This window comes from Lysobacter antibioticus HS124, from assembly GCF_000336385.2.
Classification (GTDB): Bacteria; Pseudomonadota; Gammaproteobacteria; order Xanthomonadales; family Xanthomonadaceae; genus Lysobacter; species Lysobacter firmicutimachus.
In genome coordinates, this window is the sequence record NZ_HG424562.1 from 1 (window position 1) to 48,986 (window position 48,986).

At 68.9% G+C, this 48,986-nt stretch carries 37 protein-coding genes; 25 read left to right on the forward strand and 12 right to left on the reverse strand.

The window, feature by feature from the left end:
- The 6 genes from TX83_RS18990 to TX83_RS19015 form a co-directional block, all read left to right on the forward strand.
- Positions 1 to 1,427, forward strand: a 1,427-nt coding sequence (locus TX83_RS18990) for an amino acid adenylation domain-containing protein (RefSeq protein ID WP_141233576.1), incomplete at its 5' end; no start/stop codon positions are given.
- Positions 1,424 to 9,703: a non-ribosomal peptide synthetase gene (locus TX83_RS18995; protein WP_064749560.1), complete on the forward strand. Its 8,280-nt coding sequence runs from the start codon at positions 1,424 to 1,426 to the stop codon at positions 9,701 to 9,703. The genes TX83_RS18990 and TX83_RS18995, both read left to right, overlap by 4 nt.
- Before the next feature lie 2 nt (positions 9,704 to 9,705).
- A complete protein-coding gene (locus tag TX83_RS19000) occupies positions 9,706 to 10,674 on the forward strand; it encodes a TauD/TfdA family dioxygenase (RefSeq protein ID WP_064749561.1) in 969 nt (322 codons plus the stop codon).
- Positions 10,675 to 10,719: 45 nt separating this feature from the next.
- Positions 10,720 to 11,640: a TauD/TfdA family dioxygenase gene (locus tag TX83_RS19005; protein WP_064749562.1), complete on the forward strand. Its 921-nt coding sequence runs from the start codon at positions 10,720 to 10,722 to the stop codon at positions 11,638 to 11,640.
- A 42-nt stretch (positions 11,641 to 11,682) separates the two neighbouring features.
- Positions 11,683 to 12,855, forward strand: coding sequence for a hypothetical protein (locus TX83_RS19010; RefSeq protein WP_064749563.1), 1,173 nt, complete (start codon positions 11,683 to 11,685; stop codon positions 12,853 to 12,855).
- A gap of 25 nt (positions 12,856 to 12,880) precedes the next feature.
- On the forward strand, positions 12,881 to 14,284 hold the full coding sequence (locus TX83_RS19015) for an alpha/beta hydrolase family protein (RefSeq protein WP_064749564.1): 1,404 nt from the start codon (positions 12,881 to 12,883) through the stop codon (positions 14,282 to 14,284).
- Positions 14,285 to 14,373: 89 nt separating this feature from the next.
- Here TX83_RS19015 and TX83_RS19020 read toward each other — a convergent pair whose 3' ends face one another.
- The 3 genes from TX83_RS19020 to TX83_RS19030 form a co-directional block, all read right to left on the reverse strand.
- The gene (locus TX83_RS19020) at positions 14,374 to 15,204 is read right to left on the reverse strand and encodes an alpha/beta fold hydrolase (protein ID WP_064749565.1); all 831 of its coding nucleotides are present in this window, start codon (positions 15,202 to 15,204) and stop codon (positions 14,374 to 14,376) included.
- Positions 15,205 to 15,282: 78 nt separating this feature from the next.
- Entirely contained in the window at positions 15,283 to 15,882 is a 600-nt protein-coding gene (gene wrbA / locus TX83_RS19025) for an NAD(P)H:quinone oxidoreductase (RefSeq protein WP_064749566.1), read from the reverse strand.
- Between the two features lie 121 nt (positions 15,883 to 16,003).
- Positions 16,004 to 16,705: a pirin family protein gene (locus tag TX83_RS19030; protein WP_064749567.1), complete on the reverse strand. Its 702-nt coding sequence runs from the start codon at positions 16,703 to 16,705 to the stop codon at positions 16,004 to 16,006.
- 121 nt (positions 16,706 to 16,826) lie between these two features.
- Here TX83_RS19030 and TX83_RS19035 point away from each other — a divergent pair, with 121 nt between their 5' ends.
- The 5 genes from TX83_RS19035 to TX83_RS19055 all read left to right on the forward strand — a co-directional run bounded on the left by TX83_RS19035 (position 16,827) and on the right by TX83_RS19055 (position 22,100).
- Positions 16,827 to 17,744, forward strand: a complete 918-nt coding sequence (locus TX83_RS19035; protein WP_064749568.1) for a LysR family transcriptional regulator — start codon at positions 16,827 to 16,829, stop codon at positions 17,742 to 17,744.
- A gap of 242 nt (positions 17,745 to 17,986) precedes the next feature.
- The gene (locus TX83_RS19040) at positions 17,987 to 18,286 is read left to right on the forward strand and encodes a hypothetical protein (protein WP_064749569.1); all 300 of its coding nucleotides are present in this window, start codon (positions 17,987 to 17,989) and stop codon (positions 18,284 to 18,286) included.
- 139 nt (positions 18,287 to 18,425) lie between these two features.
- Entirely contained in the window at positions 18,426 to 18,962 is a 537-nt protein-coding gene (locus TX83_RS19045) for a DUF2867 domain-containing protein (RefSeq protein WP_222423789.1), read from the forward strand.
- A 299-nt stretch (positions 18,963 to 19,261) separates the two neighbouring features.
- Positions 19,262 to 21,442: a beta-glucosidase BglX gene (gene bglX / locus TX83_RS19050; RefSeq protein ID WP_064749570.1), complete on the forward strand. Its 2,181-nt coding sequence runs from the start codon at positions 19,262 to 19,264 to the stop codon at positions 21,440 to 21,442.
- Between the two features lie 28 nt (positions 21,443 to 21,470).
- Complete coding sequence (locus TX83_RS19055; RefSeq protein ID WP_064749572.1) at positions 21,471 to 22,100, forward strand: hypothetical protein; 630 nt, start codon at positions 21,471 to 21,473, stop codon at positions 22,098 to 22,100.
- 17 nt (positions 22,101 to 22,117) lie between these two features.
- Here TX83_RS19055 and TX83_RS19060 read toward each other — a convergent pair whose 3' ends face one another.
- Positions 22,118 to 23,179, reverse strand: a complete 1,062-nt coding sequence (locus tag TX83_RS19060) for a hypothetical protein (RefSeq protein ID WP_064749574.1) — start codon at positions 23,177 to 23,179, stop codon at positions 22,118 to 22,120.
- On the opposite strand from TX83_RS19060, the gene TX83_RS19065 reads away from it, so the two are divergent.
- Positions 23,178 to 24,191, forward strand: coding sequence for an aminotransferase class IV (locus TX83_RS19065; RefSeq protein WP_261370199.1), 1,014 nt, complete (start codon positions 23,178 to 23,180; stop codon positions 24,189 to 24,191). The genes TX83_RS19060 and TX83_RS19065 overlap by 2 nt on opposite strands.
- Here the strand turns inward: TX83_RS19065 and TX83_RS19070 are convergent.
- The 3 genes from TX83_RS19070 to TX83_RS19080 all read right to left on the reverse strand — a co-directional run bounded on the left by TX83_RS19070 (position 24,160) and on the right by TX83_RS19080 (position 27,017).
- Positions 24,160 to 25,446: a hypothetical protein gene (locus TX83_RS19070; protein ID WP_079248328.1), complete on the reverse strand. Its 1,287-nt coding sequence runs from the start codon at positions 25,444 to 25,446 to the stop codon at positions 24,160 to 24,162. The genes TX83_RS19065 and TX83_RS19070 overlap by 32 nt on opposite strands.
- Positions 25,447 to 25,628: 182 nt before the next feature.
- Positions 25,629 to 25,943 (reverse strand): hypothetical protein, encoded by a 315-nt coding sequence (locus tag TX83_RS19075; protein ID WP_064749578.1) that lies wholly within the window; start codon positions 25,941 to 25,943, stop codon positions 25,629 to 25,631.
- A 75-nt stretch (positions 25,944 to 26,018) separates the two neighbouring features.
- Complete coding sequence (locus tag TX83_RS19080) at positions 26,019 to 27,017, reverse strand: trypsin-like serine peptidase (RefSeq protein WP_064749580.1); 999 nt, start codon at positions 27,015 to 27,017, stop codon at positions 26,019 to 26,021.
- Between the two features lie 932 nt (positions 27,018 to 27,949).
- Here TX83_RS19080 and TX83_RS19085 point away from each other — a divergent pair.
- The gene (locus tag TX83_RS19085) at positions 27,950 to 28,822 is read left to right on the forward strand and encodes an alpha/beta hydrolase (protein ID WP_064749581.1); all 873 of its coding nucleotides are present in this window, start codon (positions 27,950 to 27,952) and stop codon (positions 28,820 to 28,822) included.
- 160 nt (positions 28,823 to 28,982) lie between these two features.
- Entirely contained in the window at positions 28,983 to 29,939 is a 957-nt protein-coding gene (locus tag TX83_RS19090) for an MBL fold metallo-hydrolase (RefSeq protein ID WP_064749583.1), read from the forward strand.
- Positions 29,940 to 30,297: 358 nt separating this feature from the next.
- Here the strand turns inward: TX83_RS19090 and TX83_RS19095 are convergent, their stop codons facing one another.
- The 3 genes from TX83_RS19095 to TX83_RS19105 all read right to left on the reverse strand — a co-directional run bounded on the left by TX83_RS19095 (position 30,298) and on the right by TX83_RS19105 (position 34,955).
- Positions 30,298 to 30,597 carry a DUF5676 family membrane protein gene (locus TX83_RS19095; RefSeq protein WP_222423791.1) on the reverse strand — a complete coding sequence of 100 codons (300 nt, stop codon included), beginning with the start codon at positions 30,595 to 30,597 and terminating at the stop codon, positions 30,298 to 30,300.
- A gap of 177 nt (positions 30,598 to 30,774) precedes the next feature.
- Positions 30,775 to 33,858, reverse strand: a complete 3,084-nt coding sequence (locus tag TX83_RS19100; RefSeq protein ID WP_064749585.1) for an efflux RND transporter permease subunit — start codon at positions 33,856 to 33,858, stop codon at positions 30,775 to 30,777.
- Positions 33,855 to 34,955: an efflux RND transporter periplasmic adaptor subunit gene (locus tag TX83_RS19105; RefSeq protein ID WP_064749586.1), complete on the reverse strand. Its 1,101-nt coding sequence runs from the start codon at positions 34,953 to 34,955 to the stop codon at positions 33,855 to 33,857. The genes TX83_RS19100 and TX83_RS19105 overlap by 4 nt, the downstream gene beginning before the upstream one ends.
- Before the next feature lie 395 nt (positions 34,956 to 35,350).
- Between TX83_RS19105 and TX83_RS19110 the strand changes: the two genes are divergently transcribed.
- Entirely contained in the window at positions 35,351 to 35,737 is a 387-nt protein-coding gene (locus TX83_RS19110; protein ID WP_064749587.1) for a RidA family protein, read from the forward strand.
- A gap of 103 nt (positions 35,738 to 35,840) precedes the next feature.
- On the opposite strand, the gene TX83_RS19115 is transcribed toward TX83_RS19110, so the two are convergent.
- Positions 35,841 to 36,701: a class I SAM-dependent methyltransferase gene (locus TX83_RS19115; RefSeq protein WP_079248326.1), complete on the reverse strand. Its 861-nt coding sequence runs from the start codon at positions 36,699 to 36,701 to the stop codon at positions 35,841 to 35,843.
- Between the two features lie 234 nt (positions 36,702 to 36,935).
- Between TX83_RS19115 and TX83_RS19120 the strand changes: the two genes are divergently transcribed.
- Positions 36,936 to 38,600: a phospholipase D-like domain-containing protein gene (locus TX83_RS19120; protein ID WP_075575266.1), complete on the forward strand. Its 1,665-nt coding sequence runs from the start codon at positions 36,936 to 36,938 to the stop codon at positions 38,598 to 38,600.
- Between the two features lie 171 nt (positions 38,601 to 38,771).
- Here the strand turns inward: TX83_RS19120 and TX83_RS19125 are convergent, their stop codons facing one another.
- Positions 38,772 to 39,986, reverse strand: coding sequence for a pYEATS domain-containing protein (locus tag TX83_RS19125; RefSeq protein WP_064749589.1), 1,215 nt, complete (start codon positions 39,984 to 39,986; stop codon positions 38,772 to 38,774).
- An 864-nt stretch (positions 39,987 to 40,850) separates the two neighbouring features.
- On the opposite strand from TX83_RS19125, the gene TX83_RS19130 reads away from it, so the two are divergent.
- The 9 genes from TX83_RS19130 to TX83_RS19165 all read left to right on the forward strand — a co-directional run.
- Entirely contained in the window at positions 40,851 to 41,828 is a 978-nt protein-coding gene (locus TX83_RS19130) for a sigma 54-interacting transcriptional regulator (RefSeq protein ID WP_064749590.1), read from the forward strand.
- Between the two features lie 270 nt (positions 41,829 to 42,098).
- Complete coding sequence (locus tag TX83_RS19135) at positions 42,099 to 42,371, forward strand: hypothetical protein (protein WP_064749591.1); 273 nt, start codon at positions 42,099 to 42,101, stop codon at positions 42,369 to 42,371.
- Positions 42,372 to 42,386: 15 nt separating this feature from the next.
- A complete protein-coding gene (locus TX83_RS23480; RefSeq protein WP_186442651.1) occupies positions 42,387 to 42,530 on the forward strand; it encodes a hypothetical protein in 144 nt (47 codons plus the stop codon).
- Positions 42,527 to 43,129, forward strand: coding sequence for a DUF4255 domain-containing protein (locus TX83_RS19140; protein WP_064749592.1), 603 nt, complete (start codon positions 42,527 to 42,529; stop codon positions 43,127 to 43,129). Before TX83_RS23480 ends, TX83_RS19140 begins: the two co-directional genes overlap by 4 nt.
- The gene (locus TX83_RS19145) at positions 43,126 to 44,499 is read left to right on the forward strand and encodes a hypothetical protein (RefSeq protein WP_064749593.1); all 1,374 of its coding nucleotides are present in this window, start codon (positions 43,126 to 43,128) and stop codon (positions 44,497 to 44,499) included. Before TX83_RS19140 ends, TX83_RS19145 begins: the two co-directional genes overlap by 4 nt.
- A gap of 3 nt (positions 44,500 to 44,502) precedes the next feature.
- Positions 44,503 to 45,984, forward strand: a complete 1,482-nt coding sequence (locus TX83_RS19150) for a phage tail sheath family protein (protein ID WP_064749594.1) — start codon at positions 44,503 to 44,505, stop codon at positions 45,982 to 45,984.
- Between the two features lie 3 nt (positions 45,985 to 45,987).
- Positions 45,988 to 48,048 (forward strand): phage tail sheath C-terminal domain-containing protein, encoded by a 2,061-nt coding sequence (locus TX83_RS19155; RefSeq protein WP_075575267.1) that lies wholly within the window; start codon positions 45,988 to 45,990, stop codon positions 48,046 to 48,048.
- Positions 48,049 to 48,069: 21 nt separating this feature from the next.
- Complete coding sequence (locus tag TX83_RS19160) at positions 48,070 to 48,501, forward strand: phage tail protein (RefSeq protein WP_064749596.1); 432 nt, start codon at positions 48,070 to 48,072, stop codon at positions 48,499 to 48,501.
- 3 nt (positions 48,502 to 48,504) lie between these two features.
- A partial coding sequence (locus TX83_RS19165; RefSeq protein ID WP_075575268.1) for a phage tail protein occupies positions 48,505 to 48,986 on the forward strand: 482 nt, incomplete at its 3' end.

Below are 48,986 nucleotides of genomic sequence, written 5' to 3' on the forward strand. Positions count from 1 at the left end.
GCCACCTGGCCTATGTGATCTACACCTCCGGTTCGACCGGCCGGCCGAAGGGGGTGATGAACGAGCACCGCGGCATCGTCAATCGACTGCACTGGGGGCAGCAGACTTACGCCTTGACCGAGCAGGACGTAGTGCTGCAGAAGACGCCGTTCGGCTTCGACGTGTCGGTGTGGGAGTTCTTCTGGCCGCTGATGGCCGGTGCGCAGTTGGTGCTGGCGCGCCCGGAAGGGCACAAGGACCCCGCCTATCTGGGCGAGTTGATCCGCAGCGCCGGGGTCACCACCCTGCATTTCGTGCCGTCGATGCTGCAGCTGTTCCTGGCCCGGCCTGATGCGGTCGCCGGTTGCGCCAGCCTGCGCCGGGTGATCTGCAGCGGCGAGGCCTTGCCGGCGGCGCTGGCAAGGCAGTGCCGCGAGCGCCTGCCGCAGGCGCGGCTGTACAACTTGTACGGCCCGACCGAAGCGGCGGTGGACGTCACCGCGTGGACTTGCAGTGCGGCCGACGAGACGGTCGTGCCGATCGGCCGGCCGATCGCGAACACGCGGCTCTACCTGCTCGACGCCGCGTTGCGTCCGGTACCGGTGGGGGTGGCCGGGGAGCTGTACATCGGCGGCGTGCAGGTGGCGCGCGGCTACCTCAACCGGCCGGACCTGACCGCCGAACGCTTCATCGCCGACCCGTTCGACCCCAGCGGTGCCGGGCGCCTGTACAAGACCGGCGATCTCGGCCGTTGGCGCGCGGACGGCGCGATCGAGTACCTGGGCCGCAACGACTTCCAGGTCAAGCTGCGCGGCCAGCGTATCGAGTTGGGCGAGATCGAAGCGCAATTGTGCGCTCTCGACGACATCGCCGATGCGGCGGTGCTGGCACGCGAAGACCTTCACGGCGCGTTGGCCCTGGTCGCCTACGTGGTGCCGGCCGCCGGCACCGATGCGCCGGTCCCGGCCGCGCTGCGTGAGCGGCTGGGCCGGCGCCTGCCGGACTACATGCTGCCGACCGCCTATGTCGCGCTGGCGGCGTTGCCCCTGAGCGGCAACGGCAAGCTCGACCGCAAGGCGCTGCCGGCGCCCGATCAGGCCGCGTTCGGGCACTGCGAATACGCACCGCCGCAGGGCGAGGTCGAGCAAGCCCTGGCTGCGATCTGGTCGCAACTGCTCGGCGTCGAGCGGGTCGGCCGTCACGACAGCTTCTTCGCGCTGGGCGGCCATTCGCTGCTGGCGGTGCAGTTGCTCGAACACCTGCGCCGCCGCGACTGGACGATCGACGTGCGCGCGGTGTTCGCTCAACCCGAACTGGCGGCGATGGCCGCGGCCGTGCGTGGCATCGTCGCGCCGGGACAGGGCGAGGTCGCCGTGCCGCGCAACGCCATTCCGGAGCGATTCGACGAGTCGCCCAATGAACACGAAATCGAGGAGTTCAGACTGTGAACGCGGAAGTCTCGAGCATGCAGGCCCTGGACGCGCAGGCGTTGATCGGCCTGCTCGAACAGCAGCAAGTGCGGGTGCGGGTGGAGCAGGGCGAGCTGGTGGTGAAGGCGCCGCGCGGAGTCTTGACTCCCGGCGTCATGGCCTCGTTGAAGCTGCACAAGCAGGCCCTGCTGCAATGGGCCGCGGCCAACGGTGAGCGCGCCGCGCCGCCGGCCCCGGCGCCGCAGATCACCCCGCAGATGTTGCCGTTGGTGCGGCTGGAACAGTCGCAGATCGATCGCATCGTCGCGGCGACGCCGGGCGGTGCGGGCAACATCCAGGACATCTATCCGCTGGCGCCGCTACAGGAGGGGATTTTGTTCCATCACCTGCTGCAACAGCAGGGCGATGCCTATCTGACCCGCGTGCTGATGAGCTTCGACAGCCGCGAGCTGCTCGACCGCTTCGTCGCCGCGATGGACGAAACCATCGCGCGCCAGGACGTGCTGCGCACCGCCGTGCAGTGGGACGGCCTGGCCGAGCCGGTGCAGGTGGTGTGGCGGCGAGCGCGGCTGGACGTGGAGGTGCTGAACTTCACCGGCGACGTGCGGGAGCAGTTGCAGGCTTACGCCGATCCGGCCCGCTACCGCCTCGACGTGCGCCGTGCGCCGATGATGCGCGGCTTCGCCGCGTACGACGCGCAGGGCGAACGTTGGCTGCTGCAATTGCTCTACCACCATCTGGTCATGGATCACGTCACCTTGGAACTGCTGACGCAAGAAGTCGGCTTGATCCTGCGTGACCGCCGCGGGCAACTGCCCGAGCCGGTGCCGTTCCGGAATTTCGTCGCCCAGGCGCGGCTGAGCGCACGCGAGGGCGAGCACGAGCGTCATTTCCGCGCCGAACTGGGCGATGTCGATCAACCGACCGCTCCGTTCGATCTGCTCGACGTGCAGGGCAACGGCGCCCATGCGGTACAGGCCCGACTGCGTCTGGACCCGGCCTTGAGCGCCGAGCTGCGCCGGGTCGCGCGCGCCCGCGGGGTCAGTCCGGCCAGCGTGTTCCATCTGGCCTGGGCGCAGGTGCTGTCGCGTTGCAGCGGCCGCGACGATGTGGTGTTCGGCACCGTGCTGTTCGGCCGCCTGCAGGGCGGTGCCGGTGCCGACCGGGCAATGGGCATGTTCATCAACACCTTGCCGCTGCGCGTGCGCCTCAGCGGGCGCAGCGCCGGGCAGGCGCTGGCCGATACCGCCGCCGGCCTGGCCGAACTGCTGCGCCACGAACACGCGCCGCTGACTTTGGCCCAGCGCTGCAGCGGCGTCCCCGCCAACACGCCGCTGTTCTCGGCGTTGCTCAACTATCGCCATAGCCACGACGATGCCGAGGCCGCCGCGGACGAGGGCATCGCCGGCATCCATCACCTCGACAGCCGCGACCGGACCAATTACCCGTTCGTATTGCACGTCGACGACTACGGCGACGGCTTCGGCATCACCGCCGAGATCGTCGACAGCGTCGAAGCCGCGCGGATCGCTGGATGGGTGCGCGAGACCCTGGAGCAACTGGTCGCAGCGCTGGCGCGGGCGCCCGACACGCCCGTGCAGGCGCTGGAGGTGCTGCCGGCGCAGGAGCGCGAACAGGTGCTGCATGGCTTCAATCACCGCCGTCGCGACTACGCCGCGCACGGCGAGCTCGTGCATGCGCTGTTCGAGCGCCAGGCCGCCGCGACCCCGGACGCGATCGCGCTGGAGTTCGGGCCGGAGCGGTTGAGCTACGCGGAACTGGACGCGCAGGCCAACCGCCTCGCCCGGCATCTTCGTTCGCTCGGCATAGGCCCCGACCAGCGCGTCGCGGTTTGCCTGGAACGCGGCCCGGCGATGGTGATCGCCATCCTCGCCACGCTGAAGGCGGGCGGCGCCTACGTGCCGCTGGACCCGACCTATCCGGACGAACGCCTGGGGCATCTGCTGCGCGACAGTGCGCCGCGCGCCGTACTCACCCAGCAACGGTTGCGGCATCGCCTGCAGGTCGCCGTCGCTTGCCAGTGCGTGCTGCTCGACGAAGGCGCGGACGACGGCTGGGCGTCGCTGGAGGCCTCGCCGCTTCCGGTCGCGGACTTGTCCGGCGAGCATTTGGCCTACGTGATCTACACCTCCGGCTCGACCGGCTTGCCCAAGGGCGTGGCGATGCCGCACCGCGGCCTGGTCAATCTGCTGGCCTGGCAGCGCGGGCCGCTGCCGGAACCGGCGCGCACCCTGCAGTTCGCCGCGCTCGGCTTCGATGTCGCGTTCCAGGAGATTTTCAGCGCCCTCGGCAGCGGCGGCACCCTGGTCTTGCTCAACGAGGACCTGCGCCAGGACCTGCCGGCGCTGGCCGACTGGCTCGACGAGCAGTCGATCGAACGGCTGTTCCTGCCTTATATCGCGCTCAGTACGCTCAGCGAGCTGTGGTCGCAGCGCGAGGCGCCGTTGCCGGCGTTGCGCGACCTGATCGTCGCCGGCGAACAGTTGCGCATCACTCCGGCGATCCGGCGCCTGTTCGATGGCCGCCACTCGACGCGCCTGCACAATCATTACGGCCCGACCGAAACCCATGTGGTGACGGCGCATACCCTGTCCGGCCCGGCCGGGTCGTGGCCCGATCTGCCGCCGATCGGCGCGCCGATCGACAACAGCCGCCTCTATCTGCTGGACGCGCAGGGGCGGCCGGTGCCGCGCGGCGTGGCCGGCGAGATCCACATCGGCGGCGTCCAGGTCGCCCGCGGCTATCTGCAGCGCGCCGAGCTGAGCGCCGAGCGCTTCCTGCTCGACCCTTACGCCGCCGCCGAGCCGGGCGAGCCGGCACCGCGCATGTACAAGACCGGCGACCTCGGTCGCTGGCGCGACGACGGCAGCGTCGAGTACCTGGGACGCAACGATTTCCAGGTCAAGATCCGCGGCTATCGGATCGAGCTCGGCGAGATCGAAGCGCGCTTGGCCGAAGTCGAAGGCGTACGCGAAGCGGTGGTGATCGCACGCGAAGACGTACCCGGCGACAAGCGCCTGGTCGCGTACTGGGTCGGCGAAGCCGGAACCGCGCTGGAGCCGGCCGAACTGCGGGCCCGGTTGGGCTCGGCGCTGCCCGACTACATGCTGCCCGGCGCGTTCGTGCCCCTGGAAGCGCTGCCGCTGACGCCGAACGGCAAGCTCGACCGCAAGGCCTTGCCGGCGCCCGACGGGCTGGCCTTCGTCCACCGCGCCTACGAGGCGACCATCGGCGAGATCGAGACCACTCTGGCGCAGATCTGGTGCGAGTTGCTCGGTCTCGAACGGGTCGGCCGCCAGGATAACTTCTTCGAACTCGGCGGGCATTCGCTGTTGGCGGTTCGATTGATCTCGCAGCTGCGCGAGCGGCTCGGCATCGAACTGCCGCTGTCGGCGCTGTTCACCCATCCGCAATTGAGCGAGTTGGCCCGGGACGTGGCCGAGGCCGGGCAGAACACGCTCAGCGCGATCGTCCGGGCCGACCGGTCCAAGCCGCTGCCGATGTCGTTCGCCCAGCAGCGGCTGTGGTTCATCGCCCGGGTCGATCCCGAGGCGAGCAAGGCCTATCACGTGCCCGACGCGGTGCGCCTGCGCGGCCCGCTCGACGTGGCGGCGCTGCAGGCTGCGTTCGACCGCATCATCGAGCGCCACGAAGTGCTGCGCACGCGCTTCGTCGGCATCGCCGGCCAGGCGCTGCAGGTGATCGACGAGCCGCGCGGCTTCGCGCTGAGCCGCGAGAACCTGCGCGGCGTCGACGACGCCGAACTGGAAGCGATCCTGCGGGAGGAAGCGCTGCGCCCGTTCGACCTGGCGCTGGGGCCGCTGATCCGCGGCCGCCTGCTCGAGCTCGGCGACGACGATCACGTGCTGCTGGTGACCATGCACCACATCGTGTCCGACGGTTGGTCGGGCGGGGTGCTGGCGAACGAGTTCTCGACCTTGTACCGGGCCTTCCGCGAAGGTCGCCCGGACCCGCTGCCGCCGCTGGCGATCCAGTACGCCGACTTCGGCATGTGGCAGCGCCAATGGCTGCAGGGACCGCTGTTGCAGCAGCAGTTGCAGCAATGGGTGCAGCAGCTGCGCGGCGCGCCGAGCCTGCTCGACCTGCCGACCGACCGGCCGCGTCCGCCGATCCAGGACTATCGCGGCGGCAACGTCGAGATCGCGATCGACGCCGAGCTCAGCCGCGGCCTGCATGCGCTCAGCCAGCGTCACGGCACCACGTTGTACATGACCATGCTGGCGGCATGGGCGGCGGTACTGAGCCGGCTCAGCGGCCAGGACCAGGTGGTGATCGGCAGCTCGCACGCCGGTCGCAGCCGGGTCGAGATCGAACCCCTGATCGGCTTCTTCGTCAACACTCAGGCGCTGAAGATCGACCTGTCCGGCAGCCCCAGCGTACAGGCCTTGCTGACCCAGGCGCGGCAGACCGCGGTGCAGGCCCAGAACCTGCAGGACGTGCCGTTCGAACGCCTCGTCGAGGCGCTGAACCCGCCGCGCTCGCTGGCCCACCACCCGGTGTTCCAGGTCATGCTGTCCTGGCACAACACGCCCAAGGCCGAGCTCGATCTGGCCGGACTGCAGGCGCACAGCCTCGGCGGTGGTCCCGACAGCGCCCAGTTCGAGCTGTCGCTGGAGCTGCGCGAAAGCGAGGACGGCGTCGCCGGTCAACTCAATTACGCCAGCGCGCTGTTCGACGAGACGACCGTCCGCCGTCAGTGGCGCTGCCTGGAAGCGATGCTGCGCGGCATGGTCGCCGACGACAGCCAGGCGATCGACCGCATCGACCTGCTCGATGCGGCCGAGCGCGAGCTGGTGCTGCAAGATTTCAACGAAAGCCACGTCGCCGCCGCCGAGCCGGCGCTGGTGCACGCGCTGATCGAGCGCCAGGCCGCGGCGCAGCCGGACGCGACGGCGATCGAGTACGACGGCGAGCGGCTGAGCTACGCCGAGCTCAACGCGCGCGCCAACCGGCTCGCCCACCATCTGCGCGGACTCGGCGTCCGCCCCGACGACCGGATCGCGGTATGCGCCGAACGCAGCCTGGAGCTGGTGGTGGCCTTGCTGGCCGCGCTGAAGGCCGGTGCGGCCTACGTGCCGCTGGACCCGGTGTATCCGGACGAACGCCTGGCGCACATGCTCGAAGACAGCGGCGCGGTGGCGCTGCTGACCCAGCGGCGCCTGGAGCGGCGCCTGCATGCGTCGCCGGCCTGCGCGACGCTGTTGCTGGACGATCCGCAACCGGCTTGGGCACAGGCCCCGGACGCGAACCCGGACCCGGCGCAGATCGGCTTGACCCCGGCCCATCTGGCCTACGTGATCTATACCTCCGGTTCTACCGGCACCCCCAAGGGCGTGATGGTCGAGCACCGCAACGTCGCTTACTTCCTGCACGCGATGGAGGCCTGCATTCACGGCCTGGGGCCGGATTGCCGGCGCGTGGCCTGGAACTCCTCGTTCGGCTTCGACATGGCGGTCAAGGCCTGGGGCCAGTTGGCGCACGGCCGCAGCGTGCACTTGCTGCCGGAAGCGGCGCGCCTGAGCGCGGAAGATCTGCTCGGCTTCCTCGAAACCCACGCCATCGAAGCGATGGAGTGCACGCCCTCGCACCTGCGCCTGATGCAGGGCGCCGGCCTGTTGCAGGGCCGCGCGCCGAGCCTGCGCAAGCTGCTGCTCGGCGGCGAGGCGATCGATTCGGCGACCTGGAGCGCGCTGGCCGCGGCCGAGGACCGGCTGTTCTTCAACATGTACGGCCCGACCGAATGCAGCGTCGACGCCAGCTGCGGCGTGATCGACGGCCGCCGCCCGCACATCGGCCGGGTCATGCCGGGCGCGCGGATCTATCTGCTCGACGAGGCCGGTCAGCCGGTGCCGGTCGGCGTCGCCGGCGAGATCCACATCGGCGGTGCCGGCGTGGCGCGCGGCTATCTGCATCGTCCCGAACTGACCGCCGAACGCTTCCTGCACGACCCGTTCGCGGCCGACCCGCAGGCGCGCATGTACAAGACCGGCGACCTCGGCCGCTGGCGCGAGGACGGCACGGTGGAATACCTGGGGCGCAACGACTTCCAGGTCAAACTGCGCGGGTTCCGGATCGAGCTGGGCGAGATCGAGGCGCGACTGGCTTCGCAGCCGGGCGTGCGCGAGGCGGCGGTGATCGCGCGCGAGGACAGCCCCGGCGACAAGCGCCTGGTCGCTTATGTGGTCAGCCTCGCCGGCGCGCCGACGCCCGACCCGGCGCAGCTGCGCGCCGGGCTGGCGCCGCACTTGCCCGAATACATGCTGCCGTCGGCGTTCGTGTGCCTGGATGCGCTGCCGCTGACCGCGAACGGCAAACTCGACCGCAAGGCCTTGCCGGCGCCGGACGGGCAGGGGCTGGCGCTGAGCCGCTACGAGCCGCCGCAAGGCGAGGCCGAGCTGGCCATCGCGGCGCTTTGGTCGGAGTTGCTGGGAGTGGAGAAGGTCGGTCGCCACGACAACTTCTTCGACCTGGGCGGCTATTCGCTGATGGTGTTCCAGGTCATCGAAGGGCTGAAGCAGAAGGGCTACGAAGTAGCGCTGCAGGACGTGCTGCTGGCACAGCAGCTCAGCGCGCTGGCGGCCCTGATCGAGCGTCCGCACGGCGGCTTCGCGCATGAGCAATGGATGACGATCCGCAAGGGCGGCTCGTCCCGTCCGCTGATCTTCATCCATGAGCCCAGCGGCGAGGTGCTGGCTTACGAGCGCCTGAGCCGGCATATCGATGCGCAAATCGGTCTGTACGGAATCCGCGCCGACCATCGCCAGGTCGGCGCCGATGCCCGCTTCGAGGACTTGGCCGCCGGCTACGTGCGGCTGATCCGCCAGGCCGTGCCGCAAGGGCCGTACCGCTTGGCCGGCTGGTCGGCCGGCGGCGCGCTCGCCTACGAGATCGCGCAGCAGTTGCTCGCGGCCGGCGAGCGGGTCGAGTTCCTCGGCCTGATCGACAGCTGGTACCGCGGCGACGGCGAGCGCGGCGTGTCCGAGCTCGGCGTGTTCGAAAAGAAGATGCTGTTGGTCGCATTCGCCGAGTACTACGGGCGCAAGCTGGAGAGCGCGGAAATCGAGCGCCTGATCGGCGCCGAGGACCTGCCGCAGGCGATCGCGCTGGCGCGGCGCGAGGGCTGGCTGCAGAAGGACATGAGCGCGCAGGAATTCGAGCAGCGCGCCCGGCTGTGGTTCGACCTGCGCGCCGCCGCCCATCGCTACTACGCTCGGCCGCTGGCGGCGGATGCGCATCTGTTCGCCGCGCATCCGACCGACGCCGGCGACCCGGCCAACGGCTGGGGCGGGCTGCTCGGCGAACGTCTGCAAGTGCACCCGATCGGCGGCGACCACTGGAACATCATGATGCAACCCGAGCTCGCGGCGCGGGTCGGCGCTGCGATAGGCGCGAGCCTGGCCCGGCTCGATGGCGCCGCGGTCGCGCCGCCGGCCATGCCGCCCGCCGCCGGCACTGCGGTTGTCATCCGCCAGGGGCGCGCCGGTGGACGCCAGGTGTTCTGCCTGCCGGGCGCCGGCGCCAACGCGACCTCATTCCTCGATTTCGCCGCCGCCGTCCCCGGCGACATCAGCTTCATCGGACTGGAGGCGCCGGCCCTGATCGGCCGCGACGGCGCGCCGCCGACCCTGGCCGAAGCCGCGCGTCGCTATGCGCAGGCCATGCGCGGCCTGCAACCGGAGGGGCCGTATCACCTGATCGGCCATTCCTTCGGCGGCTGGGTCGCGCTCGAGGTCGCGCGGCAACTGCTCGACGCCGGCGCCGAAGTCGCGCCGGTGGTGATGGTCGACAGCGAAGCGCCGCGCGCCGACGGCCATGGCGGCCGCGAGTACGCCCTGGGCGAGTATCTGGCGCTGATCGGCCTGCAGGGCGTGCGCGGCCACGGCTTGAGCGCGCAGTCGCTGGTCGCGCTGACGCGGGAGCAGCAAGCCGCCAGCGTGTTCGAGGCGATGCGCCTGGGCGGACTGTTGCCGGCCACGGCACGCCTGGACGACTTCGCTCCGGCGCTGGAGATGTTCTGCCGGCAGTGCGCGATCGGCTACCGCCACGAGCGGCCATTCGGCGGTCTGGCCGTGCTGGTGCGGGCGATGGGCGGGGCAGAGGCCGATGCGGTCGATCTGGACGACTGGCGCCGCTTCGAGCCGGAGTTGCGCGGCTTCGACCTGCACGGCAGCGATCACCTGTCGGTACTGAAGCCGCCGCACGTGGAGCGGCTGGTCGAGATCGTCGGCCGCCATTGGTATCTGGGACGATGAACATGAGCGAAACCGCCCGCCCGATCGACGCGCCGCCTTGCGGGGTCGCCGACGGCCTCGGCGAAGGCTTTCCGTACCTGGTCCGAGCCGCGCCCGACGCGGGCGATGCCATCGCCTGGCTGGAGCAGGCCATGCCGAGGCTGGAGCCGGAACTGCACCGTTGCGGCGCACTGCTGTTCCGCGGCTTCGCTTTGCGCGAGGCCGAGGACTTCCGTCGCGCGGTCGCGGCGATGGCGCCGCAGTTGCGCGACTACACCGGCGGCACCTCGCCGCGAAGCCAGGTCGCCGAGGGCGTCTACACCTCGACCGACTACCCAAAACACCTGGAAATACCGCTGCACAACGAGATGTCCTACAGCTCGCGCTGGCCGCAGCGGTTGTACTTCTTCTGTGCGGTCGCGCCGCAGACCGGCGGTGCGACGCCGATCGCGGACTCGCGGCGGATCCTGCAGGCCATGCCGGCGCGGATCGTCGACGAGTTCGAGCGCCGCGAGCTGCTGTACGTGCGCAACCTGGCCTCGGCGCAGTCGCCCTACAACGCATGGAGCAAGGCATTCGAGACCGAAGACCGCGAGCAGGTCGAGGCCTATTGCCGGGAGATGGATATCGGCTACGAATGGCAACGCAGCGGCGGGCTGCGCATCCAGGAGCGGCGCCCGGCGACGCGCGCGCACCCCGTAACCGGCGAGCGGGTCTGGTTCAACCAGGTGCATTTGTTCCACGCCTCGAACACGCCGCTGGCCAGCGCGCTCAGCGCCCGGATCGAGGCCGGGCTGCCGATGGCCGCCTACTACGGCGACGGCGGCCGGATCGGCAACGACACCCTGGCCGACGTGCGCGACGTGCTCAACGCGCACAGTCGCGGGTTCCGCTGGCAGCAAGGCGACTTGCTGGTGGTCGACAACGTGCTGGCCGCGCACGGCCGGCTGCCGTTCGACGGGCCGCGCCGGATCCTGGTCGCCATGTCTTGAGCCCGATTCTCCGACCACCACTTTCCAAACGACGCGAACACGAATATGAAAATCAACTCCGCCACGCGCGAGGCGCTCGCGCCCTGGATCCGACAGAACCGCCCGCTCATCGACGACGCACTGTGGAGCGACGGCTACGTGCTGTTCCGCGGCTTCGACGTCGGCGGCCTCGACGGCTTTGAGGAGAGCGCGGCCAGCGCCTGCGACTGCCTGTACAAGCACTACGGCGACCTGCCGCTGGCCAGCGCCAGCGAGAACGTCTATTTCGCCACGCCGTATCCCAAGCACTTGGAGATCCAGTTTCATAACGAAGCCTCGCACACTCACACCTGGCCCTCGCGGCAGCTGTTCTTCTGCCTGGAGCCGGCGCCCGAAGGCGGCGAATGGACCCTGTCGGACGGGCGCCAGGTGCTCCAGCGCCTGCCGGCGGAGATGCTCGAGCGCTTCCGCGAGCTGGGCCTGGTCTATCGGCGCCGCTTCATCCGCGGGCTCGACGCATCCTGGGAGCAATTCTTCAAGGTCGGCAGCCTGCAGGAGCTGCGCGACAAGATCGCGCCGACCGGGCACGAGATCGATGCGCCGTCGGAGAACGACGTCACCGTGTCCTACCGCACCCATGCGCTGCTGCAGATCCCGGAACGCGGCACCGAGGCCTGGTTCAACCAGATCCTGCTGCACCATCCCGACGCGCTGCCGGCCGAGGTCGACGGCCTGTTGCGCAAGCATTTCCAGCGCGATCAGTTTCCGCGCACGGTGTTCTTCGGCGACGGCAGTCCGATTCCGACCGAATGGGTGCGCACCATCGACCGGGTGCTGAGCGAGTGCTCGGTGCGCATCCAGACCCAGACCCACGACGTGTTGCTGGTCAACAACCTGCTGCTGGCGCACGGGCGCCTGCCGTACAGCGGCAACCGCCAGATCCGCGTCGCCCTGGGCGACATGCGCGTCCACGCTGCGGCCGCCTGAGTCGCCGCCCACCACCACACCTCACGGCACGAGAATTCCGGCATGATCAAGCGCCAGCACGTCGTCAACGACTTCTTTCCCGAGGCCGAAGCCATGCGCACGGCCTACGACGGCAAGGTCAAGAACGCCTACAACCAGACCGTCCAGTGGCAGTACTTCTGCGAACCGCGGATGTACACCTATCTGCGCACCATGCCGCAGCAGGTGATGCCGGAGGCGCTGTGGGGCCGTTTCACCCAGCACCTGAAGCAGTGGTGCATCGACCACGTCGGCCTGCTGCCGACCGGCACGCCTAATCTGCACCTGATGGTCAACGGCTGCACCCTCGGCCTGCACAGCGATTTCCATAACGGCACCTTCGGTTTCGTGTTCTCATTGACCCGCTGGGATACGCGCAAGTTTTCCGGCGGCGAAACCCTGCTGATGCGCGACGGCGTGCCCAGCTACAAGAAGCATCACGTCCAGGGCGAGGTGCTGTACGAACTGGTGCCGGCGCAGTTCAATCAGTTGCTGCTGTTCGACGACCGCATCGTGCACGGCACCCAGACCATCGAAGGCAGCATGGACCCGCTCGACGGCCGCATCGCCCTGGTCGGGCATCTGCGCGCGACCTCGCCGGTGGTGACCGGCCCGCTCGACGCCGCCGCGGCGCGCAAGACCGTGTTCGAGTTCCATCGCGCCTTGGCCGAGCCGGTGAAGCCGTACAAGGACGTGCAAGGGGTCATGACCTTCCGCCTGAGCGTCGACGCCGACGGCGCGGTGGAGTCGGTCGCGGTGCTGACCGACAACTTCGTCACTGCGCACAGCGGCTATGAAAGCAACGAAGATGTCGCCGCGGTGCGGGCCCTGGTGCTGGACGCCGCCTCCAAGCTGCGTTTCGCCGCCGCGTCCGGGCCGTCCAAGGTCACCACGGCGGTGTTGCTGCCGCTGCCGGACCTGCGTCCCATCGAGATATCGATCCCGCATGCCGGCCGTCCGGCCAGGCTGCAGGAAGCGCTCAAGGCCCAGCTCAAGGAAGGCGCCGCGCTGGGGTTCGAGGTCGATGCGCAGAGCGACGGATTCGCGGTGCGCGAACCGCTGGCCGGCACGATCAAGATCGAGCCCGGCCGCATCGTCGCGTCGTTCGATCCGCCGATGTGGGTGCCGTCGCAGCGCGACCACTTCCAGGCCATCTTGAGCGAGAACCTGGGCATGCTCGCCAAGTACGCCGGTTGAGCGGGCAGGGCAGGGCGCGACGCGCATGTCGTACCTGGAGCTGGCGATCCTGGCGATCGCCTTGGGCGCGGCCTTGCTTGCGGCGGTGTCGCCGCGGCTCGGGCCGCGCAGTCTCGCCACCGTAGCCGGATTGTCGGCGTTGGGCCTGGCGGCGCAGGCGTGGCGATGGGGCCCGTGCTGGCAGTACCTGCCGCTTTGCATGCTGGTATTGGCCTTGGCCGCGCTGGCCTGGCTGCGGCGACGACCGCCGCGGCATCGCGTCCTGGTCTGGGCCGGGCGCGGCGGTCTGGTCGCCCTCGCCGCGGCTGCGGTCATGCCGTGGGGGCTGCTGCCGGTGCCGGAACTGCCGCCGCCGCGCGGGCCGTACGCGGTCGGCAGCCAGGTGTTCCGCTGGGCCGATCCGCGCCGCGGCGAGGCCGCGACCGACGACCCGAACGATCGGCGCAATCTGATCGTCCAGGCCTGGTACCCGGCCGCCGCCGGCGGCGCGCCGCCGCCGCCGTACCTGGACGGCCTCGGCCGCCTGCCTTCCCGGGTCTCCTTCATTCCGTCGCTGGCGATGCAGCGCTTCGGCCGCATCGACACCCATGCCCGCCGCCAGGCGCCGCCGCTGGTGTCGGCGCGGCCCTGGCCGGTGGTGCTGTTCTCCCCGGGCTACGGCGCATCCCGCGGGTTCTACAGCGGCCTGCTCGCCGACTTGGCCAGCCGCGGCTTCGTCGTGCTGGCGGTGGATCACCCCTACGAAGCCTCGGTGACTGAGCTCGCCGACGGCCGACTGGCGACGCAGGTCGAGCGCTTCCTGCCGGACGATCCCGGCCAGCTCCGCTACATGTCGCTGCAGTTGGAAGTGCGCGCCGACGATTTGCGCGGCGTGCTCGACCGGGTCGAGAGCGGCGCCGGCTTGGGCGCCTTGTCGGCATGCCTGGATCGCGACCGCATCGCCGCGATCGGCCACTCCTTCGGCGGCGCCGCCGCGGTGGCCGCGGCGATGAGCGACCCGCGCTTGCGCGCCGCGGCCAATCTCGACGGCACGCTGTACGGCCGCACGCTCCGCGACCGTCTCGAGGTGCCGTTCCTGCTGCTGGAAAGCGACCGTCGCGAGACCGGCCATTCCGAGCGTTACTTGCGCGGCGCGCTGGCGCTGGCCCAGCGCCTGCGTGCCGGCGGCTATCGCTACCAGATCGCCGCGGCCAACCATTACAGCTTCACCGACGTGCCGCAGTTCCTGGCGCCGCCGGCGCGATGGCTCGCGGCCGAATTCATCGGCGGCTCGCGCGGCGCTGCCGCGACCCAGGCGCTCAGCAACGACCTGCTGGTCGCGTTCCTGCACGGCGCGTGGCGCGACGCGCCCGGCGATGTCGCGGCGGCGGCGCGCCGCGCCGGACTGAGCGGGGGCGCGTTGCCGCCGATGGCCGGCACGGCGGAATGAGCGCATCGCAACGGCAGCGGCCCCGGGACGCGAGTCGCCGGGGCCGCTGCGGGTCGGTGCGAGCGGCGAGGCCGGCCCGCCGCCGTCGATCAGGATCGCAGGAAGGCGAGCAGATCCTGGTTGAGCTTGTCCTTGTGGGTATCGGTCAACCCGTGCGGGGCGCCCGGATAGACCACCAGCTTGTGGTCCTTCACCAACTTGGCCGCGGCATGGGCGGCCGCGTCGATCGGCACCACCTGGTCGTCGTCGCCGTGCAGGATCAGGGTCGGCACGTCGAACTTCTTCAGGTCTTCGCTGAAGTCGGTTTCCGAAAACGCGGCGATGCAGTCGTAGGTGTTCTTGTGCCCGGCCAGCATGCCCTGCATCCAGAACCAATCGATCATGCCCTGCGACGGCGTCGCGCCGGGGCGGTTGAAGCCGAAGAACGGGCCGCTGGCGAGGTCCTGGTAGAGCTTGGAGCGGTCGGCGATAGAACCGGCGCGCAGGCCGTCGAACACGTCCTTGGGCAAGCCGCCGGGATTGGCCTCGGTCTTGAGCATCTGCGGCGGCACCGCCGAGATCAATCCGGCCTTCTTGACCCGGCCGGTGCCGTGACGACCGATGTAGCGCGCGACCTCGCCGCCGCCGGTGGAGAAGCCGAACAAACTCGCGCCGCGCAGGTCGAGATGCTCGATCAGCTGCGCCAGATCGTCGGCGTAATGGTCCATGTCGTTGCCGTGCCAGGGCTGGCTGGAGCGGCCGTGGCCGCGGCGGTCATGGGCGATGGTGCGGTAGCCGTGATCGGCCAGGAACAGCATCTGCGCTTCCCAGCTGTCTGCGTTGAGCGGCCAGCCGTGGCTGAAGACCACCGGCGCGCCGTCGGTCGGGCCCCAGTCTTTGTAGTAGATCTGTACGCCGTCTTTAGTGATGAAAGTGCCCATGGTTCGACTCCTGTCGTAGCGATTGAAGCGGACGGGCGCGGCAGCGCCCGAGCGCGGGGGAGGGAGCGGTGCGGAGGATCAGCGGATCAGGCGCTGCGCGGTCTCGGCGACCACGCGGCCCTGGTAGCGCGCGCCCTCGAGTTCGTTCTCGCTGGGCTGGCGCGAACCGTCGCCGCCGGCGATCGTGGTCGAGCCGTAGGGCGAACCGCCGGTGACTTCGTCCAGGCGCATTTGTCCGGCGTGGCCGTAGTCCAGGCCGACCACCACCATGCCGAAGTGCAGCAGGTTGGTGATGATCGAGAACAGCGTGGTTTCCTGGCCGCCGTGCTGGGTCGCGGTCGAGACGAAAGCCGAGCCGACCTTGCCGTGCAGCGCGCCGCGCGCCCACAGCCCACCGGCCTGATCGAGGAAGTTGGCCATCTGCGAGGACATGCGACCGAAGCGGGTGCCGGTGCCGATCACGATCGCGTCGTAGTCGGCCAGCTCCTCGACCTTGGCGATCGGCGCGGCCTGGTCGAGCTTGTAGTGCGAGCGGCGCGCCACTTCTTCGGGCACCAGCTCGGGCACGCGCTTGATGTCGACCTGCGCGCCGGCGCCGCGGGCGCCTTCGGCGATGGCCTGGGCCATGGTTTCGATATGCCCGTAGGCGGAGTAGTACAACACCAGAATCTTGGCCATGGGGCGCTCTTGGAAGTAGGGTTGGATTGCTGGGGCAAGCAACGCCGGCCACCTTGCCGGCGCTACGTTCTACAGTGTGAGTCGTACGTCGTGCGCTTGCGTGCGACTCGAGACTAAAGTCTCAGGGCGCGGTGTCGACCAGCACGATTTCGGCGTCTTCCAGCGCGGTGACGCGCAGGCCGGCTTCGTCGCGGATCGCGGCGCCGTCGCGGGCGTCGATGCGCACACCGTTGACTTCGACCGCGCCCTTGGCCGGCACCAGGTAGCCGTAGCGATCGGCGCCGAGCGCGTACTCGGCCGATTCGCCGGCGGCCAGGGTCAGTCCCAGCACCCGCGCATCGGCGCGGATCGGCAGAGCGTCGTCGTCGCCGGCCATGCCGCTGGCCAGGATCACGAAGCGGCCGCTGCGCTCGCCCTTCGGGAACGGCTTGCTGCCCCAGGTCGGGGTGCCGCCGCGCTGGTCGGGCAAGATCCAGATCTGGAAGATGCGGGTGGTATCGGCCTCCAGGTTGTACTCGGCGTGCTGGATGCCGCTGCCTGCGCTCATCACCTGCACGTCGCCGGCCTCGGTGCGGCCGCGGTTGCCGAGGTTGTCCTGGTGGCTGATCGCGCCGTCGCGAACGTAGGTGATGATCTCCATGTCCGCATGCGAATGCGGCGGGAAGCCGGTATTGGCTTGGATCGCGTCGTCGTTCCACACTCGCAGCGCACCCCAGCCCATGCGCTCGGGGTCGTGATAGTTGGCGAAGGAGAAGTGGTGCTTGGCGTCGAGCCAGCCGTGGTGGGCGCCGCCGAGGCGGGCGTAAGGGCGATGCTGGATCATGTCGTGGCTCCCGAAGTTGTGGTTGCGTGGGCGATGGACGGCACGATAGACCTCGCAGGCAGGCTTTAGAATGGAACGGATCGAATAAGATTCATTCCAAAAACATCACGGTTGCCGCGCCATGCAGAAACTCCCCGACCTGGAAGCCTGGGCGATCTTCGCCAAGGTCGCCGAAACCGGCTCTTTCGCCCGCACCGCGGCCGAGTTCGGCCTGGCCCAAGCGACCGTGTCCAAGGCCATCGGCCGGCTCGAAGCGCGGCTCAAGACCGTGCTGTTCCACCGCACCTCACGGCGCATGTCGCTGACCGAGAGCGGCCGCGGCGCGCTCGAGCGCGCCAGCCGCATCCTCGCCGAGGGCGAGGCGGTCGAGGCCGAGATCACCGCCCAGGCCAAGAACCCCCGCGGGGTCGTGCGGATCGCGGCGCCGATGTCGTTCGGCGTGGCCCACCTGTCGCCGCTGCTGCCGGAGTTCATGGCCAAGTACCCGGACATCGCCCTGGAGATCGCCTTCGACGACGGCGTCACCGACCTGGTCGGCGGCGGTTACGACCTGGCGCTGCGGATCTCGGCCCTGGCCGATTCCAGCCTGTTGGCGCGACGGCTGTGCGGCGTGCGCATCCTGCTGGTAGGCGCGCCGGCCTACTTCGAACGCCACGGCCGCCCACGCCACCCGCGCGAACTGGCCGCCCACCACGGCCTGTCCTACACCTACTCGCGTTTCGGCAGCGCCTGGCGCTTCCAGCACAAACGCCACGGCGATTTCTCCATCGCGGTGCCGTCGCCGCTGCGGGTCAACAACGCCGAAGCCTTGAACCCGGCCCTGATCGCCGGCCTGGGACTGGCGCTGCAGCCCGAGTTCCTGGTCTGGCGCGAGTTGCGCAGCGGCAAGTTGGAAGCGGCGATGGCCGAGTGGGCGCCGCCGCCGATCGCGCTGCACGTGGTCACCCCGCCGGGACGGGTGCGGCCGGCGCGGGTGCAACTGCTGATCGACTATCTGGTGCGCAAGTTCGAGAAGGCGCCGTGGGCCGAGCCTTCGTGATGCCGTCAGGCGCCTGCCTTTCGCGCGCCGCTGCCCGGGTGGGGAAGGAACGCTGCATGGCGGCGGCGCCGATGCCGGCGGCGTCTCTCGCCGTTCGCGGCCGCGCCTGGGCGGACGGCGGCTTTCGCGATGCGTCACCGGAAAGCACCGGGTCGCAGCCTCTTTTCTTATTTTATTTCAAGTCTTTATAAACACTTCGTGACGCATCACTATAGCGCGCCGCAAGCCATGCAGCCGCCGCCATGAAGCACGCCGACGATCCCGGCACCCTGGAACTGGAACTGCCCAAGAAGCGCGGCCGGCCGACGCTCTACACCAGTGCGCTGACCCCGGCCGAACGCGCCCGTCGTTATCGCCGCCGCAAGGCCGATCGATTCGACGCGGCCTGGAGCGACCCGGCCGGTGCCGAGACCGGCATCCTGTGCCAGGCGCTGGCCTGGCTGGCCGCCAATCCGGGCGCGGTCAGCGAACGCACCGCGCAGCAGCTCGGCTCGCGGATCGCCAAGGAACTGGCGCGTCGCTTCCCGGTGCCGGCGAAATAGCGCGCCGGCCGCATCGATGCGCCGCCCGGTGCGCGCATCGGTCGCAATCCCCGCCGGAGCCGAGCGGCGCAGACTGATCCGGAGCGCCAACGACGGCGCCCGACGCCGCGCAATCCGGCGCGGCACGCCAGGAGCGAACATGGCCTTGCCCCGCAACATCGTCAGCGCCGTACCCTTGCCGCGCGAATGCAGCGTGATCGATCACTACCCGCGCACCGATCTGGCCGACGCCTATTCGATCGAGCTGCCGCCGGGCGTCTCGCAAAGCCCGGAAGAGTTGGCGCGCTTCATGTTTGCTCACGCGCCGGGCTGGTCGCGGGCGCTGATGGGCCTGCGCGACCTGCTGGTCGCCGGTCTCGGCCTCAAGACCGTTGCGCAGCTGACCGCGACCACCCCGGAACAGGCCGCGCAACGGATCGCCTTCTTCAAGATCTACAGCCGCCGCGCCGGCGAAATCGTGCTCGGCGAAGACGACAGGCATCTGGATTTTCGCCTGTCTCTGCTGTGCCCGCCGGCGCCGCGAGGGCGACGGCTGACCGTGTCGACGGTGGTGCATTGCCATAACCGCCTCGGCCGCGGCTACCTGTTCGTGATTGCGCCGTTCCACCGCCTGATCGTTCGCGCCTACCTGCGCCGTGCGGCGCGGGTCGGCTGGCCGGGCGCGACGCCGGGCTGAGCGTGCGGCTGCAAGCCCGCACCGCGAACGCGCTCGACGGACGATCTGCGCCGTGCCCGGCTGTCGCGCGAGCGGACGACCGTCGCAGTGCGTGCATCGCGGCGCCTCATCGATGGCGGCATCGGCGACAGGCGACGGCGGCGGGCGCGGCATAATGCATCGTTCTTCGTGCGGGCGGGCAGGGTGCTTGCGCAGCGTCGGCCACGGCGTGGCTCGCCAAGCGATAGCTTGCGTTGACAGGCATGTAACCGGTTACATATGATGCCTGAACGATAATTTTACGCAGGGTGCAAGCCGTAATGACTGGCCGCGTTGATGTCGATGCGCTACTCCGGCGCATGACGCTGGAGGAAAAGATCGGCCAGCTGTCGGTCTTGGCCGACTCGATCCGCCCCTTCGCTTTCGACGTCAATCCGGACTCGTTCCAATGGGGTCCGGAGCGTACCCGCGAGATGATCCGCGCCGGCCAGGTCGGCGCTTTGTTCAACGGAGTAGGGGCCGCCGAAGGGCGCGAACTGCAACGCATCGCGGTCGAGGAAAGCCGGCTGGGCATTCCCTTGCTGCTCGGCGCCGATGTCATCCACGGCATGCGCACCGTGTTTCCGATTCCGCTCGGCGAATCGGCCAGCTTCGAGCCGGAACTGGCCGAGCGCACCGCCCGCGCCGCCGCGATCGAGGCCACTCGCGAGGGCCTGCACTGGACCTTCGCCCCGGTGGTCGACGTCGCTCGCGACCAGCGTTGGGGCCGGGTGGCCGAAACCAGCGGCGAAGACACCTATTTGTCGTGCGAGTTCGCCCGCGCCCGGGTGCGCGGCTTCCAGGGCCCGGACCTGACCGCGGACGATTCGCTGCTGGCCACGCTCAAGCACTTCGCCGCCTACGGCGCGGTCGGCGCGGGCCTGGACTACAACGCGGTGGATCTGGCGCCGCAAACGCTGCACGAAGTGCACCTGCCGCCGTTCAAGGCCGCGATCGAGGCCGGCGCGTTGACGGTCATGAGCTCGTTCAACGACATCAACGGCGTGCCCGCGACCGCCAACCGCGAGCTGCTGACCGGCGTGTTGCGCGATCAATGGGGCTTCGAAGGCTTCGTGGTTTCCGACTACACCTCCGACTTCGAACTGATCGCGCACGGCTATGCCGCCGACGAACGCCAGGCCGCTGAGCTGAGCCTCAACGCCGGCCTGGACATGAGCATGCAGAGCGGCATTTTCATGGACCACCTCGGCGCCCTGGTCGAACAAGGCCGGGTCGGCGTGGCGGCGATCGACGCCGCGGCGCGGCGCATCCTCGACGTCAAAGCGCGGATGGGCCTGTTCGAGAATCCGTACCGCTCTCTGAACCCGGCGCCGCCCGGCCCGGCGCCGTATCTGGCGGCGCACGACGCGCTCGCGCGCGAGGCCGCGCGGCGCTCGGTGGTGATGCTGAAGAACCAGGGCGAGTTGCTGCCGCTGCGCAAATCCGGCCAGCGCATCGCCCTGATCGGCCCCTTCGCCCGCGACCGCGAGAACCTCGCCGGTTGCTGGAACATCTTCGGCGACGCCAGTCGCGAGATCGACCTGGAAACCGGCCTGCGCGCCGCGCTCGCCGATCCGCAATCGCTGCAGGTCGTGGAAGGCTGCGGCATCGAAGCATCGCTGGAGGGCGGCATCCAAGCCGCCGTGGCCGCGGCGCGCCAGGCCGAGGCGGTGCTGCTCGCATTGGGCGAACCGTCGGTGTACTCCGGCGAGGCGCAGTCGCGCACCCAGATCGTGCTGCCGCCGGCGCAACAGGCCCTGGCCGAGGCGGTGATCGCCACCGGCACGCCCGTCGTCGTGTTGCTGCGCAGCGGTCGCGCGCTCGCGCTGAGCCCGGCGCTGCAATCGGCCGACGCCATTCTCGCGACCTGGTTCCTCGGCACCCAGACCGGCCATGCCGTCGCCGACCTGGTGTTCGGCGATCACAGTCCGTCGGCGCGCCTGCCGGTAAGCTTTCCGCGCGATGCCGGCCAGCAGCCGTATTACTACAACCATCCCTCGACCGGCCGACCCTACACGCCCGAAGGCCTGCAGGCGTTCCGCACCCGTTGGCGCGAAGTCGATCATTCGGCCCTGTATCCGTTCGGCCACGGCCTGACCTATACCCGCTTCGACTACGGCCCGGTCGAACTCGATCCCGCCGGCCTGGCCTGGGACGGACAACTGACGGTGCGTGCGCGCATCGCCAACGTCGGCACCCGCAGCGGCGAGGAGGTAGTGCAGTTGTACGTGCGCGACCGCGTCGCCAGCCGGGTGCGGCCGATCCGCGAGCTCAAGCGCTTCCAGAAGATCGCGCTCGCGCCGGGCGAGGGGCGGGTGGTCGAATTCACCCTGGACCGCAGCGACCTGGAGTTCCGCAGCGTCGACAATCGCCCGATCGCCGAGCCGGGACGTTTCGATGTGTGGATAGCGCCGTCGGCGACCGCCGGAATCGCCGTGTCGTTCGAACTCCATCCGGCCTGAGCCGCATCGTCGCGGGGGGGAAGAGCGCATGAAACTGTTGCTGCTCGGCGCCAGCGGCCTGGTCGGCGGCGAAGTGCTGCGGCTGGCCCTGGCCGAGCCGGCCGTGAGCGCGGTGGTCGCGCCCGGCCGCCGCGCGCTGCCGCCGCAGCCCAAGCTCGACGCGCCCTTGATCGACTGGGACGCCTTGCCCGACCAGGCCCCATGGTGGCGAGCGGACGCGGTGATCTGCACCCTCGGCACGACCATGCGCGCGGCCGGCTCGCAGGCGGCATTCCGCCGCGTCGACCACGACTACCCGCTGGCGGCCGCGCGCCTGGCCCGGCGCCACGGCGCCCGCGCCTATGCGCTGAACTCCGCGCTCGGCGCCGATCCGGCTTCGCGGATCTTCTACAACCGGGTCAAGGGTGAGCTCGAACAGGCGCTGCGCGGGCTGGACTATCCGTCGCTGAGCCTGGTCCGTCCGGGCCTGATCGGCGGGCAACGCGAGGCGTTTCGCACCGGCGAGCGCGTCGCGACCTGGGCGCTGCGCCTGGCCGGCCCGGTGTTGTCGCGGCGTTGGCGGATCAATCCGGCGCCGCGCATCGCCCGCGCCTTGCTCGACGCCGCCCTGCGCGCCGAGCCCGGCCTGCACATCGTCGAATCCGATCGACTGACCTGAAGGGCCGGGCCGCTGGCTCAGATCCAGCCCTGGTCGGCCAGCTCGCGCTTGATGTAGGCGTAGTAGATCGGCGCGACGATCACCCCGGGGATGTGGAAGGCCGCTTCCATCACCAGCATCGCCAGCAGCAACTCCCAGGCGCGCGCCTGGATCTCGCCGCCGACGATGCGCGCGTTGAGGAAATACTCCAGCTTGTGGATCAGCACCAGGTAAGCCAGCGCGGCGATCGCGGCGTACAGCGAAATCGACAGCGCGGCGACGGTGATCAGCGTGTTCGAGACCAGATTGCCGAGCACCGGCAGCAGGCCCAGCACGAAGGTGATCGCGACCAGGGTCTTGGCCAGCGGCAGATGCACCCCGAACAGCGGCAGCACCACCAGCAGGAAGGCGCCGGTGAAGGCGGTGTTGAGCAGCGAGATCTTGAACTGGGCGAACACCACCCGCTTGAACGCGGAGGAGAAGCGCGAGCTGCGGCCGAGCAGTTCGCGCCCCAGCGGCCCCAGCCGCGGCAGCTGCAACTCGTCGTACAGCGCGATCATCGCGCCCAACACCATGCCCACCAGCAGGCGCGCCGCCACCTGGGCCGCTTCGGCGCCGGCCAGGCTGAGTTCGCCGCGATGCGCTTCCAGCCAATCCTTCACCGCAGTGCGCAGCTCGGACAGGTCGGACGGCAGGTAAGGTTGGGCCCAGGGCGGAATCTGTCCGCGCGAGGCGTCGATGATCTCCATCATCCGCGCCAACAGGGCCTGCTCGCCGCCGGTGTCGGCGCGGAAGAACGCCGCCAGCCCGAGCACGGCCAGGATCAGTGCGCCGACCACCACCGTCGCCAGCAACGCCACCGCGATCACCCGGGCGCGATGGCCGCGCACCATGCGCTCGACCAGGGGCGCGGTGGCGTGGATGAGCTGGAACACCAACAGCCCGGCCAGCAAGGCGCCGACCAGCCCCAGCTTCAGCACCAGATACATCGCCACAAGCGTCAGCGCCCAGGACGCGATGCGCGCCGGCGGCGCGGCCAGCAAGGGCTTGGGGGCGATCGTAGGGGCGGCGTCGGGGGCCGGCGAAGCGTCGGTGGGCATGCGGCTACCTGGGGGCGGGGGAAGGCGGCGGCACCGGGCAGGCGCCGCGCTCGGCGACCAGTTTCTCTGCAATCGCGTCGGCTGGGAATGGTGTCGTGCGTCGGTTGGCAAGATCCGCAGGCACGGCGCTGCGCCACCGGACAGGCATCAGCTCGGCGCGTCGCCGCCCGCCGGCACAAGGCTTGCGGTACATTCGCGGACTTCAGAGCGGAGGCGCGCGATGCGGGTGTGGTGCAACGGGGCGATGCGGGAAGGAGCGGCGATCGAACCCGGCGACCGCGGCTTTACCCTGGGCGACGGCCTGTTCGAGACGCTGCGCTGGGCCGACGGCGCGGCCCGGCACCTGGATCGGCACCTGGCGCGCCTGCGCGCGGGCGCGGCCTTCCTCGGCATCCCGTTGCGATGGAGCGATGCCGAACTCGGTGCGGCCATGGCCGCGGTCGTGCGCGAGCCGGGACTGGAGCAGGCCGCGATCCGGCTCAGCCTGAGCCGCGGCCCGTCGGCGCGCGGATTGTTGCCGCCCAGCGAACCGCGCCCCACGGTCGTCGTTTCCGCCGGGCCGCTGCCGCCAGCCGGGAGTGCCACCGCGATCGTCGCCCGTTCGACCCGACGCAACGAATACTCGCCCTTGTCGCGAATCAAATCGCTGTGCTACCTCGACAACGTGATTGCGGCCCGCGAAGCCGCTGAGTGCGGCGCCGATCAGGCGCTGCTGCTCAACACCGCCGGCCGGCTGGCCGAATCGGCGGCCGCCAACCTGTTCCTGGTCAGCGCCGGCGAGCTGCTCACGCCGCCGGTGAGCGACGGCGCCCTGCCCGGAATCGCCCGGCAACTGTTGATCGAGCGTTGCGGCGCGATCGAGCGACCGCTCGATGTCGAGGCCCTGATATCGGCCGATCATGCGTTCTTGAGCAACAGTCTGGGCTTGCGGGCGTTGAATCGGATCGACGGCCGCACGCTGGCGGTCGACGAGTCCCTGCTCAGCGCACTGGCGACCCGGATCGACCGCTGACGGCGGTCGTCGCGCCCGCGGCCGGATCGCTGGCAGGCGTTTCGGCGCGCGCCCCGCACTGCGCCAGCCGGTGCGCGATGTAGCGCCGGTACAAGGTGGTATGCAGATTGTGCAGGCCCAGCTCGATGCGGAACGGCGTACGCGGATTGCGGTCGAGCAGCCGGGCGATGTGATAGCCCACCGGCTTGACCCCCTGCTTGTGCACGTAGACCTCGAAACCACGATAGAACGGGTCGGAGAGTTCGGTGTCGATCCGGGCCAGCGCGGCGCGCGCGTCGGCAGACAGTTCGGCGCGCAATGCCGGATCGCGTTCGTACAGCAGGCGTTCGTAGTAGCGGCGTAGCGGACGCGGGCGCAAGCCGCGGGCCAGCGTCCAGATCTCGCGGTTGCGTCGGTTGTAGTGTTCGAATCCCCGATGGCGGCGCAGCGCATCCGCGGCCGCGGCGCTGACGTCGTAGACCACGAAGTTCTCGGCCTGGTTGTTGATATCGTCCAGGGCGCTGCGATCGAAGACGTGGTAGATGAAGCCCGGCAGGCCCATGAAGGCCTGGCGTCCGCTGCGCGAGGCCTGGACGGCGATGCCGTCGCGACTGAACTCGCCCGCAGAACTCCCTAGCAGGATGCTGCGGCTGCGCCGGATGCGGTTGAACGTGCCGATGGCGATTTCGTCGGCGGCGAATTCGCGGTCGAACCCGGCCGGGCCGTACAACTCCAACTGCGCCGCGTACTGCGCGATCTGCCGGCCCAGCCCGCACTCGCCGCGCATTCGCCCGCGGTAGAACGCCTCGATCGCCCGCGAGTTGGCGCCGGCGGGGCGGTAGCCGCGACCGAACCAGGCCGTCGCACGCCAGCCGTCGTGGCGCGCACCGGTCGGGCCGAAACCGATCCAGCCCAGCTGCACGCCGGTGAAACGGAAGCCCCCGTTGGCGCTGAGCCGGTCCACGGCGCGGCGCGTGGCGGCGCCGAGCGCGTAGCCGTAGGCGCACACGGTGGCGGGGTGGCGCAGCAATTGGTCCAGTCGGCGCTCGCGTTCGGCGACGCTCAGTTCGGACGGCCAACGAACCGTCAGGTCGCCGTGCGCCTTTGCGTCCTGCAGGTCGGCGCGATCGCAGGGACGACCGGCCTGCACGCCAGTCGGGGCGGTGGCATCGGGCTCGAAGCGCCAGCCCAGATCCTGCAACAGGCGTTGCTTGCAGGACGAGGCAGGCGCAGGCGACGCGACCGCGCTCGCCATCGCCGCCGCAGCGGTCAGCATGAAGCGGGCGAGCACGTGCCTGTGCACGCCCTCGGCCAGTATTCGCATCCGCACCGACATGCAGGCAGCCTAATCGGCATGCGTGAAGCATGCATCAACGACGCGACGGCCGATGATCTCTCGGCCCGAGCCGCGCTCGCCGGCAAAACGCTCGGAAGCGGCGTGCGCCGCGCCGACCGAGATCAGCGCAGCCCGCCCTTGCGCGGCATGCCTTGCAACTCGTCGATCACGGATTGCGGGGCGCGCAGGCGAATCTGCACCGGGAACGATTCCATCACGACCACGTCCTCGACCTTGCCGAGCTGCTCCAGTTCCCTGACCCGTTCCAGCACGGGGTCCGGCGATTCCGCGCTGCCGACGATCGTCGCGTTGCGCAGCGGCGCGGTCTGCACGACCGGCTCCGTGCGGTTGGCGGGCGGTTGCTTGTTGTCGATGCCGCAACCGGCCAGCAGCATCAGTGCGATCAATACCGGGCTCATCGTGGCCGCCTTGCGCATGGGGTCATCCGTCGGTGTGCGGCGCACCGGAGAGCCGGTGCGCCGCGGGTGGGGCTCAGGATCGCTGCCGCCCGCTTACGGGTAGGTCGAGATCCAGCTCTGCAGCGTGTTGTAGACGGTGCTGGTCAGGCGGGTACCGCAGTTCTGGCTCGCCGAACCGGTGGTGTGGATGCCGCGCACATAGACGCCGCCACCGCTGGAGATGCCGCTGCCGCTGTTGCCGCCGCTGGTGTCGATGGTATAGCACAGGCGGTAGGAGCCGCTGGTCCAAGGCGTGCCCGAGTGGGTCCACATCGTGCCGAAGGGCTTCTCGCCCGGATAGCCGGTGATGGTGTGGGTGCCGCCCGAGTACACGCCCCAACCCGAGTTGCCGCCGTGCGGCGCCGAGCTGAGCACGATCAGCGCGTAGTCGTAGTTGGTATCGGCGCTGTTGTGCCAGGCGCTGGTCGTGACGGCGCGGGCCCAGCTGGTGGTGCCCCAGGGCTGGTAGCTGCCGTTCTGGGCGACGGTGAAGTTCAGGCTGGAGTACCAGGTGCCGGCGCCGTTGGAGACGCAATGGCCCGCGGTCAGCACGTGCTTGGGCGTGATCAGGGTGCCGGTGCAGCCGATGCCGATGCGGCCGATGTGCCAGTACGGCGAAGCGACGGTGTTGGTGATCTGAACGCGGTCGTCGGTGCCGATCACCACCTTCGGCATGAAGCGGATATCGCCGCCGTCGAGCGCCGGCCGCACCGGCGCGTTGCCCGGCGTCGACGCGTTGCGGCCGAGCAGTTCCAGGTCGCGGATCGCCTTTTCGAACACGGCGACATCTTCCGGGTTCATGCTGGCGGCGTACTGATCGCCGTTGGGGGTGACCATGACCGCGCTCAGGCCGGCGGCCTTCTGACGCGGACTCTGCAGGCGGGCGTCGATCGAACCGCCGCGTTCCGGCAGCACGTCGCGCACCAGGTTGTCGCCGTGGATGAACTTGGCCTTCGCGCTCATCTTCTGGAAGGGGCGCTCCTTGGCTTCCGCGGTGTTGGCCAGCGGGGCCGAAACCAGCAACGCCAGGCTCAGTGCGACTAGACTCTTCATAACTAGCTCCTTGTTGGTTGAATGTCCTGACTGCTGCCGGAAGCGCGCTTCCTGCCCGCTTCCGGCCGGCCGGCCCGGCACGATGCCTCGCCGACCCTGCGAACGGCACGGACGCGCCCGTTCGCGACGCGGCCATCCCTGGCCGCGCTGTGCGGACGCCCGATGGCGTCCGTCATAGCCGATTGTGCGAACGCCTTCGCTCGGGCAGCCGCGCCCGCGGCGCGACGGCGCCGTACCGACGTTCGATTCCGAACGCTGCGAACCCCGCAGCGTTCTGCCCGACCCGCTAGCGCATGCTGCGGGGCAGGGCGTGCCCGAACCCGCACGGGGGCCGGGGCGGCGCCGGGCGGGACCGTGCCCGCCCCCTGTTTGAACCGGCGCTCGTACCGATGCGCATTGCGACCTCCCTGTTCGCGAATCGTTGGTGTTTCGACGGCGGCAAGCCACTGTCGGATGCCCGGTCGCAGACCGGAGCGCGATACGGATCGCGACCCGTGAGCCGCTTCACGCAATCCGCTCGCGCCATCGGGTGCGACCCGCTCCGTGTCGCCGAAACCCGCTTTCCTTCAACGTCGTTTGCGCTACCGGCGGGACAGACGTCATCGCAGTTCTTCCAACGACGCGGTCGAATCCCCACCGGCCTCGTAGGAATACGCGGCATCGCAGCGGAAGCGGACAGATCACCGACGCAATCGGAAGGCGTGACGATCTTTGCATCGCGTCTCAAGTGCGAATGATGCCGAAAATCGCCCACAGCCATCGGCGCGTGCGACAGGCGAACCCAGGGCCGATTCGCCGTTGCAGCCTCGGCTGTCGATCGCGACGCGCATCGCGGCGATTCCGGCCAGCGACGTCGGCCGTCTGCGCGCGGTTGTCATCCCCGGCGCCCGACGCGCGTTGTCGACAACGATCGCACAAGCGCAAGGATCGCCATGCATTGCCTCCTCGTCCGCCGATTTTCTGAAGCCCTGCTCGGTTTCGTCGTTGCCGCGTCGCCCATAGCGGCCGTCGCAGCGCATTCCACGGCCGCGCCGGCGGCGGTGGAGCGCGATGTGGCGTACGGGCCGGACCGGGCGCAACGCCTGGACGTGTACTGCCCGCATCGGGCGCGCAACGCCGCCATCGTGCTGATGGTTCACGGCGGCGGTTGGCGCATCGGCGACAAAGCGGCGCGCGGCGTCGCTCAAGCCAAGGCCGCGCATTGGAATGCGCAGGGCCGGATCGTGGTCGCGATCAACTACCGTCTGCTGCCGCAAGCCGATCCGCTGCAGCAGGCCGCGGACGTGGCGCGCGCCTTGGCACATGTCCAACGCGAGGCGCCGCGTTGGGGCGGCGACCCGACACGCGTGGTCTTGATGGGACATTCGGCGGGCGCACACCTGGTGGCGCTGTTGGCGGCCGCGCCGGAGTTGGCGCGCGCGCAAGGAGCGCGGCCTTGGAGCGGCACGGTGGCGTTGGACAGCGCCGCTTACGATGTCGAGGCCTTGATGCGGCGGCCGCATCTGCGCCTGTACGACCAGGCCTTCGGCGCAGATCCCCGCTACTGGCGCGAGGCCTCGCCGACCCGACGCCTGCACAGCGCACCGGCGCCGATGCTGCTGGTGTGCTCCAGCCGGCGCCGGCAGTCTTGCCCGCAAGCGCGCGATTACGCGCGCCGCGCCGTCGATCTGGGCGGGCTCGCGCAGGTACTGCCGGTGCAGTTGGACCATGCGGCCATCAACGCCGAGCTCGGCACCGAGGGCCACTACACCGCCCGGGTGGATGCGTTCCTGGCCTCGCTATGGGCGCCTGTGCGCCGCGATTGAACGCGGCCAATGGTCGATCCGGCGCGGTCGACCTGCGCCGTTGCCGGCGGTAGCATCGGCCTGGATCGCGATGCCGGCCACGCCGGTCGGTCGCGGCGCGCACGGTGCGCCGTCGAGTCGCTCGCATCGCCCCTTCCATTGCCTTCGGCCGGAGCCCGCCATGCCCTGCAATCGCGTTTCCATCCTGACCGTCGCCGCGCTGAGCGGCGCGCTGCTGGCGGCCTGCTCGCGCCCGCCGCCTGCCGCCACCGCCGAACCCGCGTCGACAGCAGCGACCGCTGCGACGCCCGCGCCGGCCGCCGCCGATACGGGCGCATTCGCGTTCCGTATCGGCGCGCTGGAGGCTTACGCGCTGAAGGACGGCGACATCGATGTGGCCAACGACGGCAAGACGTTCGCCATCGGCGAGCCGGCCGAACAGGTGGCGGCCTTGCTGACTGCCGCCGGGCAACCGACCGACACCTTGCACTTGAGCATCCAGCCCTTGCTGGTGCGCAGCGGCGATCGGACGCTGCTGTTCGACACCGGCGCCGCCGGCGTCTCCTTCGCCCATGCCGGCCGCTTGCCGGCGGCGCTGAAAGCCGCCGGCGTCGAGCCCGCGCAGGTCAGCGATATCTTCATTTCGCACGCGCATCCGGACCATGTCGGCGGCCTGCGCGCGAGCGACGGCGCCTTGGTTTTTCCGAACGCCGTGGTGCATCTGTCCAGGCCCGAGTGGGAGGCCTTGAAGGGCGATGCCGGCAACGCCGCTTTGGTCGCCGCGATCGCCTCCAAGGTCCAGGCTTTCGAGCCCGACGCGGCGATCCTGCCCGGCTTGGTCGACGCAGTGGCGGTCGACGGCCACACCCCGGGGCATAGCGCGTACCGGATCGCGTCCGGCGACCAGCGCCTGTTGTATCTGGGCGACACCGCGCACCACTTCGTGATCTCGGTGCAGCGCCCCGAATGGACGGTCGACTACGATCGCGACGCGACGCTGGCCGAAGCCAGCCGGCGCGCCTTGCTGCAGCGCGCCGTCGACGAGGACATGCACGTGTACGCCGTGCATTTCCCGTTCCCGGGGCTGGGCCGGATCAAGCGCCAAGGCGAGGACTTCGCCTGGGCGCCCGACCGCTGAGCGTTGCACACCGGATGGGGCAGGGCAGCGACACGCCGAAGCGCGGGCATGCCGTCTCGTTACCGCTCCCGCATTGATCGCGCTTGCCACGCGGTCGGGAGACGAGGTCGCCCGTGATGCGGCGGCGATGCCGCTCAGGAACGGGGCTGCGCCGAACGCATAGGCATCTGCACGCCGATCGAGCGCCGCGCGATCGGCAGGCGCTTACGCGGGCGCGAAGTGCGCCAGTTCGACTGGTGACAGAGCGCGACCATCGACGGGGTGCGGTTCATCGCCACGCCGGCACAGCACTTCTCCGGCCGCAGCGGTCGAGGCCATCGCCCGCAGCGGTTACCCGGTGGCGGCGGTGATCGCGGCGTTACTGCCGGTCGGCGAAGAAGTTGTAGATCGGGCCGAACACCAGGGCGGCATACCAGCCGCCGGCGAAGCTTTTGACCAGCCCGATCAGCACCGCGGACCAGGTCAACAGCTGGAAATCCGGCAGCACGAGGGTCAACAGCGAGCGGGCGGCGGGCCAGGCCGGAACGAACAAGTGGGCGACCACACAGAGCCCGAACGAGACCGACAAGAACAGGCTCAGCGCCATGCCCAGCGCGCCGACCGGGATGCGCGCCGCGGACCCGGTGCCATCGAGCCTGGATGCGGGAGTGGCGTTCATCGGCATGCTCCTTCTGGCGCGTTGTCCCGATCGGCTGCTTGGCAGCCGTGCCTACTACACCACCGGCCAAGCCGGCCGGGGTTGACGTGGATCAAGCCGGCTGCCCCTTCCTGGGCGGGCCGGCCGGCAAACCGGCGCGCGGTCGGCCCGGCGCGTGGCTCCGCGCCGGGCCCGCGGTCAGGCCGACGGCGATTGCGGCCGGGCCGGGTGCGAGGAGTGGTGGCGGAAGCGCCGGGTCAGCCACTCGCCGAGGTCGTCGATCACGGTGAACGCGGCCGGGATCACGATCAGGCTGAGCAGGGTGGAAGTGATCAGGCCGCCGATCACCGCGATGGCCATCGGCGCACGGAAGCTGGAATCTCCGGAAAACCCCAGCGCGATCGGCAGCATGCCCGCGCCCATCGCCAGGGTGGTCATGATGATCGGCTGGGCGCGCTTGCGGCAGGCGTCGACCAGCGCGTCATGCTGGCTCAGCCCGTGTTCGTCTTCGGCGATCACCGCATAGTCCACCAACAGGATCGAATTCTTGGTGGCGATGCCGATCAGCATCAGCAAACCGATCAACGCCGGCAGCGACAGCATGTTCTGGGTCAGCAGCAAGGCGCCGAACGCGCCGCCGGCGCACAGCGGCACCGCGGTCAGGATGGTCAGCGGCATCAGGGCGTGGTTGAACAGCAGCAACAGCACCATGTAGATGCAGATCAAGCCCGCCGCCATCGCCAACAGGAAGCCGACGAACAACTCGACGAAGACTTCGGCGTCGCCGGTATTGAGGAAGCTCACCCCTGGCGGCAACTGCTTGACGCTTGGCAGCTGCTGCACCGTCTCCATCACCTCGCCGAGCGGGCGACCGTTGAGTTCGGCGGTCAGGGTGACGTTGCGCTGGCGCTGATAGCGCGAGATCTGCGACGGGCCGCTGCCCATGCGCACCTCGGCCACCGCCGCCAGCGGCACCGGGCCGTAGCGGCCGGGCACGCGCAATTGGCCGATCAGCGCGGGGTTCGACAGCGCCGCCTCGGCGAAGCCGACCCGGATCGGAATCTGGCGGTCGGGCAGATTGAGCTTGGCCAGGCGCTGCTCGTAATCGCCGGCGGTGGCGATGCGCGCGGCCTCGGCGATGTCGGCGGTGGCTACGCCGAGGTCGGCCGCGCGGGCCGGGTTCGGCACGATCTGGATCTCCGGGCGCAACAGCGAAGCCGAAGAGGTGATGCTGCCCAGCCCTGGGATGCCGCGCAGGTCGCGCTCCAGCGCGATCGAGGCCTCCTGCAGGCGTTGCGGATCGTCGCCGGACAGCACCAGTTGCAACAGGTTGCCCGGCTCGGAACTGACATAGCTCACCCGCACCCCGGGCAAGTCGGCCAGCCGGGCGCGGGCCACGCGCTCCAGTTCGCGCTGGTCGCGCCCGCGGTCGTCGGCCGCGCCCCAGTCCAGCACCAGGGTGGCCTTGCGTACGTCGGGCACCCCGGTCGTCGAGGGGTCGCCCAGATCGAGCACGCTGCCGATCGCGGTATAGACCTGCTTGAGCTCGGGAATGTCCTTCAACCGTTGGCGTGTGCGTTCGGCCACCGCCTGGGTTTCCTGCAGGCGCGTGCCCGGCGGCAGCTCCAGGCTCAGATTGCTGCGCCCCAGGTCGGACTGCGGGATGAAGGTGGCCGGAATCAGCGGCACCAGCGCCAGCGAGACGACGAACAGACCGGTGGCGATCCACAGCGTGCGGGCGCGGTGGCGCAGCGCCGCATCGACCCAACCCAGGTACCAGCGCATCAGCCGGGAATCGGCCGGCTCCTCGCCGTGCGGCTTGAGCAGGTAGGCGGCCATCATCGGCGTCAACAGGCGCGCTACCAGCAGCGAGAACAATACCGCCGTGGCCGCGGTCCAACCGAACTCGCGGAAGAACTTGCCGGCGATGCCGGGCATGAACGCGACCGGCACGAACACCGCGGCCAGGGTCAGCGAGGTCGCGATCACCGCATTGCCGATCTCGCCGGCCGCCTCGCGGGCGGCCTCGATCGGCGGCTTGCCCATGCGCAGGTGGCGGACGATGTTCTCGATCTCGACGATGGCGTCGTCGACCAGGATGCCCACCACCACCGACAAGGCCAGCAGGGTGATCAGGTTCAGCGTGAAACCGAACCAATGCATCACCGCGAAGGTCGGAATGATCGACAGCGGCAGGGCCAAGGCCGAAACCCAGGTCGCGCGCCAGTTGCGCAGGAACGCGAACACCACCAGCAAAGCCAGCAACGCGCCTTCCCACAGCATGGTCATCGACGAGTCGTAGGAGCGGTGGGTCTCGTCGATCACGGTGGTGACCAGGCGGAAGTCGATGCCCCGATGCTGCGCCTTGAGTTCCTCCAGCGCCTTGTGCACGCCGGCCTCGACCTCGACCTCGCTGGAACCGCGAGTGCGCGACATTGAGAACGCGACCACGTCGCGGCCGTCGAGCAGCGCGGCCTGGCTGGGATCGGCGGCGGCGTCGCTGACCCGGGCCAGCGCCGACAACCGCACCGAGCGTCCGTCGGGCAGGCTGATCGAATAGTCGCGCAGCGCTTGCGCGGTGCCGACCGTGCCCAGGGTGCGGATGGTCTGCTGGGCGCCATCGAGCTCGGCCTTGCCGCCGGCGCGCTCGACCTGGATCGCCGCCATCTGGCGCGACACGTCGCCGGCGGTGACCCCGTAGGCGAGCAGGGCGTTCGGGTCCAAGTCGACCCGCACCTGGCGTTGCACGCCGCCGACGCGGGTGACCCGGGCCACGCCCGGCACGCCGTACATCGCCCGGCTGACCTCGCGGTCCACGAACCAACTGGCCTCGTCGGCGCTCATCTGCGGCGCGACCAGGGCATAGGTCATCAGCGAGCCGCCGATGTCGACCTTGGAGATCACCGGCTCCTGGATGTCCTGCGGCAGGTCGGTGCGGATCCGCGTCACCGCGTCTCGGGTGTCGTCCAGCGCGGTGGCCAGGTCGGCTTCCAGCAGGAATTCGATCTGGGTGGTGCTGACGCCTTCGCTGACGGTGGACATCACCCGCTTGACGTTGGTCACCGTGGCGACCGAATCCTCGATCTTGCGGGTGACCTCGGCCTCCAACTGGCTGGGCGAGGCGCCCGGCTGGGTCACCGTCACCGTGGTCATCGGGAATGCGATGTCGGGGAAGCGCGCTACCGGCAGTTGGTAGAAGCCCCACAACCCAGCCACGCACAGCACGAAGAACACCATCACCGCCGGCAACGGGCGGCGGATCGCCCATGCGGAAAAATTCATGGCGTCGGCTTCTCCGCCGCGACCGCGCGCACCCGATCGCCGTCGCCGAGGAAACCGGCGCCCGCGGCGACCACGCGCTCGCCGTCTTTCAGGCCTTCGACGATCTCGACCAGGCCCTGCGCGGTCTGACCGGTACGCACCCGCTGGCGCTGCACCGACTGCGCATCCTTCATCGTGAACACGTAGCTGTGGCCGTCGCGCTGCACCACCGCCGCGCTGGGCACCATCAGGGCGCGGCCGGCGCCGGTGACGATCCGGCCTTCCACGTACACCCCTTGCTTGAGCGGTCCGGGATCGGGCAGGTCGGCATAGACCGTGCCGGTGCGGGTCTGCGCGTCCACGCCCGGGCTGACTGCGCGGATGCGGCCGGCGATGGTCCGGCCGCCATGCGGCAATTCGACCGTGTTGCCGACGGCAACCAGGGCCAGTTGGTCTTCCGGCAGCTCGGCGCGCCACTCCAGCCGGCCGTCGCGGATCAGCCGCAGCAGTTCGCTGCCGGCCGCGACCACTTGGCCGGGCTGCACGAGGCGCTTGGAGATCACGCCGTCCGCGGGCGCACGCAACTCGGCGAAGTCGCGCCGGAGCCGGGCCGCATCGCGACCGGCGCGGGCGGTGGCGGTCTGCGCCTCGGCCTGCACCCGGGTGGCGCGCAGCTCGTCCAGATTGCCGGCGCTGATCAATTGCTGCGCGGCCAGCTTGGCGCCGCGCTCGTAACTGACCTGGGCCAACGACAGCGAGGCCTGGGCCTGGCGCAGCGAAGCCTCGGCCTGGGCCAGTTCGCTGTCCAGGGTGCGATGATCCAGGGTCAGCAGGACCTGGCCCTTGCGCACGCTCTGGCCGACGTCGACGTCGAGTGCGGTGACCCGTTGGCCGCTGAGCTCGACGCCCAGCTGCATTTCCTCGAACGCCGACACCGGCCCGGACACCAGCACGCTGCGCGCCAGTGGCCGCCACTGCGCCGGGGCCAGCGATACGGTCAGGGCCGACGCGCTCTTGGCTGCGGCCGGGTCGGCGTCTTCGTCGCCTGCGCACGCGCTCAGGGACAGGCACGCCGCGAGGAGGAGGGGGACTGGCCAACGCCGTGACCGTGCGCGCATGGGATTCCGTCGAGGTAGGTAAGAATAGGGGCGGCGCTGGATCGGGGCCGGCGTCGTGCGGACGGGCCGGAGCTGCGATCCGTGCGCGCATCGCGACCAAGCTAGGCGGGCGAGTTTAAGAAGGAATTAATCGCCGGCACGGCCGTCCGCACGAACCAGGCGATCGAGCAGGACGGTCGCGCAGGGGCAGAGCAGGGCAGGCTGCGTGCGAAGCCGTCAGATTATGCCGCCGACCGGGCGCGCACGTCCGGCCGAACAGGCATGATCCCTGCGGCCGCATGACGCAGGCCGAGATGCCGGCCAGCGTTATGCGAAATCCGCTCGGCGCCGGCCGCGCCGACCTCCACCGATTCGATGTCCAGCGCCGCACAGCGCTTTCTTGACTCAGAACCCGCATGCCACTGATCGCCCACGACCCGCCCGAGCTGTTCCCGCCATACCGCGGCTATGTCCACGCCATGGAAGTCGCCGGCGGAAGCCGGTTGCTTTTCATCAGCGGACTCAACGCCTTCCAGTCCGACGGCACCACCATGCCGGAATCGTTCGAGGACCAGGCGCTGCTGATCTGGAGCCACATCAAGACCATCCTGAACTCAGCCGGGCTCGGGATAGAGAACCTGGTGTCTCTGCGCACCTACCTGGCCGACCCGGCATTCGACGAGGCCAACGCCCGCATCCGCGCCGAACAGTTGGGATCGCATCGCGTCTCTTCGACGGTGATTTGCTGCACTTTGCTGGAGCCGACGTGGAAGCTGGAGGTCGAGGCGGTCGCCGCAGGCTAAGCTCGCCGCCGGGCCGCACGCCGGTTGCGGGTCGCCTCCAGCCGCGGAGAACCGGAGCCGGGCAAGGGCACGGCCGCCGCCATCCGCGGCCCGAGACGAAGCCTCATCTCCGCCCTGCGGCGCAGATCGTCAGATTCGGAATCCGAACCGCGCCGCCCACGGTCGCATACGGCTGCAGGCGCTCGCTGAGCCTGCGGCCGAATTCCGCCCGCTGCGCGAGCGGGCGATCGCCGAGCAGGGCGGAGAACTCGGGCGACACGTCCATCAGGTATCGGCCGCAGTCTGCGGCGGACGAAAACTCGAGGGGCATCGTCATTTCCTCGCTGTGCACGTCGCGAAAGCCGGCGCGACGCATGGTCTCTTGCACTGCTACGCGCGCAGGCGAGCACGCAGGCGAGGCGTCGGACGCGGACGGCGGCAAGCCGAACATCTCTTGCGCGACCGCCGCCGCCAGGCTCGCCATCGGTCGCCCCTGCGCCCCGGATGGCCAAACGGCGGTGACGAACCAACCATCGGAAACCAACAGGCGCCGGATCGCGGCCAACGCCCCGGGCGGATCGGGCAGAGACGTCACCCCCCAGCGGCAGAGGATCGCATCGAAGCGGGCGCCGGCAACATCCAGCGTCGCCGCATCCGCCTGGATGAATTCCACGTTCGCCAGTCCCTGTGCAGCGGCTCTTTCCTGGGCGATATCGAGCATCCGCGGCGAAAAGTCCGTCGCCACGACCCGCCCCGAGGGACCGACGCAGCGCGCTGCCGATAGCGCGGGTTCGCCGATGCCGGTCCCGAGGTCCAGCACCCGCTGCCCGGGTCGGACCTGCGCCAGTTCGAGCATGCGAAGGCTGACACGTTGCGCGCCGCCCTCGATGGTCGGCCACCATTTCCGCCAGCCGGCGGCGACCGCGTCCCATTGCCGGCGCTGCTCCTCGTCGTGGTGCATGGGGCGATCGGATTCGGCGCTCATGGGCTCAGTCTCCTGGTTCGACAGGCCAATCCAGGCCGCCCGGCCGAACTGGCGGCGGACGGCTGTGCGAGGACGTTCATCCTATCCCGCGCCTGCCTCGGATCGGCCAGATCCGGCGCCGGAGCCTGCGGAAACCTGAGCGGGGCAGGGTGGCCTTTCGCATGGCGGCCCTCCGTTCTCAGGGAAAACCGCGGCCTCCCGGGTCGCGTGGGCCACCGCCAGGGGGATGCCTCGATGCGTGCGCGAAAGCAAGGCAACGGCTTGACCGTCAGAGCGATCGCAGGAACCAACACCGTCCTGCTCGCAATGAGCATGGACGAGGCCGCCCGCAAGGGCTGCCTGGGCTTCGCGATTCAGCGCACCGATCACACCGAGGACGAAAAGTACTGGATGCGCGGCCACAAGGTCTTCGCCGACACCGGCGCGCACGTGGCCGCGGGCCAGGATGTCTCCAGTCGATCCCATCCTTTCCAGTCGTTTCAGTGGTGCGACTATACCGCCAAGCCCGAGCACGACTACAGCTATCGGGTCGTGCCGTTGTTCGGTTCGCCGGGAAATTTGGCCGAAGGCGATGGGATCGCGGTGAAAGTGAGCACCGAGCCGAACAACGACGGCCGCCACGGCGTGTACTTCAATCGCGGCGCCTGTTCGTCGCAGGCCTATGCGCGCAATTTCGAGAACAAGCACCCCAAGGACGTGGGTCCCGCCGCCTACGATTGGCTATCGCGTGGATTGTTCGAAGGAATGGCGGCCTTCATCGCGCGCGCCAAAGACGCCTCCTATGCGTTGCATGGCGCCATTTACGAGTTCCAGCGCCCCGAAGCGCTGAGCGCGCTCAAAGCCGCCCGCGGCCGCAAGGCCAAGGTAAAAGTCGTCTTCGACGCCATCCCCGGCGCAAACAAACCCAAAGAAAAGAACCTGAGCGCGATCGCCTCCGCCAAGCTTGTCCGGGAATCGTCCGGAAAGACCAAGGGCACGATCATGCACAACAAATTCCTCGTGCTCAGCCACCGGAACCAGCCCATAGCCGTGTGGACGGGCTCGACGAACTGGACCGAAAACGGCATCTACGGACATTCCAATTGCGGCCACGTCATAGAAGGCGCCGATATCGCGCAGCACTACCTGGACTACTGGACTCAGTTGTCCGGCGACCAGGCCTCCGAGGCGAATCGCGACTGGATGGACGAAAACGCCCCCGCGCCGCCTTCGCCTTGGTCGGACAAGACAGTCGCCGTGTTCTCTCCCAGAAACGACCTGTCGGTGCTGGATTGGTACGCCGAGCTTGCCGCATCGGCCAAAGCGGCCCTGTTCATGACCTTCGCCTTCGGCATGAACCGGCGCTTCCTCGAGGTCTACGAAAAGGACGACGACGTCCTGCGTTACGCCCTGATGGAGAAAGAGGGCAACGGCGCCGGGCTCGCGCAGGGGAAAATCGATATCCGGCGCATTCGCGCCCGGCGCAACGTAATCGTTGCGGTGGCCAACAACCTTCAACTGAATGTGCTCGATCGCTGGGTGGCCGAACGTCGGGCGCTCAGCCACGAAGCCAACGTCAAATGGATCCACACCAAGTACGCCCTGATCGACCCGCTGGGCAACAACCCGGTGGTCATTACCGGATCGGCGAATTTCAGCGAAGCGTCGACCCTGTCCAACGACGAAAACATGCTGGTGATCCGCGGCGACAAGCGGGTGGCGGATATCTACCTGACCGAGTTCATGCGCTTGCACTCGCATTACGCCTTCAGGGAAGCGGTCAAGATCGCTCGCGATAACGGGGAAGACTTCGAAGCCGAACGCGCACCGTTGGCGCCCGACGACAGTTGGCAAAAGGACCACTACAAGAAGGGCCACGATCGATGGTTGCGGCGGCGCTATTTCGCCGATGTTGATTAGCGCGGCGCATTGGTGCCCGCTGCGGACCCGGGCAGCCTCGCCGGCCAGCCAGAGAAGCGAGCAACGGCGCGGGGGCGGGCACGGTCATCCGACCGACTGGCGGCCCGCAAACGAGTTATCCGGTCCGGTAGAACGGAGGCATGCAAGCCGCTCGTTCCGCCTGACCGGCGCTCACCCCTTGAAGCCTTCCGGTACGCCGGGGACGTCATTGAGGTCCAGTTCCAGGCGCACCCCCTCGCTGGTCTGCGCTCCCACGGTGAAGGCTTCCTGGGCCACGATCTTCAGTTCGGCGACACCGTCGACGGGCGCCACGTCGTGCTCGGCCGTGGCAAACGTGGGATGGAGGTAGAAGCGCACCGGCCCGTTCAGCGGTGGACCTCCGGGCAGCGGACTCACCGTCAGTCTCACGCCGTACGTGGAACCGCCCTCGGTCAGTTGCGTCACCTCGGCCTGGAGCTGGTATCCCCCGACGACCGCTTGTCCGCCGAAGCTGCCTTTGTGCGGATCGCTGTTCCAGAGTCCCTTCCAGGACTCTTCCACACGCGCTCGGGTGTCCATGCCGACGCCCACGGCGCTTGCCGCCAGTGCGTCGGCCGACGGCCTCGCGGGACCGGCCTTGCTCAAGAACCCCACCGCTTCCTCCAGTTCCGATGCGACCATCTGCGCGCGATCCTGCGCCTGGTCGCGCTCCTGCAGGGTCTGCTCGAGCGTCTCGACCGCTTGTAGGGCCCGTTCCTGCGCCTGGTCGCGCTCCCGCTCCGCCAATTCCCTTGCGCGCTTGAGTTCGGAAATGCTGCTTTGGTTGTCTTCCAGGAAAAGGGAGAAGTCCGTGCGGGTCCAGATGTAGCACGTCAGGAACCCGACCAGCGCGCTGGCCAGGAGGATGCAGCCCGCGATAACGGCGCCGCCTTTCCATCCCCAGCCTACGGCGGCCATCCGGGAGATTTCCGAGAAACCCTCGGCCAGCTCTCGCGCCTGCACCAGGCTCACGCCGACGATGATCTTGGTCAGCCAGTCGCTGATCTGTTCGAGGTTCGTGTTGTCGGTGAAACCGGACCGGACCGCATCAGTTTTCACCGTGAGCGCTCGGGGAATGCCGAACAGAAATCCGATCAGCGCACCCGCGGCCGCGGAGGCGCTGATCGCGAAAGTGACGGAGCCGAACTTGAAGAGCAGCGTGCCGGGTTCGGCCGACATCAGCAGTGCGCCGACGATCAGGATGATCACGGAAGTCACCACCACGTTGCGGAACGCCTCGATCCGGATCGCCGGGATCTCGCCTCCGGCGGTCCTGGCGCCGTGGGTGTCCTTGGCGTTTTTCGTGCTCTCCGGGTTGCCCCGGGCAACGGCGGCTTGCGTCCCTTCGCGCTGCGGTTGAGCGTTCATGGGCCTTCCTTTGTTCTTGTCCAACCCGTCACAACGGCGCCCGGCCGGGGCTGCGGCCTGCCCCGGAGCGCAAGCGCTGGGACGAGCGTCGCCCCAGCCTGGGCGGCCGACTGGGGGGCGCAGTCATCGGAACCGCTTGACCGGGACCGGCCCCTGGATGCGGGAATGCCAGTCCGCACCCAGTCCCGGGATGCCACTGGCGTCTCATAGTGTTCAGCGAGAGGGCGCTTCATCCAAACGCCGAAGGCAGTCCCACCGGGGATGGTGCGTACTACGACCACAGCGGGGCGCCATCGCGGCACGAGGATTCGTGTCCGGTCGCCGGGCGGCCTGACGTTGCCCCGGAGTATCCAATCGAGCGCGCGACTCGCGCGGAGAGGCGCACAGCCATGGACGGTCGCGCGGCACCGCTGGGGAAAAAGCTTCCGTGGGAAGCGTCGCCGTTGAAACGGACAGGGCGCCTGGCTCATGCGGGCGTTGGAGCCCGATCCTCTCGGCAGCGCTCGCCGGTGTTCCATCGATCGGCGGCGCCGATGCCTCCTGGTCAAGGGCAACGTTTCCGCCGGGACGAGCTCGCAGACATCCGGCTTTTCCGGAACGCCACGCCGTCCGTCATCGCCTTCGCATCGCAGACGCAGGTGAACACCGACGGCGCCCCGGACGGCTAACAGGGCGGAACGTCCCGAGGAGATTGCGGTGGCCCTAACATGAAAGCCCAAGAACAGTTTCCGGCCCCCCGTTGGTTTCGTGTTCCAGCGTTTCCGGGAATAAACTCCGATCAACTGCCGCGTCAATATTGCGTGGAGAAACGCAATGGCTAGGGATGGTCAGTCCGCATCGCGCCAGAGCGGCTTCGCCTCAGCCATGCTGGGGCAGTCCGAGGCTTACGGACAGATGCGCGCGCTGCTGCATCGCTATGCCGGTTGCGACGTGCAGGTGCTGATCGAGGGCGAGACGGGTACGGGCAAGGAACTCGCCGCCAGGGAAATCCACTATCTCAGCGAACGCAGCGAACGGCCGTTCGTACCCGTGAACTGCGGCGCGCTTCCCGACAACCTCATCGAGAACGAGCTGTTCGGGCACGAGCGCGGCGCCTATACCGACGCCCGGAGCGCGCAGCCGGGGCTGATCGAACACGCGAGCGGTGGAACCCTGTTCCTCGACGAGGTGGATTCGCTTTCCAGCAAGGCGCAAGTGACCCTGCTTCGTTTCCTTGAGAACAACGAGTACCGCCCCGTTGGCGGAGGCGCGACGCGTGTGTCGACCGCCCGCGTGCTCGCAGCCTCCAATGCCTGCCTGGAAGCGCAGGCGGCGGCCGGCCTGTTCCGGCGCGATCTGCTCTACCGGCTCAACGCGCTGTACGTGCGCCTGCCGCCCCTGAGGGAGCGCGAAGGCGACATACCGATGCTTGCCCGACACTTCCTGCGGCAGGTGGCCCTGCGGATGGAGCGGCCGGAAAAGCGCTGGACGGAAGAGGCGCAACGGGTGCTCGACGCGCACAGCTGGCCAGGCAATGTGCGCGAGCTGGAGAACGTGGTATTACGGGCGTATCTGGGGACCGAAGGCGCGACGATAGGCGCCTCCATCCTCCACGACTTCATCGCGCCTGCGGCCGATCTTGCGCCGGCCACGCTTGCCGGCGTGTCCATGGCCGGCGCCGACCTGCACTTTGTTTCCGCGAAACGCAACGCCATGTGCGCGTTCGAGCGATCCTTCCTGTTGGACCTGATGGCGCGAACCGCGGGCAACATCAGTGCCGCAGCGCGCCTGTCCGGCACGGAGCGGAGGCAGCTGGGCAAGTTGCTGAAGAAGCACGGCATCGAGGCGACCGCGCTCCGCTAGCGCAGGGCCTGCTTCATCTCCCTGAGCGCCCCTCCATGTGCGACGGTTCGACCGGAGCGCCCTTCTCCGGGATCGAAGCCGGCGCCGCCCGGCACGCGATTTCTCGCCCGCCGAAGATGGGTGTTGACTGACCCGCCGCGCTTGAAAACCGGGTCAAACATGACCCGGCCGCCTCCCGGCTCGACGCGCAACGCCCGGAATAGAGCCCTTTCTCGCTTTCCCGGCGTTGGTACGACATTTGCTTGAATCAAGCTGACGCGGAGGTGACGCATGGGACCTAAGGAAAGCCTGGAGCGACACGCCGGGGGTGAAGTAGAGGACGCGGTGTTGGCCTATCTGGCGCAGCATCCCGATGCCGCCGACACGCTCGACGGCATCGTGAGCTGGTGGTTGCCGCAGCAACGCTATGAAACCCAACGCCACCGCATCGAGCAGGCCTTGAAACAACTGATCGAGCGGGGCCAGCTGCGCTGCGACCGTCTTCCCGGCGGCGCCGTGCTGTACGCGCTCAGTCGCGCCGGGCCTCCGCAACAGCCGAACTGATCGACGGACCCCGCAATGGCCAAGGAGATCGCCATGCAAGCCACACCGCGCCATCCAGGCGTCCCCGTCGAGGAGACCACGGGCGGTGCGCGCGGCTTCATGAACACGGCCGCATCGTTGGTTGCCTCTGCCGTTCGTCATCGGGAGGACGGCAGATGATGGTCGAGGCCATGACATTGCTGCTCAAGCAGCTCAACGACTACGTCGCGCAAGCGGACGGTGGTGCGCCCGGCGCGCCGGTGCAGGCCGTCTGGGGCAACGTCGCGCAGTTGGAGCGCCCGGAGGTGGCGAGCGAGCTCGAGAACCACATCGTGCTGACTTTGGTGAACCTCGAGGAAGAGCGCACGCTCAAGAACGGCAGGTCGTTCGCGACCGTGGGCCCATCGGATATCGCGTATCGCAACCGTCCGGTTCATCTGAACCTCTTCGTGCTGTTCACGGCGAACTACCGGAACTACGGCACGGCGCTGCGCCGGCTTTCGCAGGTTCTGGCCTTCTTCCAGGGCAAGCAGAAGTTCACGTTGGCGAACTCGCCGGGCGCGCTGCCGCAGGTGCCCATCGCCGAGTTCTCGTTAACCATGGATCTGCTGTCGCCGACGTTCGAGGAGGTCAATCACCTCTGGGGGTTCCTCGGCGCCAAGCAGGTCGCTTCGGTCCTCTATCGCGGTCGCCTGGTCGCGATCTCCGACGACCGCGTGCTGGCCGGCGGCGGCCGCATCCGCGAGATCGACGTCCTGAGCCGGGATGCGACCCAATGATCCGCTACCGGACTTTGTTCGAGGTCGATATCGTCCACGATTACTTCGTGAATCGCGGCGAGGTCGTGATCGAAGCGCAGCCGGACGAGGATCGGGCCGCGTTGGCGGCCTTGTACTCCACCGCTGACGTCTTCGAAATCGAACCCGATGCGCCTACGCGCGCAGCTCTGGCAGGGCACAAGCTTTTGTTCCGCAGCACGCGCAGCGGTTTCATCGTCGTCGTCCAGGCCGATGCATCGACGCCTCCGCGCCCCATCATCGCTCCCGGCGATGGGTTCAGGCTGGCGTTTGTGCTGCGCCTGCGCGATGCGCGGTTCGCGAACTACACGGAACTCGGGCCGCCATCGAGCTTCTACCGGTTCGGCAACGACGCGCAGAATCGAGTGGCCGGCGTCAGCTATCTCTCGCGGCCGATCCCCGCATTCGATACGACCCGCCGATACCTCGTTGGAGAGGTGAGATCCCAGGCGGCGGGCTCGACGTTCGACCTCTTCCTGGCGCTGCGGGACACCGGGCCGGCCGCAACGCCGGTCGCGGCGGACTGGCGGCGTATCCCGGCCGACACGTTCAGCGCCGGCGAGACTTACCAATCCGGAGCGATCGTCCTCGCCGCAAACCGCGTCTACCGCGCGCTCGTGAACGCGCCGGGGACGAATCTGGCGAATGCGGCGGAGTGGCAGCCCCTGGAGCTGCTCGGCAACCAGTACGCCTCCGCCACGGACGCGATGGGCGTCGAGTTTGCGTTCGCGACGCTCGACATCGCTGCAGCCGCCTTGTCGAGCACCATCGTGCGCATTACCCGGGCCGGCGCAGCGGCTCCGGTTTCCGAGCAGCCGTTTGCGGCAGAGCAGGGCACGCTGAGCCGGGTGCAGGTCGATTTGCGCACGATGCCTTCCGGGACCTACCGACTGGAAGTCCTGGACGACACCCAGACCGCGGTTCCAGGCCAGTCCCGGTCGATCTTCGTCGCTGCCGACGCGCGCTCGACCGGCGCCTTCGGCGTGATCGAGATCCGGTCCGGCACCGCGGACTATGCGCTGCTCGACGGGGCCGGCGCGTTGCGCTCCCCGCGGTATGCGCTGCGCTTCCTCAATCGCGCGACCCGTTGGCGCTACATCTTTCCCGCGCCGCAGGCGGTCGGCGCGGGAGCGGACGTCGCCCATGAAGGCTTGGATCAGCGCGTGCTCGTGACGGCCGCCGCACGTCCGTTGTCGCGCTTCGGCCCGGGATCTCTCCTCCAGGCCAACGTCGTGGCGACCCCGGCCTCCGAAGAGATCCTGCTCCCAGCGCCCGACGTCGAGCGCATGCGGCGAGAAAACGCCGAATGGTTCTCCGAAACCCATCTGCCGAACCTGACCGTAGGACCGTAACCCATGGCTCTGAATCTGAGAACTCCAGGCGTGTACATCGTGGAGGAGTCGAAGTTTCCTCCGTCCGTGGTGCCGGTCGAAACCGCGATCCCCGCGTTCTTCGGCTACACGCGCAACGCCCAGTACAAGGGCAACAACCTCCTGAACCGTCCGGTGGCGGTGAATTCGCTGCTCGAGTTCCAGGAGATCTTCGGCCTGCCCCCGGTCATCGGAGGGTTTGCCATCTCGCTGGACGAGGAGGGCCGGGTGGCCGCGCCCGCCGCCGACCCGGGGCAGGGACCGAATGCGCGGTTTCGCCTGGGCTACGCGCTGAGGCACTTCTACGACAATGGCGGCGGCCGCTGTTACGTGGTGAGCGTAGGCACCTATGCCGCCAGCGCCGTGGTCAACGACATCGTGGACGCGCATGTGGCGGGGCTGGAGGCATTGGCGCGCGAAGACGAGCCCACGCTGATCGTCTTTCCCGACCTGAGCGGGATGCGGCCCGCGCCCGGCGCCAACCCCGCCGAGGTCGCCGCCAACCTCGCCGCCACGCGCGCCGCCTATCACTCGGTGCTGGTGCAGGCCCTGAACCAGTGCGCCACGCTGGGGGACCGCTTCCTGATCTGCGATCTGTGGGACGGCAACCAGCCGGGCAGCGAGGGCATCGCCGCCTTCCGCAACGGCATCGGCACGAGCAACCTGAAGTACGGCGCGGCTTACCACCCGCATATCCGGACCACCATGGCCTGGAACTGGGACGAGTCCAGCATCACGGTCACGCAGGTCGCGCGCCGGAACGACGATGGAACCGTGGACCGGCCCAGCCCGCACAACGGCATGACCCTGGCCGCGCTCAAGGGCGGCGCGCCCAATTCCAGCCCGTTGATCTACGGCAACGCGCGCAACGAGCTGGCTCGTTTCACGGTCACCTTGCCGCCCGCCGCCGCGATGGCTGGCATCTATGCCACCGTGGACCGTACGCGCGGCGTGTGGAAGTCGCCGGCCAACCAGAGCCTGGCGTCGGTGATCGATCTGAGCGTGCGCATCGATCAGGACCTCAACGACATCATGAACGTGGAGCCCAGCGGCAAGGCGATCAACGCTTTGCGCTTGTTCAGCGGCAAGGGCTTCCTGGTCTGGGGCGCGCGTACGCTGGCCGGCAACGACAACGAATGGCGCTACGTGTCCGTGCGGCGTTTCTTCAACATGGTCGAAGAGTCGACCCGCAAGGCCACAGAGCCGTTCGTGTTCGAGCCGAACGACGCGGGCACCTGGGCCAAGGTCAAGGCGATGATCGAGAACTTCCTGGTCATCCAGTGGCGCGAAGGCGCGCTGGCCGGCGCCAAACCGGGCGACGCGTTCTACGTGAACGTGGGCCTGGGCTCCACCATGACGGCGCAGGACATCCTCGAAGGGCGCATGAACGTCGAGATCGGCATGGCGGTGGTCAGGCCTGCCGAGTTCGTGGTGCTGCGTTTCTCGCACAAGATGCAGGAGGCCTGACCCATGCCGTACAAGACACCAGGTGTACACGTGGAGGAGATCTCCACGCTGGCGCCCTCCGTCGTGGCGGTGGAAACCGCCGTGCCGGTATTCATCGGCTACAGCGAGCGCGCGCAGAGCGCCGCGGGCGAGGATCTTCGCTTCGTACCCACGCGCATCCGCTCGTTGCTCGACTACCAGCAATCATACGGCGGCGAATACACGCCCGCCGCTTATCGGGTCGTGGTGGACACCGCCGCCGGCAACCTGGTTGGCGCGGTGTCGCCGCGCAACGCGGCCGACGTCGAGCGACGCTACTACCTGGCCACCGCCCTGCGGCATTTCTACGCCAACGGCGGAGGCCCGTGCTATGTCGTTTCCGTGGGGTCGTACGCGGATGCGCCGGCGCTCGGCAATACCACCACGCCCGCCGGCCTGCTCGGCGGGCTGTCGCGCGTAGAGGCCGTGGACGACCCGACGCTGCTCGTGTTCCCCGACGGCGTCTCGCTGAGCGCCGCTGAGATGGGATCGCTGCAGGTTGCGGCGTTGGCCCAGTGCGAGAAGCTGCAGGACCGCTTCGTCATCATGGACCTGGTGCAGGGCGACCAGCCGGTGTCCTTGGCGCTGGACCCGGTCGGCAACTTCCGCCAGAACGTGGGCACGTCGTCCCTGCGGTACGGAGCCGCCTACTACCCCTGGGTCCGGACCATCTACCGGCCGGACGTGGACTTCCGCCAACTCAACCTGGTCACCCCGGCGCTGGCGGCCATTCCCGCGGGGACCATCAACACGTTGACTGGCGACACGACGATCGACGGCCTCGTCACCGCGACGCGCTCGGCCGATACCGCCGCGACCACCGTCGTGGGCACGGTGAACGTCTCCGCCATGGCCGGACCGAACCCGCTCACGCTCACGCGCGCGAACTTCGGACAACTCAGCCAACACTATGCCAGGCTCCTCGATCTGCTGCGGCAGACGGACGCCGCCACTGCGGCCGCCACGGTGCGCCAGCGCTTCGCCAACCTGGTGCTCCTGGTCCGTGCCGTGGCGCTGGCGCTGCGCGCACTGCAGACTGCGGCGCCGTCGCTGCCTGCATCGGTCAATCTCGCCGTGACCGACCTGAGCAACGACTCCGAGCTCGCGGCCGGCATCTCGGCGCTGATCGCCTACGAAAAGAACGCGGACGTCATGGGATCGATCTCCGGTACGCGCGGGATCGCCGAGGTCGAGGGCGACTACGCCGCTCTGAACGGTTCGCCCTGGATCGCACCCAACGCCAATGCGGGCGCCATCGCCGCCAGTGCCGACGCGTTCGGTGGCGCCACCGTGCGGGCCACGGCGCTGAATGCGGCCTCGGCGCTGCGCGGGCTGTTCGAGCGGCCGGCCGCCGCGGTGCTTGCGATCTTCGCCAGCGTGGAGTTTCTGGCCGACGAGGCGCAGAACCGGCTGTTCGAGAGGCATCCCGTGTTCGCCAACATCCTCGAGCAGGTCAACGGCGTCATGACCCTGCAGCCGCCCTCGGGCGCGGTGGCCGGCGTCTACTCGGCCGTGGACCGCACGCGAGGCGTGTGGAAGGCGCCGGCGAACGTGTCGGTGGCCGACATCAGCGGCGTGGCGGTGAAGATCAACGACAAAGCGCAGGAGGATCTGAACGTCACCAGCACGGGCAAGAGCATCAATGCCATCCGCACCTTCACGGGCAAGGGCTCGTTGGTCTGGGGCGCCCGGACCCTGGCCGGCAACGACAACGAATGGCGCTACGTGCCCGTGCGCCGATTCTTCAACATGGCCGAGGAATCGATCAAGAAGGCCACCGAGGTCTTCGTGTTCGAGCCCAACGACCGCGGCACCTGGGTGCGGGTTCGCGCCATGGTCGAGAACTTCCTGACGGTGCAGTGGCGGCAGGGCGCGCTCGCCGGTTCGGTTCCGCAGAAGGCGTTCTTCGTGAAGATCGGATTGGGCGAGACCATGACGGCCCAGGACATCCTGGAGGGAAGGATGATCGTGGAGGTCGGCATGGCGGTCGTCCGGCCGGCCGAATTCATCGTGCTGCGCTTCGCGCACAAGATGCAGACCTCTTAACTTCTGCAGGGAGACGAGAACATGGCTGAGTATCCGTTGCCGAAATTCCACTTCGAGGTGGAGTGGGGTGGCACCCGCATCGGCTTCACCGAGGTCACCGGCTTGGAAGTGACCACGGAGAAGATCGAATACCGCGATGGCGCGAGCCCGGAGTATCACAAGATCCGCATGCCCGGCATGCAGACCTTCGGCGACCTCACGCTCAAGCGCGGCATCTTCGCGAACGACAACGAGTTCTACGCCTGGTGGGACTCGGTGTCGCTCAACACTATCGAGCGCCGCGACATCACCATCAGCCTGCTCAACGAGAACCACGACCCGGTCGTGATCTGGAAGGTGAAGAACGCGTGGCCGACGAAAGTGACATCCACCGATCTGAACTCCTCGGGCAACGAGAGCGCGATCGAGACGCTGGTGCTGGCCCATGAGGGCCTGACCATGGCGAACGGCTGATCCATGGACCTGAGCTACCCGCATCCGGGATTCCATTTCCTGGTGGTCTTCGAGCTGCTGCCGCAGTTCCCTTACGACACGCGCTGGCAAGAGGTGTCGGGCCTCAGCGTGAGCACGGAATTCGAGAGCTGGCCCGAAGGAGGCGAGAACCGCTACGCCCACCAGTTGCCCAAGAGCCTGCAGTTCGGCGAACTGACGCTCAAGCGCGGCAAGTTCATGGGGTCCGGGGTGCTGCACTGGGCGCGCAAGGCCATGGAGCAGTTCGAGTACAAGCCCGTCAACCTGATGATCTCGCTGCTCGACGAGGAGCATCTGCCCCTCTACAACTGGTATGTGACCGGAGCCGTTCCCAAGCGCCTGGAGATTGCGGGCATCAATGCCGGCAGCAACGAGATCCTGATCGAATCGCTGGCCCTGCAGTACCAGTATTTCAAGTACTACGACCCGGCGAGCGTGGCCCTGGATGCGGCTGCGGCGCTCTCGGG

What these genes read in the sequence shown, in the direction of transcription:
- TX83_RS19000 (WP_064749561.1), top strand. Translation starts at nt 9,706, where the DNA reads ATGAGCGAAACCGCCCGCCCGATCGACGCGCCGCCTTGCGGGGTCGCC.
- TX83_RS19005 (WP_064749562.1), top strand. Translation starts at nt 10,720, where the DNA reads ATGAAAATCAACTCCGCCACGCGCGAGGCGCTCGCGCCCTGGATCCGA.
- TX83_RS19010 (WP_064749563.1), top strand. Translation starts at nt 11,683, where the DNA reads ATGATCAAGCGCCAGCACGTCGTCAACGACTTCTTTCCCGAGGCCGAA.
- TX83_RS19015 (WP_064749564.1), top strand. Translation starts at nt 12,881, where the DNA reads ATGTCGTACCTGGAGCTGGCGATCCTGGCGATCGCCTTGGGCGCGGCC.
- TX83_RS19020 (WP_064749565.1), bottom strand. Translation starts at nt 15,204, where the DNA reads ATGGGCACTTTCATCACTAAAGACGGCGTACAGATCTACTACAAAGAC.
- wrbA (WP_064749566.1), bottom strand. Translation starts at nt 15,882, where the DNA reads ATGGCCAAGATTCTGGTGTTGTACTACTCCGCCTACGGGCATATCGAA.
- TX83_RS19030 (WP_064749567.1), bottom strand. Translation starts at nt 16,705, where the DNA reads ATGATCCAGCATCGCCCTTACGCCCGCCTCGGCGGCGCCCACCACGGC.
- TX83_RS19035 (WP_064749568.1), top strand. Translation starts at nt 16,827, where the DNA reads ATGCAGAAACTCCCCGACCTGGAAGCCTGGGCGATCTTCGCCAAGGTC.
- TX83_RS19040 (WP_064749569.1), top strand. Translation starts at nt 17,987, where the DNA reads ATGAAGCACGCCGACGATCCCGGCACCCTGGAACTGGAACTGCCCAAG.
- TX83_RS19045 (WP_222423789.1), top strand. Translation starts at nt 18,426, where the DNA reads ATGGCCTTGCCCCGCAACATCGTCAGCGCCGTACCCTTGCCGCGCGAA.
- bglX (WP_064749570.1), top strand. Translation starts at nt 19,262, where the DNA reads ATGACTGGCCGCGTTGATGTCGATGCGCTACTCCGGCGCATGACGCTG.
- TX83_RS19055 (WP_064749572.1), top strand. Translation starts at nt 21,471, where the DNA reads ATGAAACTGTTGCTGCTCGGCGCCAGCGGCCTGGTCGGCGGCGAAGTG.
- TX83_RS19065 (WP_261370199.1), top strand. Translation starts at nt 23,178, where the DNA reads ATGCGGCTACCTGGGGGCGGGGGAAGGCGGCGGCACCGGGCAGGCGCC.
- TX83_RS19060 (WP_064749574.1), bottom strand. Translation starts at nt 23,179, where the DNA reads ATGCCCACCGACGCTTCGCCGGCCCCCGACGCCGCCCCTACGATCGCC.
- TX83_RS19070 (WP_079248328.1), bottom strand. Translation starts at nt 25,446, where the DNA reads ATGCTGACCGCTGCGGCGGCGATGGCGAGCGCGGTCGCGTCGCCTGCG.
- TX83_RS19075 (WP_064749578.1), bottom strand. Translation starts at nt 25,943, where the DNA reads ATGCGCAAGGCGGCCACGATGAGCCCGGTATTGATCGCACTGATGCTG.
- TX83_RS19080 (WP_064749580.1), bottom strand. Translation starts at nt 27,017, where the DNA reads ATGAAGAGTCTAGTCGCACTGAGCCTGGCGTTGCTGGTTTCGGCCCCG.
- TX83_RS19085 (WP_064749581.1), top strand. Translation starts at nt 27,950, where the DNA reads ATGCATTGCCTCCTCGTCCGCCGATTTTCTGAAGCCCTGCTCGGTTTC.
- TX83_RS19090 (WP_064749583.1), top strand. Translation starts at nt 28,983, where the DNA reads ATGCCCTGCAATCGCGTTTCCATCCTGACCGTCGCCGCGCTGAGCGGC.
- TX83_RS19095 (WP_222423791.1), bottom strand. Translation starts at nt 30,597, where the DNA reads ATGAACGCCACTCCCGCATCCAGGCTCGATGGCACCGGGTCCGCGGCG.
- TX83_RS19100 (WP_064749585.1), bottom strand. Translation starts at nt 33,858, where the DNA reads ATGAATTTTTCCGCATGGGCGATCCGCCGCCCGTTGCCGGCGGTGATG.
- TX83_RS19105 (WP_064749586.1), bottom strand. Translation starts at nt 34,955, where the DNA reads ATGCGCGCACGGTCACGGCGTTGGCCAGTCCCCCTCCTCCTCGCGGCG.
- TX83_RS19110 (WP_064749587.1), top strand. Translation starts at nt 35,351, where the DNA reads ATGCCACTGATCGCCCACGACCCGCCCGAGCTGTTCCCGCCATACCGC.
- TX83_RS19115 (WP_079248326.1), bottom strand. Translation starts at nt 36,701, where the DNA reads ATGAGCGCCGAATCCGATCGCCCCATGCACCACGACGAGGAGCAGCGC.
- TX83_RS19120 (WP_075575266.1), top strand. Translation starts at nt 36,936, where the DNA reads ATGCGTGCGCGAAAGCAAGGCAACGGCTTGACCGTCAGAGCGATCGCA.
- TX83_RS19125 (WP_064749589.1), bottom strand. Translation starts at nt 39,986, where the DNA reads ATGAACGCTCAACCGCAGCGCGAAGGGACGCAAGCCGCCGTTGCCCGG.
- TX83_RS19130 (WP_064749590.1), top strand. Translation starts at nt 40,851, where the DNA reads ATGCTGGGGCAGTCCGAGGCTTACGGACAGATGCGCGCGCTGCTGCAT.
- TX83_RS19135 (WP_064749591.1), top strand. Translation starts at nt 42,099, where the DNA reads ATGGGACCTAAGGAAAGCCTGGAGCGACACGCCGGGGGTGAAGTAGAG.
- TX83_RS23480 (WP_186442651.1), top strand. Translation starts at nt 42,387, where the DNA reads ATGGCCAAGGAGATCGCCATGCAAGCCACACCGCGCCATCCAGGCGTC.
- TX83_RS19140 (WP_064749592.1), top strand. Translation starts at nt 42,527, where the DNA reads ATGATGGTCGAGGCCATGACATTGCTGCTCAAGCAGCTCAACGACTAC.
- TX83_RS19145 (WP_064749593.1), top strand. Translation starts at nt 43,126, where the DNA reads ATGATCCGCTACCGGACTTTGTTCGAGGTCGATATCGTCCACGATTAC.
- TX83_RS19150 (WP_064749594.1), top strand. Translation starts at nt 44,503, where the DNA reads ATGGCTCTGAATCTGAGAACTCCAGGCGTGTACATCGTGGAGGAGTCG.
- TX83_RS19155 (WP_075575267.1), top strand. Translation starts at nt 45,988, where the DNA reads ATGCCGTACAAGACACCAGGTGTACACGTGGAGGAGATCTCCACGCTG.
- TX83_RS19160 (WP_064749596.1), top strand. Translation starts at nt 48,070, where the DNA reads ATGGCTGAGTATCCGTTGCCGAAATTCCACTTCGAGGTGGAGTGGGGT.